This is a genomic window from Pseudomonas sp. MS19, assembly GCF_013277615.1.
Taxonomy (GTDB): Bacteria; Pseudomonadota; Gammaproteobacteria; order Pseudomonadales; family Pseudomonadaceae; genus Aquipseudomonas; species Aquipseudomonas marincola.
The window spans coordinates 57,672-115,342 of sequence record NZ_VBTO01000018.1; the positions used below are offsets into that span (position 1 = coordinate 57,672).

50 protein-coding genes (1 of these 50 only partly in view) are annotated in these 57,671 nt (G+C 57.9%); 38 read left to right on the plus strand and 12 right to left on the minus strand.

Translation table 11 applies throughout. The features are described 5' to 3' along the window. Positions 1 to 229 precede the first annotated feature (229 nt). The 4 genes from trxB (at position 230) to infA (ending at position 3,002) form a co-directional block, all read left to right on the plus strand. Complete coding sequence (gene trxB / locus FEZ62_RS18730) at positions 230 to 1,180, plus strand: thioredoxin-disulfide reductase (RefSeq protein WP_172929400.1); 951 nt, start codon at positions 230 to 232, stop codon at positions 1,178 to 1,180. 58 nt (positions 1,181 to 1,238) lie between these two features. Beyond that, positions 1,239 to 1,919 (plus strand): leucyl/phenylalanyl-tRNA--protein transferase, encoded by a 681-nt coding sequence (gene aat, locus FEZ62_RS18735; RefSeq protein WP_172929401.1) that lies wholly within the window; start codon positions 1,239 to 1,241, stop codon positions 1,917 to 1,919. Between the two features lie 56 nt (positions 1,920 to 1,975). Beyond that, positions 1,976 to 2,683, plus strand: a complete 708-nt coding sequence (locus tag FEZ62_RS18740; protein ID WP_150549255.1) for an arginyltransferase — start codon at positions 1,976 to 1,978, stop codon at positions 2,681 to 2,683. A 100-nt stretch (positions 2,684 to 2,783) separates the two neighbouring features. After that, on the plus strand, positions 2,784 to 3,002 hold the full coding sequence (gene infA, locus FEZ62_RS18745) for a translation initiation factor IF-1 (RefSeq protein ID WP_002553999.1): 219 nt from the start codon (positions 2,784 to 2,786) through the stop codon (positions 3,000 to 3,002). A gap of 683 nt (positions 3,003 to 3,685) precedes the next feature. Here infA and clpA read toward each other — a convergent pair. Continuing rightward, a complete protein-coding gene (gene clpA / locus FEZ62_RS18750) occupies positions 3,686 to 5,956 on the minus strand; it encodes an ATP-dependent Clp protease ATP-binding subunit ClpA (RefSeq protein ID WP_172929402.1) in 2,271 nt (756 codons plus the stop codon). A gap of 29 nt (positions 5,957 to 5,985) precedes the next feature. Continuing rightward, on the minus strand, positions 5,986 to 6,348 hold the full coding sequence (gene clpS / locus FEZ62_RS18755) for an ATP-dependent Clp protease adapter ClpS (RefSeq protein WP_069900273.1): 363 nt from the start codon (positions 6,346 to 6,348) through the stop codon (positions 5,986 to 5,988). Between the two features lie 229 nt (positions 6,349 to 6,577). Here clpS and cspD point away from each other — a divergent pair, with 229 nt between their 5' ends. Further along, positions 6,578 to 6,841 carry a cold shock domain-containing protein CspD gene (gene cspD / locus FEZ62_RS18760; protein WP_172929403.1) on the plus strand — a complete coding sequence of 88 codons (264 nt, stop codon included), beginning with the start codon at positions 6,578 to 6,580 and terminating at the stop codon, positions 6,839 to 6,841. A 95-nt stretch (positions 6,842 to 6,936) separates the two neighbouring features. On the opposite strand, the gene icd is transcribed toward cspD, so the two are convergent. Then, the gene (icd, locus tag FEZ62_RS18765) at positions 6,937 to 8,193 is read right to left on the minus strand and encodes an NADP-dependent isocitrate dehydrogenase (RefSeq protein WP_090512005.1); all 1,257 of its coding nucleotides are present in this window, start codon (positions 8,191 to 8,193) and stop codon (positions 6,937 to 6,939) included. Positions 8,194 to 8,652: 459 nt separating this feature from the next. On the opposite strand from icd, the gene FEZ62_RS18770 reads away from it, so the two are divergent. The 23 genes from FEZ62_RS18770 (at position 8,653) to nuoN (ending at position 35,280) form a co-directional block, all read left to right on the plus strand. Beyond that, a complete protein-coding gene (locus FEZ62_RS18770; RefSeq protein WP_172929404.1) occupies positions 8,653 to 10,881 on the plus strand; it encodes an NADP-dependent isocitrate dehydrogenase in 2,229 nt (742 codons plus the stop codon). Positions 10,882 to 10,989: 108 nt separating this feature from the next. After that, the gene (locus FEZ62_RS18775) at positions 10,990 to 11,430 is read left to right on the plus strand and encodes an NUDIX hydrolase (RefSeq protein ID WP_069900269.1); all 441 of its coding nucleotides are present in this window, start codon (positions 10,990 to 10,992) and stop codon (positions 11,428 to 11,430) included. Positions 11,431 to 11,514: 84 nt separating this feature from the next. Continuing rightward, the gene (gene mnmA, locus FEZ62_RS18780; RefSeq protein WP_172929405.1) at positions 11,515 to 12,648 is read left to right on the plus strand and encodes a tRNA 2-thiouridine(34) synthase MnmA; all 1,134 of its coding nucleotides are present in this window, start codon (positions 11,515 to 11,517) and stop codon (positions 12,646 to 12,648) included. Further along, a complete protein-coding gene (gene hflD / locus FEZ62_RS18785) occupies positions 12,645 to 13,265 on the plus strand; it encodes a high frequency lysogenization protein HflD (protein WP_069900267.1) in 621 nt (206 codons plus the stop codon). Before mnmA ends, hflD begins: the two co-directional genes overlap by 4 nt. A 250-nt stretch (positions 13,266 to 13,515) precedes the next feature. Continuing rightward, positions 13,516 to 14,886, plus strand: a complete 1,371-nt coding sequence (purB, locus tag FEZ62_RS18790) for an adenylosuccinate lyase (RefSeq protein WP_172929406.1) — start codon at positions 13,516 to 13,518, stop codon at positions 14,884 to 14,886. A 78-nt stretch (positions 14,887 to 14,964) separates the two neighbouring features. After that, entirely contained in the window at positions 14,965 to 16,131 is a 1,167-nt protein-coding gene (locus tag FEZ62_RS18795) for a cupin domain-containing protein (protein ID WP_069900265.1), read from the plus strand. Then, positions 16,124 to 16,549, plus strand: coding sequence for a GNAT family N-acetyltransferase (locus FEZ62_RS18800; RefSeq protein ID WP_069900264.1), 426 nt, complete (start codon positions 16,124 to 16,126; stop codon positions 16,547 to 16,549). Before FEZ62_RS18795 ends, FEZ62_RS18800 begins: the two co-directional genes overlap by 8 nt. 63 nt (positions 16,550 to 16,612) lie before the next feature. Then, positions 16,613 to 17,251 carry a histone acetyltransferase HPA2 gene (locus tag FEZ62_RS18805; protein WP_172929407.1) on the plus strand — a complete coding sequence of 213 codons (639 nt, stop codon included), beginning with the start codon at positions 16,613 to 16,615 and terminating at the stop codon, positions 17,249 to 17,251. 11 nt (positions 17,252 to 17,262) lie between these two features. Continuing rightward, entirely contained in the window at positions 17,263 to 18,057 is a 795-nt protein-coding gene (locus FEZ62_RS18810) for a secretin N-terminal domain-containing protein (protein WP_172929482.1), read from the plus strand. Positions 18,058 to 18,575: 518 nt separating this feature from the next. Continuing rightward, entirely contained in the window at positions 18,576 to 20,171 is a 1,596-nt protein-coding gene (locus FEZ62_RS18815) for an isocitrate lyase (RefSeq protein ID WP_172929408.1), read from the plus strand. A 291-nt stretch (positions 20,172 to 20,462) separates the two neighbouring features. Beyond that, a complete protein-coding gene (locus tag FEZ62_RS18820; protein ID WP_069900261.1) occupies positions 20,463 to 20,876 on the plus strand; it encodes an NADH-quinone oxidoreductase subunit A in 414 nt (137 codons plus the stop codon). Between the two features lie 10 nt (positions 20,877 to 20,886). Beyond that, positions 20,887 to 21,564: an NADH-quinone oxidoreductase subunit B gene (locus tag FEZ62_RS18825; protein ID WP_069900260.1), complete on the plus strand. Its 678-nt coding sequence runs from the start codon at positions 20,887 to 20,889 to the stop codon at positions 21,562 to 21,564. Positions 21,565 to 21,620: 56 nt separating this feature from the next. Continuing rightward, a complete protein-coding gene (gene nuoC, locus FEZ62_RS18830; RefSeq protein ID WP_172929409.1) occupies positions 21,621 to 23,402 on the plus strand; it encodes an NADH-quinone oxidoreductase subunit C/D in 1,782 nt (593 codons plus the stop codon). Continuing rightward, entirely contained in the window at positions 23,399 to 23,899 is a 501-nt protein-coding gene (gene nuoE / locus FEZ62_RS18835; protein WP_170827757.1) for an NADH-quinone oxidoreductase subunit NuoE, read from the plus strand. The genes nuoC and nuoE overlap by 4 nt, the downstream gene beginning before the upstream one ends. Next, a complete protein-coding gene (gene nuoF / locus FEZ62_RS18840; protein WP_172929410.1) occupies positions 23,896 to 25,248 on the plus strand; it encodes an NADH-quinone oxidoreductase subunit NuoF in 1,353 nt (450 codons plus the stop codon). The genes nuoE and nuoF overlap by 4 nt, the downstream gene beginning before the upstream one ends. Positions 25,249 to 25,338: 90 nt before the next feature. Further along, positions 25,339 to 28,047, plus strand: coding sequence for an NADH-quinone oxidoreductase subunit NuoG (nuoG, locus tag FEZ62_RS18845; protein WP_172929411.1), 2,709 nt, complete (start codon positions 25,339 to 25,341; stop codon positions 28,045 to 28,047). Beyond that, complete coding sequence (gene nuoH / locus FEZ62_RS18850) at positions 28,044 to 29,036, plus strand: NADH-quinone oxidoreductase subunit NuoH (RefSeq protein WP_090512023.1); 993 nt, start codon at positions 28,044 to 28,046, stop codon at positions 29,034 to 29,036. The genes nuoG and nuoH overlap by 4 nt, the downstream gene beginning before the upstream one ends. Before the next feature lie 10 nt (positions 29,037 to 29,046). Continuing rightward, positions 29,047 to 29,595, plus strand: coding sequence for an NADH-quinone oxidoreductase subunit NuoI (gene nuoI, locus FEZ62_RS18855; RefSeq protein ID WP_069900254.1), 549 nt, complete (start codon positions 29,047 to 29,049; stop codon positions 29,593 to 29,595). A gap of 9 nt (positions 29,596 to 29,604) precedes the next feature. Further along, positions 29,605 to 30,114 (plus strand): NADH-quinone oxidoreductase subunit J, encoded by a 510-nt coding sequence (gene nuoJ, locus FEZ62_RS18860; protein ID WP_172929412.1) that lies wholly within the window; start codon positions 29,605 to 29,607, stop codon positions 30,112 to 30,114. After that, entirely contained in the window at positions 30,111 to 30,419 is a 309-nt protein-coding gene (gene nuoK, locus FEZ62_RS18865; RefSeq protein ID WP_069900252.1) for an NADH-quinone oxidoreductase subunit NuoK, read from the plus strand. The genes nuoJ and nuoK overlap by 4 nt, the downstream gene beginning before the upstream one ends. Then, positions 30,416 to 32,263, plus strand: coding sequence for an NADH-quinone oxidoreductase subunit L (nuoL, locus tag FEZ62_RS18870; protein WP_172929413.1), 1,848 nt, complete (start codon positions 30,416 to 30,418; stop codon positions 32,261 to 32,263). Before nuoK ends, nuoL begins: the two co-directional genes overlap by 4 nt. 15 nt (positions 32,264 to 32,278) lie before the next feature. Next, positions 32,279 to 33,808: an NADH-quinone oxidoreductase subunit M gene (nuoM, locus tag FEZ62_RS18875; protein ID WP_172929414.1), complete on the plus strand. Its 1,530-nt coding sequence runs from the start codon at positions 32,279 to 32,281 to the stop codon at positions 33,806 to 33,808. Positions 33,809 to 33,816: 8 nt separating this feature from the next. Then, on the plus strand, positions 33,817 to 35,280 hold the full coding sequence (gene nuoN, locus FEZ62_RS18880) for an NADH-quinone oxidoreductase subunit NuoN (RefSeq protein ID WP_172929415.1): 1,464 nt from the start codon (positions 33,817 to 33,819) through the stop codon (positions 35,278 to 35,280). Between the two features lie 76 nt (positions 35,281 to 35,356). Here the strand turns inward: nuoN and stpA are convergent, their stop codons facing one another. Together stpA and FEZ62_RS18890 are read right to left on the minus strand one after the other, a co-directional pair. Then, positions 35,357 to 36,628, minus strand: a complete 1,272-nt coding sequence (gene stpA / locus FEZ62_RS18885) for a glucosylglycerol 3-phosphatase (protein WP_172929416.1) — start codon at positions 36,626 to 36,628, stop codon at positions 35,357 to 35,359. A gap of 171 nt (positions 36,629 to 36,799) precedes the next feature. Beyond that, a complete protein-coding gene (locus tag FEZ62_RS18890) occupies positions 36,800 to 38,119 on the minus strand; it encodes a Na+/H+ antiporter family protein (RefSeq protein ID WP_069900247.1) in 1,320 nt (439 codons plus the stop codon). Positions 38,120 to 38,303: 184 nt separating this feature from the next. Between FEZ62_RS18890 and FEZ62_RS18895 the strand changes: the two genes are divergently transcribed. Beyond that, positions 38,304 to 38,900: an NAD(P)H-dependent oxidoreductase gene (locus FEZ62_RS18895; RefSeq protein ID WP_172929417.1), complete on the plus strand. Its 597-nt coding sequence runs from the start codon at positions 38,304 to 38,306 to the stop codon at positions 38,898 to 38,900. A gap of 123 nt (positions 38,901 to 39,023) precedes the next feature. Further along, positions 39,024 to 41,168 carry a methyl-accepting chemotaxis protein gene (locus FEZ62_RS18900; RefSeq protein ID WP_172929418.1) on the plus strand — a complete coding sequence of 715 codons (2,145 nt, stop codon included), beginning with the start codon at positions 39,024 to 39,026 and terminating at the stop codon, positions 41,166 to 41,168. Positions 41,169 to 41,231: 63 nt separating this feature from the next. On the opposite strand, the gene FEZ62_RS18905 is transcribed toward FEZ62_RS18900, so the two are convergent. From FEZ62_RS18905 to FEZ62_RS18920, 4 genes are read right to left on the minus strand one after another with little or no spacing between them, the layout of a single operon-like run. Further along, the gene (locus tag FEZ62_RS18905) at positions 41,232 to 42,554 is read right to left on the minus strand and encodes an ATP-binding protein (RefSeq protein ID WP_172929419.1); all 1,323 of its coding nucleotides are present in this window, start codon (positions 42,552 to 42,554) and stop codon (positions 41,232 to 41,234) included. Beyond that, positions 42,551 to 43,219 (minus strand): response regulator transcription factor, encoded by a 669-nt coding sequence (locus FEZ62_RS18910; RefSeq protein WP_172929420.1) that lies wholly within the window; start codon positions 43,217 to 43,219, stop codon positions 42,551 to 42,553. Before FEZ62_RS18910 ends, FEZ62_RS18905 begins: the two co-directional genes overlap by 4 nt. After that, a complete protein-coding gene (locus FEZ62_RS18915; protein ID WP_172929421.1) occupies positions 43,220 to 43,525 on the minus strand; it encodes a PepSY domain-containing protein in 306 nt (101 codons plus the stop codon). It abuts the gene before it with no gap. Next, positions 43,522 to 43,833, minus strand: a complete 312-nt coding sequence (locus FEZ62_RS18920; RefSeq protein ID WP_069900389.1) for a hypothetical protein — start codon at positions 43,831 to 43,833, stop codon at positions 43,522 to 43,524. Before FEZ62_RS18920 ends, FEZ62_RS18915 begins: the two co-directional genes overlap by 4 nt. Before the next feature lie 174 nt (positions 43,834 to 44,007). Here FEZ62_RS18920 and FEZ62_RS18925 point away from each other — a divergent pair, with 174 nt between their 5' ends. The 5 genes from FEZ62_RS18925 to FEZ62_RS18945 all read left to right on the plus strand — a co-directional run bounded on the left by FEZ62_RS18925 (position 44,008) and on the right by FEZ62_RS18945 (position 48,287). Continuing rightward, positions 44,008 to 45,090, plus strand: a complete 1,083-nt coding sequence (locus FEZ62_RS18925) for a patatin-like phospholipase family protein (protein WP_172929422.1) — start codon at positions 44,008 to 44,010, stop codon at positions 45,088 to 45,090. A gap of 231 nt (positions 45,091 to 45,321) precedes the next feature. Continuing rightward, positions 45,322 to 45,591: a hypothetical protein gene (locus FEZ62_RS18930; protein WP_069900240.1), complete on the plus strand. Its 270-nt coding sequence runs from the start codon at positions 45,322 to 45,324 to the stop codon at positions 45,589 to 45,591. Positions 45,592 to 45,766: 175 nt separating this feature from the next. Next, positions 45,767 to 46,783: a helix-turn-helix domain-containing protein gene (locus FEZ62_RS18935; protein WP_172929423.1), complete on the plus strand. Its 1,017-nt coding sequence runs from the start codon at positions 45,767 to 45,769 to the stop codon at positions 46,781 to 46,783. Positions 46,784 to 46,816: 33 nt separating this feature from the next. Continuing rightward, positions 46,817 to 47,047: a DUF1272 domain-containing protein gene (locus FEZ62_RS18940; protein WP_172929424.1), complete on the plus strand. Its 231-nt coding sequence runs from the start codon at positions 46,817 to 46,819 to the stop codon at positions 47,045 to 47,047. 64 nt (positions 47,048 to 47,111) lie between these two features. Next, positions 47,112 to 48,287 carry an MFS transporter gene (locus FEZ62_RS18945; protein ID WP_242454999.1) on the plus strand — a complete coding sequence of 392 codons (1,176 nt, stop codon included), beginning with the start codon at positions 47,112 to 47,114 and terminating at the stop codon, positions 48,285 to 48,287. A 9-nt stretch (positions 48,288 to 48,296) separates the two neighbouring features. Here the strand turns inward: FEZ62_RS18945 and FEZ62_RS18950 are convergent, their stop codons facing one another. Next, entirely contained in the window at positions 48,297 to 48,758 is a 462-nt protein-coding gene (locus FEZ62_RS18950; protein WP_172929426.1) for a GNAT family N-acetyltransferase, read from the minus strand. A gap of 189 nt (positions 48,759 to 48,947) precedes the next feature. On the opposite strand from FEZ62_RS18950, the gene FEZ62_RS18955 reads away from it, so the two are divergent. Beyond that, positions 48,948 to 50,714 carry a diguanylate cyclase gene (locus FEZ62_RS18955; RefSeq protein WP_242454994.1) on the plus strand — a complete coding sequence of 589 codons (1,767 nt, stop codon included), beginning with the start codon at positions 48,948 to 48,950 and terminating at the stop codon, positions 50,712 to 50,714. A 96-nt stretch (positions 50,715 to 50,810) separates the two neighbouring features. On the opposite strand, the gene nfuA is transcribed toward FEZ62_RS18955, so the two are convergent. Further along, positions 50,811 to 51,395, minus strand: a complete 585-nt coding sequence (gene nfuA, locus FEZ62_RS18960; RefSeq protein WP_069900234.1) for a Fe-S biogenesis protein NfuA — start codon at positions 51,393 to 51,395, stop codon at positions 50,811 to 50,813. Between the two features lie 144 nt (positions 51,396 to 51,539). Between nfuA and FEZ62_RS18965 the strand changes: the two genes are divergently transcribed. Continuing rightward, on the plus strand, positions 51,540 to 52,274 hold the full coding sequence (locus FEZ62_RS18965; RefSeq protein WP_172929427.1) for a DUF1223 domain-containing protein: 735 nt from the start codon (positions 51,540 to 51,542) through the stop codon (positions 52,272 to 52,274). A gap of 198 nt (positions 52,275 to 52,472) precedes the next feature. On the opposite strand, the gene FEZ62_RS18970 is transcribed toward FEZ62_RS18965, so the two are convergent. Beyond that, positions 52,473 to 54,755 carry a fatty acid cis/trans isomerase gene (locus tag FEZ62_RS18970; protein WP_172929428.1) on the minus strand — a complete coding sequence of 761 codons (2,283 nt, stop codon included), beginning with the start codon at positions 54,753 to 54,755 and terminating at the stop codon, positions 52,473 to 52,475. A 167-nt stretch (positions 54,756 to 54,922) separates the two neighbouring features. Here FEZ62_RS18970 and metH point away from each other — a divergent pair, with 167 nt between their 5' ends. Beyond that, positions 54,923 to 57,671, plus strand: partial view of a methionine synthase gene (gene metH / locus FEZ62_RS18975; RefSeq protein WP_172929429.1) — the 5' portion only. The gene runs 950 nt beyond the window's last position; 2,749 of the gene's 3,699 nt are visible here — the first part of the coding sequence; the start codon lies at positions 54,923 to 54,925; its stop codon lies beyond the right edge, outside the window.

Genomic DNA, 57,671 nt, shown 5'->3' on the forward strand with positions numbered 1-57,671 from the left:
ACGCATTTGTTCCTGCACCAGAGGCGCCGATTGATCAATTAACGACAAATGTAATGCCGGGGACTATTGTACGGGTTTGCGAGCGTGATGCCATGAACAAAGGGTACATGGAGATTACGCGCAACGTGCCATAGCAAAGGCCTTCGGTGTAGCATAACTACCAACATCTTCTGTGCTGCTTAATTTGAGCATGCATTTTCTTTTGTGACAAAGGCTTATGAGGTCTTTTATGAGTGAAGTCAAACATTCGCGCCTGATCATCCTCGGTTCGGGCCCTGCTGGTTACAGCGCCGCTGTTTACGCTGCCCGTGCCAACCTCAAACCCACCATCATCACCGGTATTCAACCCGGCGGCCAATTGACCACCACCACCGAAGTCGACAACTGGCCAGGCGATGTTGAGGGCCTGACCGGGCCGGCTTTGATGGAGCGCATGCAAAAGCACGCCGAGCGCTTTGAAACCGAGATCATCTACGACCACATCAACACCGCAGAGTTGCAGCAGCGCCCATTCGTCCTCAAGGGCGACAGCGGCACCTACACTTGCGACGCACTGATCATCGCCACAGGCGCCAGCGCGCAGTACCTGGGCCTGCCGTCTGAAGAAGCGTTCTCGGGCAAAGGCGTCTCGGCTTGCGCAACCTGCGATGGTTTCTTCTACCGCAATCAAGTTGTAGCGGTAATCGGCGGCGGCAACACGGCCGTTGAAGAAGCGCTTTACCTGTCCAATATCGCCAAGGAAGTGCATCTCGTCCACCGCCGCGACAAACTGCGTTCCGAGAAGATCCTTCAGGACAAGCTGTTCGAAAAGGCCGCTAACGGCAACATGCGCATTCACTGGAACACCACACTTGAAGAAGTGCTGGGCGATGCCACTGGTGTAACCGGCGCACGCCTGAAGAGCACCGAAACCGGTGAAACCCAGGATCTGCCGCTGGCCGGCGTGTTCATTGCAATCGGCCACAAGCCGAACACCGACCTGTTCCAGGGCCAACTGGAAATGCGTGATGGCTACCTGCTGATCCAGGGCGGCAACGAAGGCAACGCCACCGCCACCAGCATCGAAGGCGTATTTGCCGCTGGCGACGTGGCCGACCACGTATACCGTCAGGCGATTACCTCGGCTGGCGCTGGCTGCATGGCCGCACTTGATGTCGAGAAGTTCCTCGACGACAACTGATCGAGCAACCCCGCAGGCGCACGGCAAACGTGCGCCCTGCCCTCTTCTGGAAAACTAGATGCTGACCTGGCTACAACGTGACTCATTAAGTTTTCCACCGCTTAACAAAGCCCTGCGTGAACCCGACGGCCTGCTGGCCGCCGGCGGCGACCTTAGCCCCGAACGCCTGATTGCTGCGTATCGACACGGCTGCTTTCCCTGGTATCAGGATGGCCAGCCTCTGTTGTGGTGGTCACCTGATCCGCGCATGGTACTAATCCCCGAAGAACTGCATGTTTCGCGCAGCCTGGCCAAGGTTATTCGCCAGGGCGTGTATCGCGTTACTTTTGATCAGGACTTCGCCAGCGTCATCCACGCTTGCTCGCAACCGCGCGCCTATGCCGATGGCACGTGGATCACCGACGCCATGCAACAGGCTTATATCGAACTGCATCGACGCGGCTATGCCCACAGCGTTGAGGTTTGGCGTGACGATGAACTGGTTGGCGGTTTATATGGTCTGGCAATGGGCCAGCTGTTTTTTGGCGAATCGATGTTCAGCCGCGCCGACAACGCCTCCAAAGTTGGCTTCGTGACACTGGTGCAACACCTTCAGCAATGGGGTTTCGTCATGATTGATTGCCAGATGCACACGCAGCATTTGCAGAGCCTTGGCGCCCGCCCGATCAGCCGTGAACAATTTTCGCGTACGCTGCATACTCATCTTGAGCAGGCTGCAGACGCTCACTGGTCCGCCTAGTCGACTCGTTCAGCCTGACATACACTTGTTACCAAGGCTTAACCCGAGACACTGCCATGACCGAGCTGGCCAGATTGAAGTTTTACGCCACTCAGCCTCACGCCTGCAGTTACCTGCCAGATGAGCAGGCGACCACATTGTTCCTCGACCCGAGCCAGCCAATGGACGTCGAGGTGTACGCAGAGCTTTCTGAGATGGGCTTTCGCCGCAGCGGCGATCACCTGTATCGCCCGCACTGCCAAAATTGTGTGGCGTGCGTTCCGGCGCGTATTCCTGCTGAAACCTTTACGCCCAATCGCCAGCAACGCAAGATCCTCAAGCGCAACGAAGACATCGTGGTCACACCCGCGCGGCCGGTTTTCAACGAGGAGTACTACGCGCTGTACAGCCGCTATATCGAACAGCGTCACGCCGACGGCGATATGTACCCGCCGAGTCGCGACCAATTTTCGACTTTTCTGGTGCGCTCACTTTCCTTCTCGCGCTTTTACGAATTCCGTAAAGACGGCCGTCTGGTGGCGATTGCCGTGACCGATGTACTGCCAAACGGGCTCTCTGCGGTTTACACGTTTTACGACCCAAGCGAGGAACGCCGCAGCCTTGGGCGCTTTGCGATCCTGTGGCAGATCAATCAGACTCAGCAGTTAGGGCTGCATGCGCTGTACCTGGGTTATTGGATCAAGAACTGCAAAAAAATGAATTACAAGACTCAATACCGGCCCATTGAGCTGTTTATTAATCAACGCTGGATCACTCTTAACTGAGGAGACTGGCGAATCTGCCTATTTTCGGGCACAATGCACGCCGCTTTTGCCTGGAGCCAGTCGCACCGGGCCATTCATTGGATACCGAGGGCTTTACTGCATGTCGAAAGAAGACAGCTTCGAAATGGAAGGCACTGTCGTCGACACCCTGCCCAACACCATGTTTCGTGTGGAGTTGGAAAATGGGCACGTCGTAACCGCGCACATCTCCGGAAAGATGCGCAAGAACTACATCCGCATTCTTACTGGCGATAAAGTACGCGTTGAACTAACGCCTTATGACTTGAGCAAAGGCCGCATTACATACCGCGCGCGCTAAGCCAGTCACCAGTAAAAACGCCCGGCTTGCCGGGCGTTTTTGTGTGCGTGAGGAAAATGAACGGGCCGCCAGTGGCCGCCATGACGGTTTACCCTACGGGTTAACCATCCTCCAATATTCGTATAACCGCCGATCGCACACCGATTACATGCCGATTACATTCGGAGGATGGATTGCCGAGCCTCCCTCGGCAATCCGTCATGGACGCGCCAGCGTCCGCATTTGATCCCCGACCTACGCCTCAACACAAAAATTCGATCAAAACCAGGCACCCGTCGGCCGCCATGACGGTTTACCCTTCGGGTTAACCATCCTCCGTTTTCGTATAACCGCCGCTCGCATGCCGATTACATACCGGTCGCATACGGAGGATGGATAGCCGAGCCTTCCTCGGCAATCCGTCATGGACGTGCCAGCGTCCGCATTTGATCCCCAACCCACGCCTCGACACACAATTGCGATCAAAACCGGGCAGCCGGTGGCCGCCATGACGGTTTACCCTGCGGGTTAACCATCCTCCGTTTTCGTATAACGTCCGATCGCATTGGACGCCTGCAATTCGTACTCGCGATGTTCCCGGCGCAATAAAAAACGCCCGCTGCATGCAGCGGGCGTTAGATTCAAACTAATGATGAGCCTGTAACCGGCGCCCAACATCGGGCGCCAGTTACACCACCTGATTATCAGGCCATTTCGGCTGCGGTTTCGAACTCGAAGGTCAGTTCGCCATCGACCAGGTCGACATGCACCACGCCGCCATGCTCGGACAACTCGCCAAACAGAATTTCTTCTGCCAGCGGACGCTTGATCTTGTCCTGGATCAAGCGCGTCATCGGCCGGGCACCCATCGTCACGTCATAGCCTTTCTCCGCCAGCCAGCCACGCGCCGCATCCGAAACATCGAGCTGTACGCGCTTGTCCTCAAGTTGAGCCTGCAGTTCGGTAAGGAACTTGTCGATGATGCTCTTGATGACTTCAGTGCTGAGGCGGCCAAACTGGATAATGGTATCCAGACGGTTACGGAACTCCGGCGTGAAGCTCTTCTTGATGACTTCCATGGCATCGGTCGAGTGATCCTGATGGGTAAAACCAATCGATGCCCGCGCTGCTGTTTCCGCGCCGGCATTGGTGGTCATGATCAGGATGACATTGCGGAAATCCGCCTTGCGACCGTTGTTGTCGGTGAGCGTGCCATGGTCCATCACCTGCAACAGCAGGTTGAAGACTTCCGGGTGGGCCTTTTCGATCTCATCAAGCAGCAACACGCAGTGCGGCGTCTTGGTGATGGCTTCGGTGAGCAGTCCGCCCTGATCGAAACCCACATAGCCAGGCGGCGCACCAATCAACCGTGAAACCGTATGGCGCTCCATGTATTCCGACATATCGAAGCGAATCAGCTCGACACCCAGCGACTTCGACAACTGCCGCGCCGCCTCGGTCTTGCCGACACCAGTTGGCCCGGCGAAGAGGAACGAACCCACAGGCTTGTCCGGCGCCTTGAGGCCTGCACGTGACAGTTTGATCGCGGTAGACAGCGATTCAATGGCTGCATCCTGACCAAATACGGTCAGCTTGAGGTCGCGCTCAAGGTTGCGCAGAAGCTCTTTGTCGGAGCTGCTGACATGCTTAGGCGGAATACGCGCAATTTTCGCTACGATGTCTTCAACCTGCGCCACGTCGATGCGCTTTACGCGTTTGTCGGCGGGTTGCAGACGCTGGAAGGCGCCCGCCTCGTCAATCACGTCGATGGCTTTGTCAGGCATGTGACGGTCGTTGATATAACGCGCTGCAAGATCAGCCGCTGCGCGCAACGCCTCATCGCTGTACTCGATACTGTGATGCTGCTCAAAACGCCCCTTGAGGCCTCTGAGAATGCTGATGGTGTCTTCAACCGAGGGTTCGACAACATCGACCTTCTGGAAGCGACGGGCAAGCGCCCTGTCCTTCTCGAAGATGCCACGAAACTCCTGGAAGGTGGTCGAGCCAATGCAGCGAATCTCGCCAGACGAAAGCATCGGCTTGAGCAGATTGGACGCATCCATCACCCCGCCCGACGCGGCTCCGGCACCAATGATGGTGTGGATTTCGTCGATGAACAGGATCGCATGCGGGCGCTTGCGCAGCTCGTTGAGCAAGGCCTTCAGGCGCTTCTCGAAGTCGCCACGGTATTTGGTTCCCGCCAGCAACGCGCCCAGATCCAGCGAGTAGACCACGCTGTCTGCGAGCAAGTCCGGGACCATGCCGTCGACAATACGCTTGGCCAGACCCTCGGCGATTGCGGTCTTGCCCACACCCGCCTCACCGACCAGCAGCGGATTGTTTTTACGCCGCCGCGCCAGAATCTGCGCGACACGCTCGACTTCGGACTCACGACCGACCAGCGGATCAATACGGCCCTGACGCGCCGCCTCGTTGAGGTTGCTGGCGTAGGAGTCGAGCGGATTACCCGACATAGGCGAATCGCCTGCGTCTTCGTCCTGCATCTCCTGTTCGCTTTCGCTTTGCTCGCCATGGCCCGGCACCTTGGAGATGCCGTGGGCGATGAAATTGACCACATCGATGCGGGCAACGCTCTGCTGCTTGAGCAGGAACACGGCCTGGCTCTCTTGCTCGCTGAAAATGGCGACCAACACATTGGCGCCCGTGACTTCGCGCTTGCCAGAGCTTTGTACGTGGAATACCGCGCGCTGCAAGACTCGCTGAAACCCGAGTGTAGGCTGGGTTTCGCGTTCTTCATCATGGGCCGGAATAAGCGGAGTCGTGGAGTCGATAAACTCCAGCAGATCGTGACGCAGCTTGTCCAGGCTGGCACCACAGGCGCGCAGCACGCTGGCCGCCGCCTCGTTATCTAACAGGGCTAATAATAGATGCTCAACCGTCATGAATTCATGACGCTTGTTGCGGGCCTCTTTAAAGGCCAGGTTGAGGGTTACTTCGAGCTCTCGATTTAACATAGCTGCACCTCGTGCCCAAGTGGTCGGCTTTAGCCGTCCTTCTCGATCTCACAGAGTAGTGGGTGTTGGCTTTCGCGCGCATATTGGTTGACCTGCATCGCCTTAGTTTCAGCGATGTCGCGGGTATAAACCCCGCAAACTGCTCGTCCCTCTGTATGGACGGTCAGCATTATCTTGGTCGCCACCTCCCGATTCAGATTGAAGAAAACCTCGAGTATCTCAACCACAAAGTCCATCGGTGTGTAATCGTCATTAAACAAAATCACCTTATACATTGGGGGCGCCTGCAACGCGGGCTTGGCTTCCTGCAATGCCACACCAGAGGAGTCGTCCTCATGCGTTGCGGGTCGATCCTGATTGAATGTTAGTCGAATCTGGCTACTTGCATGCATGTTGAAAATTGAACTCATGGCTATTTGTATCTGGATGCGGGTTTCATCTTGATCGAAGTCACAGCCAATAACGCTGGCGCCTTGACTATCGGCAAAACGGTGTTACAAACAATGAATACCCGGTTTGGGTAATAAGAGGTTCCGTGTTCTCGCCTTCCAGCTTGATGAATTCGCGGAGTCAAAGTGGATGATACTCCAGAGGTGGAGTCCTTTGCAGAGGGATATCAGCATGCTAAGCGGTAAGGTCAAGTGGTTCAACAACGCTAAAGGTTACGGCTTTATTGTGGCTGATGGTGGCGATGAGGACCTGTTCGCCCACTTCTCGGCGATCCAGATGGAAGGCTACAAAACCCTGAAGGCTGGTCAGCCGGTAAGCTTCGATATTATTCAAGGTCCCAAAGGCCTCCACGCCGTTAACATCAACTCAATCACGGCCAGCGTCGATACCGCCGCTGCCACTGCGCAAACCCCGAGTGTTACGGTCGAAGCCTGACTCACGCGTGAACCCATAAAAAAGCCGGTCGCGAGACCGGCTTTGTTTTGCACGGAGTTCTCGCCTATCCAGAAGACAGACGAGAAGCCCGAAAGTTACATATGCGCGATCATTTGATCGCCAAACTCAGAGCACGACATCAGTTTTGCACCGTCCATCAGGCGCTCGAAGTCGTACGTTACGGTCTTCGCATCAATAGCGCCTTCCGTGCCCTTAATCAGCAAATCCGCCGCTTCCAGCCAGCCCATGTGGCGCAGCATCATCTCAGCCGAGAGAATCAGTGAGCCTGGGTTGACCTTGTCCTGCCCCGCGTACTTCGGCGCAGTGCCGTGCGTCGCCTCGAACATGGCAATGGTGTCAGACAGGTTGGCGCCTGGCGCGATACCAATACCGCCGACTTCCGCCGCCAGTGCGTCAGACAGGTAGTCGCCATTGAGATTGAGGGTGGCAATCACGTCATATTCAGCCGGGCGCAGCAAAATCTGCTGGAGCATGGCATCAGCAATTGCATCCTTGACCACAATGTTCTTGCCGGATTTCGGGTTCTTGAACTGCATCCACGGGCCGCCATCGAGCAGCTCGGCGCCGAACTCGTCACGCGCCACCTCGTAGCCCCACTCTTTGAAGGCACCTTCAGTGAACTTCATGATGTTGCCTTTGTGCACGATAGTCACCGAGCTGCGGTCGTTGTCGACTGCGTACTGCAAGGCCTTACGTACCAGGCGTTTGGTGCCTTCCTGCGAAACCGGCTTGACGCCAATGCCGCAGTTTTCGGTGAAGCGGATCTTCTTCACGCCCATTTCTTCGGTGAGGAACTTGATGACCTTGATGGCTTCTGGCGAGCCGGCCTTCCACTCAACGCCGGCATAAATGTCTTCAGAGTTTTCGCGGAAGATCACCATGTCGACGTCACCCGGCTTCTTCACCGGGCTTGGTACACCAGTGAACCAGCGTACCGGGCGCTGGCACACATAAAGGTCCAGCTCCTGGCGCAGGGCCACGTTGAGCGAGCGGATGCCGCCGCCAACCGGCGTGGTCAGCGGACCTTTGATCGATACAACGTAGTCGCGAACAGCTTCGAGGGTTTCTTTTGGCAGCCAGGTATCCTGATCGTAGACCTGAGTGGCTTTTTCACCCGCATACACTTCCATCCAGGAAATCTTGCGCTTGCCGCCATAGGCTTTCTCTACAGCTGCATCGACAACCTTGATCATCACCGGGCTGATATCGACGCCGATACCATCCCCTTCGATGTAAGGAATAATCGGGTTATCCGGAACATTGAGCGACATGTCGGCATTCACGGTGATTTTGTCACCGGTTGCTGGCACCTGGATCTTTTGGTATCCCATGCTGAACTCCTGTTTTTGAATGAACCGTGGTGTTGCATTCAGCGTAGCGCAATCAATCGGGCAGGCACTACGCTGCAAATGATTACGAGGCCAACCATACAGGTTTTAAACCCTCGTTATGAACGGTAATACATGCAGAGCAAAATAATGGCTGGTCGCCTATCGCCCACCTTCTAGACATTGGTCTACAGCTTGAAGTTCTTAGTTTGCTATCGACAGTGTTATAATCGTGCGCCGTGACCTTGCAGTCATAGAGAGAGCCCTTGTCCGTTACAGGACGTCCGCCTCTCGGATGCGCCGGTGTTAGCACCCTAACCCGGCGAATAACACTCTACTGGTACAACCAACCTTGCGTGGTAAACGCTCGAATTCCGACTCAAGCCCAAGCATTGAGTGGACGCATCTACACGGTGCACCTCGAGACCCTGTCCGCGCCTAGAAAAGAAGAGAGTTTCCTTGATGTCTAACCGCTCGAAGATCATCTACACCTTCACTGACGAAGCGCCCGCCCTAGCGACCTACTCGCTTCTCCCCATCGTAAAAGCCTTCGCTGCATCAGCAGACATTGACGTCGAAACCCGAGACATCTCTCTTGCCGGCCGTATCCTTGCAGGCTTCGCTGACCAACTCGGCGCAGACCAGCAGATCGAAGACGACCTTGCCAAGCTCGCCGTACTGGCGACTTCCCCTGAAGCCAACATCATCAAGCTGCCGAACATCAGTGCTTCGGTTCCTCAGCTGCGTGGCGCAATCGCCGAGCTGCAGGCTCAGGGCTACAACATCCCAGATTTCCCGGAAGACCCACAGACCGAACAGGAAAAAGAAGCTCGCGCCCGTTACAACAAGGTACTGGGCAGCGCGGTAAACCCTGTTCTGCGTGAAGGTAACTCCGACCGCCGCGCCCCGGCTGCTGTTAAAGCCTACGCGCGCAAGCACCCACACTCGATGGGCAAGTGGAGCATGGCTTCGCAGTCGCACGCCGACTACATGCGCGACGGCGACTTCTTCTCCAGCGAGCAGTCCTTCACCATGGACCAGGCTGGTGACGTGCGTATCGAGTTCGTCGGCCAAGACGGCAAGGTCGTGCTGAAAAAAGTGGTTTCGCTGCAAGCAGGCGAAGTGTTCGACGGCATGCGCATGAGCTGCCAGAAACTGCGCGATTTCTTCGAGCAGACCCTGCAAGACTGTAAAGAAACCGGCGTTATGTGGTCCCTGCACGTCAAGGCGACCATGATGAAGATCTCGCACCCGATCGTTTTCGGTCACGCCGTTAGCGTGTACTACAAGAAAGCCTTCGAGAAGCACGCAAAACTGTTCGACGAGCTGGGCGTTAACCCGAACAACGGCCTGAACAGCGTTTACGAGAAGATCAAGGTTCTGCCAGCTTCGCTGCAGGAAGAAATTCTTCACGACCTGCACGAGTGCTACAGCGACCGCCCGGAAATGGCGATGGTTGACTCGGTTAAAGGCATTACCAACCTGCACATCCCGAGCGACGTTATCGTTGACGCCTCGATGCCTGCAATGATCCGCAGCTCCGGTCAGATGTGGGGCAAGGACGGCAAGCTCAAAGACACCAAAGCGGTCATGCCTGAAAGCACCTATGCGCGTATTTATCAGGAAATGATCAACTTCTGCAAAACCAACGGCGCATTCGACCCGACCACCATGGGCTCGGTACCGAACGTAGGCCTGATGGCGCAGAAAGCTGAAGAATACGGCTCGCACGACAAGACTTTCGAACTCGAAACAGACGGCACCATGCGTGTTGTTCTGGCTGATGGCACCGTCAAGATCGAGCACGCTGTTGAAGCGGGCGATATCTGGCGCGCCTGCCAGACCAAAGATGCGCCGATCCGTGACTGGGTCAAGCTGGCCGTTACCCGCGCTCGCGCATCCAACACCCCGGCGGTGTTCTGGCTCGACCCAGAGCGCGCTCACGACCGTCAGCTGATGCTGAAAGTCGAAACCTACCTGAAAGACCACGATACCGACGGCCTTGAGCTGCACATCATGGACTACAACCAGGCCATCCGTTTCAGCATGGAGCGCATGATCCGTGGTCTGGATACCATCTCGGTAACCGGTAACGTACTGCGCGACTACCTGACTGACCTGTTCCCGATCATGGAACTCGGCACGTCGGCGAAAATGCTTTCCATCGTTCCGCTGATGGCGGGCGGCGGCATGTACGAAACTGGCGCGGGCGGCTCGGCTCCGAAGCACGTACAGCAGCTGGTTGAAGAGAACCACCTGCGCTGGGATTCGCTGGGCGAGTTCCTGGCTCTGGCCGTGTCGCTGGAAGAAACCGGCATTAAAACCCAGAACGACAAAGCCAAGATCCTTGGCACCACGCTGGACATCGCCACCGGCAAACTGCTGGATAACGGCAAGTCGCCTTCGCGCCGCACTGGCGAGCTGGACAACCGTGGCAGCCACTTCTATCTGGCCATGTACTGGGCACAAGCCCTGGCAGCGCAGACTGAAAACGCTGAACTGGCCGCGCATTTCGCACCACTGGCCAAGGCCCTCACTGAGCAGGAAGCAACCATCGTTGCCGAACTCAACGAGGTTCAGGGCAAGCCGGTCGACATCGCCGGTTACTACCGCTCCAACAAGGAGCTGACCAGCCAGGTCATGCGCCCGAGCGCCACACTGAACGCGGCGATCGATCCTCTGATCGGCTAATCACCGCTGTAACGTGTACCCGCAATATCACAACCCCCGGCCCCGCGCCGGGGGTTGTGTTTCAGGGCCAGCAACCTCTTCCAATCATTCGCAATCTGGGAATTAACTATGTCCTGGCAACCTCATATCACTGTCGCCACCGTTGTCGAAAACCAAGGCCGCTTTCTGCTGGTCGAGGAACACGCCGAAGGCCGGCAGGTATTCAATCAGCCCGCCGGCCATCTTGAAGCCAATGAAACACTGGCGCAGGCGGCCTTGCGTGAAACCCTCGAAGAAACCGGCTGGGATGTCGAGCTGACTGCGGTCCTGGGCATTTACCTGTACACCGCGCCGAGCAACGGCGTGACCTATCAGCGCATCTGCTTTGCCGCCAAACCGTTGGCCCAGCGCCCGAACCATCCGCTGGATGACGGCATCATCGGCCCGCAGTGGCTGACCCGCGACGAGCTGGCCGCCCAGCCTGAGCGTTGGCGCAGCGAGTTGGTACTGCGTTGTATCGACGATTACATCAGCGGTGAACGTTTTGCCCTGAGCCTGCTGCGCGACTGATACTGCCCGTCGCCGACAACTCGTCATCCTGCTAGAATCGACTCCTTTTAGCGTCAGTGCTCCGCTCCCATGTCAGATACCTCCATGCAAACGACTCATCAGTACGACCCAGCTTCCACGCGCGTTATTGTCGGCATGTCCGGCGGCGTAGACTCGTCGGTCTCGGCCTTGCTCCTGCTCGAACAGGGCTATCAGGTCGAAGGTCTGTTCATGAAGAACTGGGACGAAGACGACGGCACCGAATACTGCACCGCCATGGATGATCTGGCAGATGCGCAGGCCGTTTGCGACAAGATTAGCATCAAGCTGCACACCGCCAACTTTGCTGCCGAGTATTGGGACAATGTGTTCGAGCACTTCCTTGCCGAGTACAAGGCTGGCCGCACGCCGAACCCCGACATCCTCTGCAACCGGGAAATCAAGTTCAAGGCGTTCCTCGATTACGCCCTGATGCTGGGCGCCGACTTGATTGCGACCGGCCATTACGTGCGCCGTCGCGACATTGATGGCCGCACCGAGCTGCTCAAGGGGCTGGACCCGAACAAGGACCAAAGCTACTTCCTGCATGCCGTTGGCGGCGAACAGATTGCCAAGACCCTGTTCCCGGTTGGCGAGCTCGAAAAGCCACAAGTGCGCGAGATCGCCGAGAAATACCAGCTGGCGACAGCCAAGAAGAAAGACTCGACCGGCATTTGCTTCATTGGCGAGCGCCGTTTCAGCGACTTCCTCAAGCAATATTTGCCAGCCCAGCCGGGTGACATTGAAACCACCGAGGGTGAGGTCATTGGCCGTCACCACGGCCTGATGTATCACACCATGGGCCAGCGCCAGGGCTTGGGCATTGGCGGCCTTAAAGACGCCAGTGATGAGCCGTGGTACGTGCTGCAGAAAGATCTCGAACGCAACGTGCTGGTTGTCGGACAGGGCAATGATCATCCATGGCTGTTCTCCAGCGCATTGCTGGCCTCGGACATCTACTGGGTTAACCCAATCGACTTGTCCTCCCCGCGTCAGCTCACCGCCAAAGTGCGTTACCGCCAGGGCGATCAGCAGTGCACGCTGGAAAAAACCGCAGACGGTTATCGGGCGTCTTTCGCCATGCCACAACGCGCGGTCACGCCGGGCCAGTCCGTGGTGTTTTACGACGGCGAAATCTGCCTGGGCGGCGGCGTAATTGAGCACGCTCAACCGTGGAGCAGCAAGGATAAGCGCCCATGAATCAGACTCAGGAGCAGCTGGTCGCACTCGGTGCGGTATTCGAGGCCACGACTCAGGTTGACCGAATTGCCCGCACTGGCCAGTCCAGCGAACCCGTACTGGAATGCCTGCTTGGCAGCCTCTTGGTGCGCGATCCGGAAAATACCCTCGCCGTTTATGGTGGCGACGATCTCAACCTGCGCGACGGCTACAAGGCCTTGATCAGCTCGCTTGAACGCGACCCGACCAGCTTGCAGCGTGAACCGCTGCGTTATGCGTTGGCCCTGCTCAACCTTGAGCGCCAATTCGCCAAGCGCGACGACCTGATGCAGATCATGGGCAGCCGGCTGGATCAGATCCAGGCTCAGGTCGAACACTTCGGACCGACTCACGAGAACGTGGTGTCCAGTTGCGGCAGCCTCTATCAAGACACCATCAGCACCTTCCGTCAGCGTATTCAGGTACAGGGCGACATGCGCCACCTGCAGCAGCCGAGCAACGCCTCGAAGATTCGCGCATTGCTGCTTACCGGCATCCGCTCGGCGCGGCTTTGGCGTCAGCTTGGCGGCCACCGCTGGCAACTGGTTATCAGCCGCAAGAAGCTCCTCAATGAGCTGTACCCCATGCTTCGTGGTTAACAACTGCGCCGCGCAGCAAACCACTCAATAGACCCAAAAAGCGCTTTTACGTCAGGTGAACTGCGCTTTTCGTGTTCATTTGCATTGTATTAGCGCAACGCGCTGCTTTTTCAAAGATACCCAAATTCGCATTCTGAAGGCCGGCCGGAGCCGTTACCGCTGAACGGCGGTGACTTAAGCAAGGCTTAGTCGCGAATTTCATGTATGATATGCGCCCTTTTCAATGCCCGACTGTCCGAGAACGCCTCCTATGCAGCTTTCTTCGCTCACCGCGGTTTCACCCGTTGATGGCCGTTACGCCGGCAAAACTAGCGCTTTGCGCCCAATTTTCAGCGAATACGGCCTCATCCGTTTTCGCGTCATGGTCGAGGTTCGCTGGCTCCAGCGCCTGGCCGCTCATGCAGGCGTGCCTGAAGTGCCGCCGTTTTCCGCTGAGGCGCAAGCCATTCTGAATGAACTGGCGGATAACTTCGATGTGGCTCATGCCGAGCGCGTCAAGGAAATCGAGCGCACCACCAATCACGACGTGAAAGCCGTCGAGTACCTGCTCAAGGAACAGGCTGCAAAGCTGCCTGAACTTGAAAAAGTGAATGAATTCATTCACTTCGCTTGTACTTCTGAAGACATTAATAACCTTTCGCATGCGCTGATGCTGCGTGAAGGTCGCGACACCGTGCTGCTGCCACTGATGCGCCAGATCGCCGGTTCTATTCGCGAACTGGCGGTGCGTTTCGCCGATGTGCCAATGCTCTCGCGAACTCACGGCCAACCTGCTTCACCGACCACGCTGGGTAAAGAACTGGCGAACGTGGTTTATCGCCTTGAACGCCAAATCACCCAGATCGCCGCCGTGCCGCTGCTGGGCAAGATCAATGGCGCCGTGGGCAACTACAACGCCCACCTGTCGGCCTATGCCGACATCGACTGGGAAGCGAACGCCCGCGAATTCATCGAAGGCGACCTCGGCCTGCAGTGGAACCCTTACACAACACAGATCGAGCCGCACGATTACATCGCAGAGCTGTTCGACGCTGTGGCCCGCTTCAACACCATCCTGATCGACTTCGATCGCGATATCTGGGGCTACATCTCGCTGGGTTACTTCAAGCAGAAGACCATTGCCGGCGAAATCGGCTCTTCGACCATGCCGCACAAGGTCAACCCGATCGACTTCGAAAACTCCGAAGGCAACCTCGGTATCGCCAACGCTTTGCTTCAGCACCTGGCCAGCAAGTTGCCAGTTTCGCGCTGGCAGCGTGACCTGACCGACTCCACCGTACTGCGTAACCTCGGTGTTGGTTTTGCTCACAGCGTTATCGCATACGAAGCAAGCCTCAAGGGAATCAGTAAGTTGGAGCTGAATGCTCAACGTATTGCTGAAGATTTGGACGCTTGCTGGGAAGTCCTCGCTGAGCCGATCCAAACCGTTATGCGCCGTTATGCCATTGAAAACCCGTACGAGAAGCTCAAGGAGCTGACGCGCGGCAAGGGCATCACCCCGCAAGCCTTGCTCGACTTTATCGACGGCCTGGACATGCCAGCCGAAGCCAAAGCCGAACTGAAACTGCTGACCCCTGCCTCGTACATCGGCAACGCGGTCGCACAGGCCAAGCGTATCTAAGCACCAACGGCCCGCCCGACGCCCGGCTGAGCCGGGCGTTTTTATTTTAGGGCGTCATTAAATTTCAAGGGCTTACAGATGAATCCTGATACTCCTCTGCAACTGCTGGGCGGTCTAACTGCGCGCGAATTCATGCGCGATTACTGGCAAAAGAAACCGCTGCTGATCCGTCAGGCGCTGCCCGGTTTTGAAACGCCAATTTCACCTGACGAGCTCGCAGGCCTGGCACTTGAGGAAGAAGTTGAATCTCGCCTGGTCATTGAACATGGCGTAACGCCATGGGAGCTGCGCCGCGGGCCATTTGAAGAAGACGCCTTCAGCACATTGCCTGAACGCGACTGGACCCTGCTGGTTCAGGCAGTCGACCAGTTCGTGCCGGAAGTCGCCGAGCTGATGGAGAACTTCAAGTTCCTGCCCAAGTGGCGCATTGACGATGTCATGGTCAGCTTTGCAACCGCTGGCGGCGGGGTTGGCCCGCACTTCGACAACTACGACGTATTTTTACTGCAGGGTTACGGCAAGCGCCGCTGGCAAGTCGGCCAGATGTGCAACTCCGAAAGCGCCCTGCTGGACCACGCGGATCTGAAGATCCTTGCTGAATTTGCACCAACTGAAGAATGGGTTCTGGAGCCAGGCGACATGCTGTACCTGCCGCCACTCCTGGCCCACTGTGGCACCGCTGAGGATGATTGTATGACGTATTCCGTAGGCTTCCGCGCGCCGAGCGCCGCCGAAGTTCTCACCCATTTCACTGACTTCCTGAGCCAGTTCCTGCCTGACGAAGAGCGCTACAGTGATGCCGGCGCTCAGCCGAGCAGCGATCCGACCCAGATCCAGCGCGACTCGCTGGACCGTCTCAAGGCGCTGCTTAACGAGCACATGAGTGATGAGCGCCTGCTGATGACCTGGTTCGGCCAGTTCATGACCGAGCCGCGCTACCCTGAGCGCATCGGCAGCCTCGAGATCAGTGAAGAAGAATTTCTCGACACTATCGAGCAAGGCGCCGTACTGGTTCGCAACCCGAGCGCCCGCATGGCGTGGTCCGAAGTAGGCGAAGACCTGGTGCTGTTTGCCAGCGGCCAGAGCCGCCTGCTGCCTGCCAATCTGCGTGAACTATTGAAGCTGGTTTGCTCGGCTGATGCGCTGCACATCGACAATCTTGGCGCCTGGCTGGCCGATGATGACGGTCGCTGCCTGGTCTTGGAATTGCTCAAACAAGGCAGCCTGGAGTTTGCAGATGAATGAGATAACCATTCGTCCTGCAGACTGGAGCAAGGACAACAGTGAAATTCGCCGCATCCGCGAAAGCGTATTCATCGCTGAGCAGTCGGTGCCGCCCGAGCTGGAATGGGACGCGGAAGATGCAGTAGCCGATCACTTTCTGGCTTATGAAGGCGACTACCCGATTGGCACCGCCCGCCTGCTGCCAGACGGCCATATTGGTCGCGTATCGGTGCTGAAGGACTGGCGCGGCCTGAAGGTCGGCGACCAGTTAATTCGCACTGTTATCGAAACAGCGGAAAAACGCGGCCTGCGTCAGCAAATGCTCAGCGCCCAGGTGCACGCGACTTCGTTCTATGAAAAGCTAGGCTTTACTGTAGTTAGCGGCGAGTTTCTCGACGCCGGCATTCCCCACGTGGACATGGTGCGCGTCAGCGAATAACACCTGTCCAGCCACTGCGCCGCCCCTTGGCAGCGACAGTGGCACAGGTTATTCGAGGCCCGCATGAACGATAAAGACGCCCCACAAGACGATACTCAGCAAGCGCCCCCGGCCCTTGCGGACATCGAGTTCGAGTCTTTGGGGCGTTTTCCTGTGCTCAACCCGCAAACTGCGGAACCCACCTTGCATCAGCCAGAGCCCGCGCCCTTCAAACTGGGTGAAGATGCTCCGCTGCAACGCTTTAGCCATCCGGACCAAGCGCGCGCCCACACCCTGGCAATGCTTCAGCAAGCCCGCCACAGCATCAACCTGTACAGCCCTGATCTTGAGCCGTGGCTTTACAACCACAACGCCGTCGAACAAGCCCTGCGGGCATTTTTGCTGGCCAGTCCACGCAACCGCCTGCGCATCCTGCTGAGGGACTCAAGCCGCGCCATCAAGGAAGGTCATCGCCTGATCTCGCTGGCCCGTCGCCTGCCGAGCAATTGCCAGATCCGCAAGCTCAATCCGCACTACCCAATCGATGACCACTGCGCATTGCTTATCGATGAATGCGGCGTGTTATTGCGCACCGGCGCCGACCCGTACAACGGCTACGCCCTGTATAACGAACCAGCCAGGCTGCGACAGCGCCTGGAGCTGTTCACTCAATCTTGGGAAAGCAGTATCAGCGATCCTGATTTACGGAGTTTTTTGCTGTGAAAGTACCTGCCATGTTGTTTGCCGCATTGCTGACTACAAGCGCTGTATGCAATGCCGATACTGAAGTACTGACACTCAACTACCGCACCGCTGACGACGTGATCCAAGTGGTGCAGTCGGTGCTTGGCAATCAGGGCAAAGTCAGCCCTTACGGCAATCAGCTGATCATCAACGCTTCGCCGGACAAGATTGATGAAGTGCGCAACATGCTCGCGCAAATCGACACCCAGCCACGGCGCCTGCTCATAAGCGTAGCCAGCAGCGATTCGCGCTATCAGAGCCAAAACGGTTATCAGGCCAATGGCACCATCAGCGGCGATGGCGTTGAGGCGCAGATCGGCCGCGGCGAGATCAATGGCCGCGATCAGGTGCGCATTATCAATCGCAGCACCCAGAGTCGCGGCGGCGGCACCCAGCAGGTTCAGGCCACCGAAGGCTACCCGGCGCTGATTCAGGTCGGCCAGAGCGTGCCGCTCACCACCTACGGACGCGACCAATACGGCAACCCCTACAACAATACCCAGTACCGTGATGTCACTCAGGGTTTCTATGTCACCGCGACGCTGGTGGGCGATCGGGTCAATCTCGCCATCAGCAGTAATCAGGACCGCGTAAACAGTAATGACCGTCGCGTTATCGACGTGCAATCCACCAGCACGCGGCTCAGTGGCCGGGTTGGCGAATGGATTCAGCTCGGCGGAACCAATCAGCAGAACATGGCCAACCAGCAGGGCTACGCCCAGCGTTACAGCACGCAAGGGCGGGATGACGCGAGCCTGCAGGTTAAAGTCGATGTACTCGATTAAGGCGTGAGCAAAGATGACTTATCAGTCGCCTAAAAAATTATGTAGTAGTTTAAAAAAAGCACTACAAAACGTTTGACGAAGCATTTTAGTAGAGGCATTATGGCCTCGCTCCCGCTAATTAGGGGCTCTGGAAAGAGCCTCCGGGTCGCTTAGCGCTTACCGCGTTAACGGCCTGTGTTGTAAAAGCCCACAAGGCAGATCAACGAGATTGCGACTGGAACGAAGTTGTCCTGAGGGACGGGGAAGCGTTTTACGCACTAACCAGCAAGCTGCACATAGAAACTGCATTGCCCAAGACATCCACGAGTCAGACGGCAACCAAAGAACAGGCTTACCGGCCAGCTCGACGCAGCGACTTGAAGTAGCAACACTGGCAGCCTCTCCCCCTCCTGCGCGCCTTCGTAGCAAGTCTCTTTCTCTTTATCTGTTGTGAGCCCCCGCAACCAACGCCTGAATTGTTTCAGCTGTTGAGTGGGAAAGCCGGTGCTCAACCAAACACATACTTTGAAGGATTGACCATGTCAGCTTATCAAAACGACATCAAAGCCGTCGCGGCACTTAAAGAAGCCGCCGGTAGCAGCTGGAGCGCAATTGACCCGGAGTCCGTGGCCCGTATGCGCGCCCAGAACCGTTTCAAGACCGGTCTGGAAATCGCTCAGTACACCGCTGACATCATGCGCAAAGACATGGCTGAGTATGATGCTGATAGCTCTGTCTACACCCAGTCGCTGGGCTGCTGGCATGGTTTCATCGGTCAGCAGAAGCTGATTTCGATCAAGAAGCACCTGAAAACCACTAACAAGCGCTACCTCTACCTGTCGGGTTGGATGGTTGCTGCTCTGCGTTCCGACTTCGGCCCACTGCCTGATCAGTCGATGCACGAGAAAACTTCGGTCTCCGGCCTGATCGAAGAGCTGTACACCTTCCTGCGCCAGGCTGATGCCCGCGAACTGGACCTGCTGTTCACCGCGCTGGACACCGCTCGCAATGCTGGTGACAAGGCCAAGGCTGCTGAAATCCAGAACCAGATCGACAACTACGAAACTCACGTAGTGCCAATCATCGCCGACATCGACGCTGGTTTCGGTAACCCGGAAGCCACTTACCTGCTGGCCAAGCGCATGATCGAAGCAGGCGCTTGCTGCATCCAGATCGAAAACCAGGTATCTGACGAGAAGCAGTGCGGTCACCAGGACGGTAAAGTAACTGTTCCACACGCCGACTTTATCGCCAAGATCAACGCTGTTCGTTACGCGTTCCTCGAGCTGGGCATCGACAACGGTGTAATCGTTGCACGTACCGACTCGCTGGGTGCTGGCCTGACCAAGCAAATCGCAGTCACCAAAGAGCCGGGCGACCTGGGCGACCAGTACAACTCGTTCCTGGATTGCGAAGAAGTTGCAGCTTCAGACCTGGGCAACGGCGACGTAGTTATCAACCGTGGCGGCAAGCTGCTGCGTCCTAAGCGTCTCGCCAGCAACCTGTTCCAGTTCCGCTCTGGCACCGGTGAAGCGCGTTGCGTACTGGACAGCATCACGTCCCTGCAGAACGGCGCTGACATGCTCTGGATCGAAACCGAGAAGCCACACGTTGGTCAGATCGCAGGCATGGTTAACGAAATCCGTAAGACCATCCCGAACGCCAAGCTGGTTTACAACAACAGCCCGTCGTTCAACTGGACCCTGAACTTCCGTCAGCAAGTGTTCGATGCATTCGCTGCTGAAGGCAAGGACGTTTCTGCCTACGACCGCACCAAGCTGATGAGCGTCGACTACGACAACACCGAGTTGGCTCAGGTTGCAGACGAGAAGATCCGTACCTTCCAGCGCGACGCTTCGGCTCAGGCTGGTATCTTCCACCACCTGATCACCCTGCCGACTTACCACACTGCTGCGCTGTCGACCGATAACCTGGCAAAAGGTTACTTCGCAGATCAAGGCATGCTGGCTTACGTCAAAGGCGTTCAGCGTGAAGAGATCCGTCAGGGCATCGCTTGTGTTAAGCACCAGAACATGTCGGGTTCCGACATCGGTGACGCACACAAAGAGTACTTCGCTGGCGAAGCAGCTCTGAAAGCAGGCGGTAAAGACAACACCATGAACCAGTTCAGCTAAGAACTGACTCTGGCCGCCCTCACCGGCGGCCAGCGTGGTGAGCACAAAGCCCGGCATCGCTGGGCTTTGTCATATTTAGAGTTTTCAATACCAAAGTCTGGCACTCATTGCCTATCACCAATGGCCAATCAAATCAGTACGTTCTACCCTATTCTGATGAACAGAATTGCGCCATTTTTGAATACAATTCTGCGATTTGCACTAACCTGCCTAGTATTGAACCGGCCGATGTGACAACATTCGCAATCAATAATTATGTAACCAAAAAAATCCAAACGAGGTTCGAGCGGCATGTCCGATCCAGTACTCAGCGTCTCCCACAACTGGGCTTTCGCAGTATTCATCCTCGGTGTTTTTGGCCTTATTGCATTTATGTTGGGCCTCTCCAGCCTGCTCGGCAGCCGAGCCTGGGGGCGCAGCAAAAACGAACCATTCGAATCCGGCATGCTCCCCACGGGCAGTGCCCGCCTGCGCCTCTCGGCGAAATTCTATCTGGTCGCGATGCTCTTCGTGATCTTCGACGTTGAAGCCCTCTTTCTCTTTGCTTGGTCAGTCTCGGTGCGCGAAAGCGGCTGGGCCGGGCTAATCGAAGCTACAGTCTTTATAGCAATTCTGTTGGCAGGTCTTGTCTACCTATGGCGTATCGGTGCGCTGGATTGGGCACCGGAAGGTCGTCGTACTCGGCAAGCGAAGCTAAAACAATGAGGCTTTGGCGATGCAATATAAACTTACGCGGATCGATCCGGATGCTCCGAATGAGCAGTACCCGATCGGTGAACGGGAGACCGTAACCGATCCACTGCTAGAAGATCAGGTCCACAAGAACGTCTACATGGGCAAGCTCGAAGACGTGCTCAGTGGCGCAGTCAACTGGGGGCGCAAGAACTCCCTCTGGCCATATAACTTTGGCCTGTCCTGCTGCTATGTAGAAATGACCACCGCATTCACCGCTCCGCACGACGTAGCCCGCTTTGGTGCGGAAGTTATTCGTGCGTCTCCTCGCCAGGCCGACTTCATGGTCGTTGCCGGCACCTGCTTTATCAAGATGGCTCCTGTCATCCAGCGTCTCTATGAGCAGATGCTCGAGCCCAAGTGGGTTATCTCCATGGGTTCATGCGCCAACTCCGGTGGCATGTACGACATTTATTCAGTGGTCCAGGGGGTCGACAAGTTCCTCCCTGTGGACGTTTACATCCCGGGTTGCCCACCTCGCCCCGAAGCATTTCTGCAAGGCTTGATGCTGTTGCAGGAATCGATCGGCAAAGAGCGCAGGCCGTTGTCTTGGGTCGTGGGCGAGCAAGGTGTTTACCGCGCAGAAATGCCGGTACAGAAGGAACAGCGTCGCGCCGAGCGCATCGCCGTTACCAACCTGCGCAGCCCAGACGAAGTGTAAGCACGGCTAGTTCCTAGCCTGCCAACTGATGCCGTACACCCATAGCGACCGAGATCATGACTGCAGACAGCATTCTGTCCATTGCGCCTTACCAGCCAGATGTACAACCGGTAATAGGCGAGCTTAACCAGCGCTTCGGCGCTGACGCATTTACCGTACAAACAACGCGTACCGGCATGCCCGTTTTGTGGGTGGCCCGCGAGCAATTGGTTAATGTTCTGACCTTCCTGCGCAATCTTCCGCGCCCTTACGTCATGCTGTATGACTTGCACGGCGTCGATGAGCGCCTGCGCACCCAGCGTCGCGGCCTGCCGGATGCTGACTTCACCGTGTTCTACCACCTGATGTCGATTGAGCGTAACAGCGACATCATGATCAAGGTGGCGCTGCGTGAAGGCGACCTTAACGTGCCGAGCATTATCAGTATCTGGCCCAACGCCAACTGGTATGAGCGCGAAGTCTGGGACCTTTACGGCATCACCTTCACCGGCCACCCGCACCTCACGCGCATCATGATGCCGCCCACGTGGGAAGGCCATCCGCTGCGCAAGGACTATCCGGCGCGCGCGACTGAGTTCGATCCGTTCAGCCTCAATCGTGCCAAGCAGGAACTCGAAGAAGAAGCCGCGCGCTTCCGTCCCGAGGACTGGGGCATGAAACGTGGCGGCGAACACGAGGACTACATGTTCCTCAACCTCGGCCCCAACCACCCGTCTGCGCACGGTGCGTTCCGCATTATCTTGCAACTCGACGGCGAAGAGATCGTCGACTGTGTACCGGATATCGGTTATCACCACCGCGGCGCCGAGAAGATGGCCGAGCGCCAGAGCTGGCACAGTTTCATTCCGTACACCGACCGTATCGACTACCTCGGCGGCGTGATGAACAACCTGCCGTACGTGCTCTCGGTCGAGAAACTGGCCGGGATCAAAGTGCCGGATCGCGTCGACTTCATTCGCGTGATGATGGCCGAGTTCTTCCGGATCAACAGCCACCTGCTGTTCCTCGGTACGTATATTCAAGACGTCGGCGCCATGACGCCGGTGTTCTTCACCTTTACCGACCGCCAGCGCGCCTACAAGGTGATTGAAGCCATCACCGGATTCCGCATGCATCCGGCGTGGTACCGCATCGGCGGCGTCGCGCACGACCTGCCGCGCGGTTGGGACAAGCTGGTGAAAGAGTTCGTCGAATGGCTGCCCAAACGCCTCGATGAATACGAGAAAGCCGCCCTGCAAAACAGCATCCTGCGCGGCCGCACCATTGGCGTCGCCCAGTACAACACCAAAGAGGCGCTGGAATGGGGCGTTACCGGTTCCGGCCTGCGCTCAACTGGTCTCGACTTCGACCTGCGCAAGGCGCGCCCTTATTCGGGCTACGAGAATTTCGAATTCGAAGTCCCGTTGGCGCATAACGGCGACGCCTATGACCGCTGCATGGTGCGTGTCGAAGAAATGCGCCAGAGCATCCGCATCATCGATCAGTGCCTGCGCAACATGCCGGAAGGCCCGTACAAAGCGGATCATCCGCTGACCACGCCGCCACCGAAAGAGCGCACTCTGCGCGACATCGAAACCCTGATCACCCACTTCCTGCAGGTTTCATGGGGCCCGGTAATGCCGGCCAATGAAGCCTTCCAGATGATCGAGGCGACCAAGGGCATCAATAGTTATTACCTGACCAGCGACGGTAGCACCATGAGCTACCGCACGCGGATTCGCACGCCGAGCTTCGCGCATCTGCAGCAAATCCCGTCGGTGATCAACGGCAGCATGGTGGCTGACCTGATCGCCTATCTGGGCAGTATTGACTTCGTTATGGCCGACGTGGACCGCTGATCATGAGTACATTAATTCAGACAGACCGTTTCACCCTGAGTGAAACCGAGCGCTCGGCCATTGAGCACGAGATGCATCACTATGAAGATCCGCGCGCCGCGTCGATCGAAGCCCTGAAGATCGTCCAGCAGCAACGTGGCTGGGTGCCGGACGGCGCCAGCGAAGCGATTGGCGAGGTGCTGGGGATTTCGGCTGCCGATGTTGAAGGCGTTGCAACCTTCTATAGTCAGATTTTCCGCCAACCCGTTGGCCGCCACATTATTCGCGTATGCGACAGCATGACCTGCTTTATCGGCGGCCATGAGAACGTGCTGGAGCGGATCAAGGATCAGCTCGGCATTGTGCCGGGGCAAACCACCGCCGATGGCCGCTTTACCCTGCTACCTGTGTGCTGCCTGGGCAATTGCGACAAGGCGCCGGCGATGATGGTTGATGATGACACCTTCGGTAATGTCGATCCCACCACTGTCGAGCAACTGTTGGAGGCCTACTCATGAGCAAATTACTCGCCTCATTCGGCCCCGCCAACAGCATCGCCCGCAGCGAAAAAACCCATCCGCTGACATGGCGCCTGCGTGACGACGGCCAACCGGTCTGGCTTGAGGAATATCAAGCCAAGAACGGGTACAGCGCTGCCCGCAAAGCACTTAACGACATGGCCCAGGCCGACATTGTCCAGACCGTCAAAAACGCCGGTCTCAAAGGCCGTGGCGGTGCGGGCTTCCCGACCGGGGTGAAGTGGGGCCTGATGCCAGCGGACGAATCGCTGAACATCCGCTACCTGCTGTGCAACGCCGACGAGATGGAGCCCAACACCTGGAAAGACCGGATGTTGATGGAGCAACTGCCGCACTTGCTGGTTGAAGGCATGCTCATCAGCGCCCGTGCGCTGAAGGCGTATCGCGGCTATATATTCCTGCGCGGCGAATACGTGGATGCAGCCATCAACTTGCGCCGCGCCATCGAAGAAGCCAAGGCAGCCGGCCTGCTCGGCAAGAATATTTTCGGCAGCGGCTTTGATTTCGAACTTATCGTGCACACCGGCGCCGGCCGTTATATCTGCGGCGAAGAAACCGCACTGATCAACTCGCTCGAAGGCCGCCGTGCCAATCCCCGTGCCAAGCCGCCCTTCCCGGCTGCAGTCGGCGTGTGGGGCAAGCCGACGTGCGTCAACAACGTCGAAACCCTGTGCAACGTGCCGTCGATCATCGGCCAAGGCGTTGACTGGTACAAATCACTGGCCCGTCCCGGCTCGGAAGACATGGGCACCAAGCTCATGGGTTTCTCGGGCAAGGTGAAAAATCCGGGGATCTGGGAGCTGCCATTCGGCGTGCCGGCGCGTGAGCTGTTTGAAGATTACGCCGGCGGCATGCGCGACGGCTTCACCCTCAAAGCCTGGCAGCCAGGCGGCGCAGGCACTGGCTTCTTGTTGCCAGAACACCTCGACGCACCGATGTTCGCCGCCGGCATTGCCAAGGTCGGTACACGCATGGGCACTGGCCTGGCGCTGGCAATTGATGAGTCGGTGAACATGGTCTCGTTGCTGCGCAACATGGAAGAGTTTTTTGCCCGCGAGTCTTGCGGCTGGTGTACGCCCTGCCGCGATGGCCTGCCCTGGAGCGTAAAAATACTTCGCGCCCTTGAGCGCGGCCAAGGCAGCGCACAAGACATCGAAACCCTGCTCGGGCTGGTCAATCATCTGGGGCCAGGCAAAACCTTCTGTGCGCACGCGCCAGGTGCGGTTGAGCCGCTGGGTAGCGCGATCAAGTATTTCCGCCCTGAATTTGAAGCCGGTGTAGACACGCGGCAGTTAGGTGCAATGACGGGGCAATTCGCTCCCGCATAAAAATTAAATCTGGCGGCCACTTATCTGGCCCCGGAAAACCGTTTTCCCATTAGCCAAACCCGCTTCGGCGGGGAAGAAGAAACCTTAACCATGGCCACTATCCACGTAGACGGCAAAGATTTCGAAGTCGATGGTGCGGACAACCTGCTACAGGCGTGTCTGTCTCTCGGGCTCGATATCCCCTACTTCTGCTGGCACCCGGCGCTCGGCAGCGTCGGCGCCTGCCGCCAATGCGCGGTCAAGCAGTACAGCGATGAAAACGACAAACGCGGCCGGCTCGTCATGTCCTGCATGACACCGGCCACCGACAACAGCTGGATCTCCATCGACGATGAAGAAGCCAAGCAGTTCCGCGCCAGTGTTGTTGAATGGCTGATGACCAACCACCCGCACGACTGCCCGGTGTGCGAGGAAGGCGGTCATTGCCACCTGCAAGACATGACCGTGATGACCGGCCACAACGAGCGGCGCTATCGCTTCACCAAGCGTACGCACCAGAATCAGGAACTCGGCCCGTTCATTGCGCATGAAATGAACCGCTGCATCGCCTGCTACCGCTGCGTGCGTTATTACAACGACTACGCGGGCGGCACCGACCTCGGCGTCTACGGCGCACACGACAACGTCTACTTCGGCCGCGTTGAAGACGGCACGCTCGAAAGCGAGTTTTCAGGCAACCTCACCGAAGTCTGCCCGACTGGCGTGTTCACCGACAAAACCCACTCCGAACGCTACAACCGCAAGTGGGACATGCAGTTTGCACCGAGCATCTGCCACGGCTGCGCAAGCGGCTGCAACATCAGCCCCGGCGAGCGCTACGGTGAACTTCGCCGCATCGAAAACCGCTTCAACGGCTCGGTAAACCAGTACTTTCTGTGCGACCGTGGTCGCTTCGGTTATGGCTACGTCAACCGTGAAGACCGCCCACGCCAGCCTCAATTCGGCAAGCAGAAACTCGGCATTGATGCGGCGCTGGATAAAGCCGCTGAGTTGTTGCGTGGCAAGAACATCATCGGCATCGGCTCGCCACGGGCCAGCCTGGAAAGCAACTTTGCCCTCAGCGAGCTGGTCGGTGAAGCGCATTTCTACAGCGGTATTGCTGCTGATGAGCTGGCCAATATTCAGCTGATTCGCGACATCCTGCATAACGGCCCGCTGCCGGTAGCGTCGATGCGTGATGTTGAAAGCCATGACGCCGTATTCGTGCTCGGTGAAGACCTGACCCAGACAGCAGCGCGTCTGGCACTGGCCCTGCGTCAAACCGTGAAGGGCAAAGCCACTGAAATTGCCGCCTCGATGAAAATCCAGGACTGGCACATGGCGGCGGTACAGAACGTCGCTCAGGACGCACGCCACCCGCTGTTTATCGCCAGCGTAACCGCTACCCGCCTGGATGACGTTGCCGAGCAATGCGTGCATGCCGCGCCCGACGATCTGGCGCGCTTAGGCTTCGCCGTCGCGCACGCCATTGATCCGAGCGCCCCCGCAGTTAATGGCCTGGAGCCTGAAGCACTGGCGCTGGTCAAGCAGATTGCCGATGCCCTGCTCGCCGCCAAACGCCCGCTGATTGTCTCCGGTGCATCGCTGGGCAACCGGGCGATTATCGAGGCCGCTGCCAACATCGCCAGCGCCCTGAAAAATCGCGAGAAGAATGGCTCGATCAATCTGGTGGTTGCCGAAGCCAACAGCATGGGCCTCGCCCTGTTTGGTGGCAAATCACTGGACGACGCCTTGCAGGCGCTGACATCCGGTGCAGCCGATGCCGTGGTGGTACTGGAAAACGATCTGTATCACCGCGCTGATGCTGCCAAGGTCGATGCTGCACTTGCAGCGGCGAAGAGCGTGATTGTTGCCGATCACCAGCGCACCGCCACCAGCGACAAGGCGCACATGCTGCTCTCGGTCGCCAGCTTCGCCGAAGCCGATGGCACACTGGTGAGCAGTGAAGGCCGCGCTCAGCGTTTCTTTCAGGTATTTGAGCCAAGCTACTACGACGACAAGATTCTGGTTCGTGAAGGCTGGCGCTGGCTGCATGCCCTGCACAGCACTTTGCTGGAAAAGCCGGTTGACTGGACTCAGCTTGATGAAGTGACGGATGCCTGCGCCGCGAAAAACCCGCAACTGGCCGCTATTCGTGAAGCAGCGCCTGCTGCCACGTTCCGCATCAAGGGCCAGAAACTGGCGCGCGAGCCGCATCGTTACAGCGGCCGCACCGCCATGCGCGCCAACATCAGCGTGCACGAACCGCGTCAGCCGCAAGACAAAGACACAGCCTTTGCCTTCTCGATGGAAGGTTACTCGGGCAGCAAGGAAGACCGTCAGCAGATTCCATTCGCCTGGTCGCCGGGCTGGAACTCGCCGCAAGCCTGGAACAAGTTCCAGGACGAGGTCGGCGGTCATCTGCGTGCCGGTGATCCGGGTGTTCGCTTGCTCGAGACTGCAGGCAACGCCATGGCATGGTTCACTGTCAACGCGCCGTTCAATCCTGCCGCGGGCACCTTGCAAGGTGTGCCGCTGTATCACCTGTTTGGCAGCGATGAAACTTCCGCGCTGGCTAAACCGATCCAGCAGCGCATTCCAGGGGCCTATATCGCCTTGGCTAAAGCCGAAGCTGATCGTCTGGGCGTCAACGATGGTGCGCTGATCAGCCTGAACATCAACGGCCAGCCGGTGCGCCTGCCTGTGCAGATCAATGATGATCTGGCCATCGGTTTGGCGGGCTTGCCGGTCGGGCTTGCCGGTATTCCGGCGTCCATCGCTGGCAGCGTGCTCACCGATCTGAAGGAGGCTGTGCAATGAGCTGGCTTACTCCCGAGGTGATCGACGTGATCATCGCCGTGGCCAAAGCGGTGGTGATTCTGCTTGCGGTGGTTATCTGCGGTGCACTGCTGAGCTTTTTCGAGCGGCGTTTGCTCGGCTGGTGGCAGGATCGTTACGGCCCGAACCGGGTTGGCCCGTTCGGCAGCCTGCAAATTGTCGCGGATATGCTGAAAATGTTCTTCAAGGAAGACTGGACTCCGCCGTTCGCCGACAAGGCGGTGTTCATCATCGCCCCGATGATTGCATTCGCCGCGATGTTGCTGGCCTTTGCGATTATTCCGGTTACACCGAACTGGGGCGTTGCCGATCTCAACATCGGCATCCTGTTCTTCTTCGCCATGGCCGGTTTGTCGGTCTACGCCGTGCTGTTCGCCGGCTGGTCAAGTAACAACAAGTTTGCCCTGCTCGGCAGCTTGCGCGCCTCGGCCCAGACCATTTCCTATGAAGTGTTCCTGGCCCTGTCGCTGATGGGCATCGTCGCGCAGGTTGGCTCGTTCAACATGCGCGACATCGTCGATTATCAGGCGCAGCACCTGTGGTTCATCATTCCGCAGTTCTTCGGTTTCTGTACCTTCTTCGTCGCAGGTGTTGCGGTAACGCACCGTCACCCATTCGACCAGCCGGAAGCCGAGCAAGAACTGGCCGATGGTTACCACATCGAATACGCCGGGATGAAATGGGGCATGTTCTTCGTCGGTGAATACATCGGCATCGTCACCATCTCGGCCTTGCTGGTGACCCTGTTCTTCGGCGGCTGGCACGGTCCTTTCGGCATTCTGCCGCAGATTCCGTTTATCTGGTTCGCGCTTAAAACCTGCTTCTTCATCATGCTGTTCATTCTGCTGCGCGCCTCTATTCCGCGCCCACGCTATGACCAGGTGATGGCATTCAGCTGGAAGTTCTGCTTGCCGCTGACCTTGATCAACCTGCTGGTGACCGGCGCACTCGTGCTGGCCGCGGCCCAGTAAGGAGCTTTATATGTTTACTTACATCAAGGATGTCGTGCACGGCACCTACACCCAGCTTCGCAGCCTGGTGATGGTGTTCAGCCACGGCTTCCGCAAACGCGACACGCTGCAATACCCTGAAGAAGCAGTTTATTTGCCGCCGCGCTACCGTGGCCGTATCGTCCTGACCCGCGATCCCGACGGTGAAGAGCGCTGCGTAGCCTGCAACCTGTGCGCTGTTGCCTGCCCGGTCGGTTGTATCTCGCTGCAAAAGGCCGAGACCGAAGACGGCCGCTGGTATCCGGATTTCTTCCGCATCAACTTCTCGCGCTGCATCTTCTGCGGCCTGTGTGAAGAAGCGTGCCCGACCACCGCGATCCAGCTGACCCCGGATTTCGAGATGGGCGAGTACAAGCGCCAGGACCTGGTGTATGAAAAGGAAGACCTGCTGATCTCGGGCCCGGGCAAATACCCGGACTACAACTTCTACCGCGTCGCCGGCATGGCCATTGCCGGCAAGCCGAAAGGCGCTGCGCAGAACGAAGCCGAGCCGATCAACGTGAAAGGCTTGCTGCCCTAAGGACGAACAATGGAATTCGCTTTCTACTTCGCCGCGGGTGTTGCCGTGGCTGCCACGTTCAGAGTTATCACCAATACCAATCCGGTGCATGCCCTGCTCTATCTGATCGTCTCGTTGCTCGCCGTGTCCATGACCTTCTTTGCCCTCGGCGCGCCGTTTGCCGGCGCGCTCGAAGTGATCGTCTACGCCGGCGCCATCATGGTGCTGTTCGTCTTCGTGGTGATGATGCTCAACCTCGGACCAGATGCGGTCGAGCAAGAGAAAAAATGGCTATCGCCCGGCATTTGGGTGGGGCCTGCAATTCTCTCAACCCTGCTGCTGGCGCAATTGCTCTACGCACTGTTCGTCGAGCCCTCCGGCACGACTATCGGCGGCTCTACCGTCAGTGCCAAAACCGTGGGTATCAGCCTGTTTGGCCCGTATTTGCTGGTGGTCGAACTGGCTTCAATGCTGTTGCTTGCCGCACTGGTCGCCGCCTACCACTTGGGCCGCCACGACGCTAAGGATCTGACGCCATGAATGGAATTCCAATGGAGCATGGCCTCGCGCTTGCGGGCTTGTTGTTCAGCCTGGGCCTGATCGGCCTGATGGTACGGCGCAACATCCTGTTCGTGCTGATGAGTCTTGAAGTCATGATGAACGCCACCGCACTGGCCTTCATTGTCGCGGGGAGCCGCTGGGCACAGCCCGACGGCCAGGTGATGTTCATTCTGGTGATCACCCTTGCAGCCGCCGAAGCCAGCATTGGCCTGGCCATTCTGCTGCAACTGTACCGCCGCTTTAATACGCTCGATATCGACGCTGCAAGCGAGATGCGCGGATGAACCTACTATTTCTGACTTTCGTATTTCCCCTGCTCGGCTGGTTGCTGCTGTCGTTCTCACGTGGGCGCATTTCGGAAAATCTGGCCGCGCTGATTGGCGTGGGCTCCGTCGGCCTTTCGGCGCTGACCGCTGCCTGGGTGATCCTGCAGTTCAACATCAACCCGCCGGCTGATGGCGTATTCACCCAGGTGCTTTGGCAATGGATGGACGTCGACGGCTTCGCCCCGAGCTTCACCCTGTATCTGGACGGTTTGTCGGTGACCATGCTCGGTGTCGTCACTGGCGTCGGTTTTCTCATTCACCTGTTCGCCAGCTGGTACATGCGCGGCGAAGAAGGCTATTCGCGCTTCTTCTCGTACACCAACCTGTTCATCGCCAGCATGCTGTTTCTGGTGCTCGGCGATAACCTGCTGTTCCTCTACTTCGGCTGGGAAGGCGTGGGGCTGTGCTCGTACCTGCTGATCGGCTTCTACTACAAGCACACCGCCAACGGCAATGCGGCGCTGAAAGCCTTTATCGTTACGCGTATTGGTGATGTGTTCATGGCCATCGGCCTGTTCATTCTGTTCCAGCATCTGGGCACCTTGAACATTCAGGAACTGATGGTGCTGGCGCCGCAGAAGTATGTTGCCGGAGACACCTGGCTCTGGCTGGCCACCCTGATGTTGCTGGGCGGTGCAGTCGGCAAATCCGCACAGCTACCGTTGCAGACCTGGCTGGCTGATGCGATGGCTGGCCCGACGCCGGTTTCGGCGCTGATTCACGCGGCCACCATGGTTACGGCAGGTGTTTACCTGATTGCCCGCACCCACGGCTTGTTCTTGCTGACACCGGATATTCTTGAGCTGGTGGGCATTGTCGGTGGCGTGACCCTGGTCATGGCTGGCTTCGCGGCATTGGTGCAAACCGACATCAAGCGCATTCTGGCCTATTCGACCATGAGCCAGATCGGCTACATGTTCCTCGCACTGGGCGTAGGCGCATGGGACGCGGCGATCTTCCACCTGATGACCCACGCCTTCTTCAAGGCCCTGCTGTTCCTGGCCTCGGGCGCGGTGATCAACGCCTGTCACCACGAACAGAACATCTTCAAGATGCGCGGTTTGTGGAAGAAGCTGCCATTGGCCTACGCCAGCTTTATCGTCGGTGGTTCGGCGCTTGCTGCCCTGCCGTTGATTACCGCCGGTTTCTATTCCAAGGATGAGATCCTCTGGGAAGCCCTCGCCAGCGGCCACAGCTATCTGCTGTATGCCGGTTTGGTGGGTGCGTTCCTGACCTCGATCTACACCTTCCGCCTGATCTTCATCGCGTTCCACGGTGAGGCCAAGACCGAAGCCCACGCTGGCCACGGCATTGCCCACTCGCTGCCGCTGATGGTGCTGATTGTGCTGTCGACCTTCATCGGCGCACTCATCACCCCACCGCTGGCGGGTGTGTTGCCTGAGAGCGTCGGGCATGCGGGTGGTGAGGCGCAACACGGCCTCGAAATAACCTCCGGGGTGATCGCCATCGGCGGCATCCTGCTCGCGGCCATGCTGTTTCTCGGCAAGCGCAAAGTCGCCAGCAGCATCGCCCACAGCCCGGTTGGTCGCTTCCTTTCGGCCTGGTGGTTTGCCGCGTGGGGCTTCGATTGGCTGTACGACAAACTCTTTGTGCGGCCGTATTTGCTGATCACTCACTTGCTCCGGCGCGATCCGTTCGATCGCATTATCGGGCTGGTACCGCGTTTTGTCCGGGTGTGCAACGTGCTGCTGGCCAGCACTGTCACTGGCAAATTGCGCTGGTACGCCATGTCTATCGCTGGGGGCGCTGTGCTGGTTCTCGCCCTGTTGTTACTGAATTAAGGAAAACCGACAGTCATGATTCTGCCCTGGCTAATCCTTATCCCCTTTATTGGCGGCCTGTTGTGCTGGCAAACCGAGCGGTTCAGCAACACGCTGCCGCGCTGGATCGCCCTCGTCACCATGCTTCTGCTGTTCGGCTTTGGTCTGTTGCTGTGGATCACCGGCGATTTCACCCAGGCCCCAGCGCCAGGCGGTGATCCTGTGTGGGCTCACGAGTTTCAGGTGCAATGGATCCCGCGCCTGGGCATCACCTTGCACTTGGCCATGGACGGTTTGTCTGTGCTCATGGTCGCCCTCACCGGCCTGCTCGGCGTGCTTTCGGTGCTGTGCTCGTGGAACGAAATTCAAAACCGCGTGGGCTTCTTCCACCTCAACCTGATGTGGATTCTCGGCGGTGTTGTCGGCGTATTCCTCGCCGTCGACCTGTTCCTGTTCTTCTTTTTCTGGGAAATGATGCTGGTGCCGATGTACTTCCTCATCGCGCTCTGGGGTCATAGCGGCAGCGAAGGAAAGACCCGTATCAACGCGGCGACAAAGTTCTTCATCTACACCCAGGCCAGCGGCCTGATCATGCTGATTGCAATTGTCAGCCTGGTATTTGTGCACTTCGACCAGACCGGCGTATTGACCTTCAACTACGCCGATCTGCTGAAAACGAAAATGTCACGTTCGACCGAATACCTGCTGATGCTTGGCTTCTTCGTCGCCTTCGCGGTGAAGTTTCCGGTGGTGCCGTTTCACTCCTGGCTGCCGGATGCGCATGCGCAGGCACCTACGGCGGGGTCGGTTGACCTGGCCGGTATTCTGCTGAAAACCGCAGCCTACGGCTTGATCCGCTTTGCCTTGCCGCTGTTCCCGCATGCCTCGGCCGAGTTCGCGCCGATTGCCATGTGGCTCGGTGCATTTGCGATCATTTACGGCGCCTTGCTGTCGTTCGCGCAAACCGACATTAAACGCCTGATCGCCTACTCCAGCGTCTCGCACATGGGTTTTGTACTCATCGCTATCTACTCCGGCAGCGAAATCGCCATGCAGGGCGCGGTTGTGCAGATGATGGCCCACGGTTTGTCAGCGGCCGCCCTGTTCATTCTCTGCGGCCAGCTCTATGAGCGCCTCGGCACGCGGGACATGCGTGAAATGGGCGGTATCTGGGGGCGCATGCCCTGGCTTCCGGCAATCAGCCTGTTCTTCGCCGCTGCCGCGCTGGGCATGCCCGGCACCGGCAACTTTGTCGGCGAGTTCCTGATCCTGATCGGCAGCTTCCCGGTTGCCCCCTGGCTCACCGCGATTGCGGCCACCGGCCTGGTATTTGGTTCGGTCTACTCGCTGATCATGATTCACCGCGCCTACTTCGGCCCGGCCAAATCCGACGCACCGCTGGCGGGCCTGAAAGCCCGTGAATTGAGCATGGTGCTGGGTCTGGCTGCGCTGCTGGTGTTGCTTGGCGTGTATCCGCAGCCGGTGCTCGACACCTCCGCAGCCAGTACGCACGGCGTACAGATGTGGATGAGCAACGCCCTTAATCAACTCGAACTGGCTCGGTAAGTAGTTTTATGGATCTCACAATTCAACACTTCCACGCGCTGCTGCCACTGCTGATTACCAGCATCACCCTGATTGCGGTGATGCTCGGTATTGCCTGGAAGCGCGACCATGCGCTGGCGTTCGGCATTTCGGTGATCGGCCTCAATCTGGCGCTGTTTTCAGTGTTCATTGCCGCCAGCGCTACCCCCATCGAAGTCACGCCGCTGCTCAAGATCGACAAGTTCGCCTGTTTCTACATGGCGCTGGTACTCGCCTCGACGCTGGCCTGCGTCACCCTGATCCACGCCTACCTTGGCAACGAGCCGGGCAAAGGGTATCCGGGCAATCGCGAAGAACTCTATCTGCTGATGCTGCTCTCGGCGGCGGGCGGTCTGGTGCTGGTCAGTGCTCAGCATCTGGCGGGGCTGTTCATTGGCTTGGAACTGCTGTCGGTGCCCAGCTACGGGATGATCGCGTACGCGTTCTTCAACAAGCGTTCGTTGGAAGCCGGTATCAAGTACATGGTGCTGTCGGCGGCGGGATCGGCCTTCTTGCTGTTCGGCATGGCGTTGCTCTATGCCGAAGCTGGCAGCCTCAGCTTCAACGGCATCGCCGCGCTGCTGACCAACAGCACCGCACCTGCGCTGATTGTTGAAGTGGGCTTCGGCATGTTGCTGGTTGGCCTCGCCTTCAAACTCTCGCTCGTACCGTTCCACCTGTGGACGCCGGATGTCTACGAAGGTGCGCCCGCCCCGGTCGCCGCCTTCCTGGCAACGGCCAGCAAAGTGGCGGTGTTTGCGGTGCTGCTGCGTCTGTATCAGATGTCGCCGGCCGCCAGCGGTGGCTGGATGAGCGACCTGCTGAGCCTGATTGCCATCGCCTCGATTCTGGTCGGTAACCTGCTCGCCTTGTTGCAGAACAACATCAAGCGCCTGCTGGGTTATTCATCCATCGCCCACTTCGGCTATTTGCTGATCGCCCTGATCGCCAGCAAGGGCTTGGCCACCGAGGCTATCTCGGTGTACCTGATGACCTACGTGCTGACCACCTTGGGCGCATTCGGCGTGATAACCCTGATGTCGACGCCCTTCACCGGCCGCGATGCCGATGCGCTGTACGAATACCGCGGGCTGTTCTGGCGCCGTCCGTACCTCACAGCAGTACTGACGGTGATGATGCTCTCGCTGGCCGGTATCCCGCTCACGGCAGGTTTTATCGGCAAGTTCTACATAATCGGAGTGGGTGTGCAATCGCAGCAGTGGTGGCTACTCGCTGCATTGGTGGTGGGCAGCGCGATTGGCGTTTTCTACTACCTGCGCGTCATGGTTACCCTGTTTCTGGTTGAACCAAACCTGCGTCGCCACGATGCGCCGTTTGACTGGGGCCAGCGCGCTGGCGGGATGATGCTGATGATTGTTGCCTTACTGGCGTTCATTCTCGGCGTTTACCCGCAACCGTTGCTGTCGCTGGTAGCCAACATGGGCCTCGGCTAAGAGGCTTGTTGCGCGGCGTGCGGCCATCCTGGCGCACGCCTCAGCCTCAAAACCGTTACATCCCCTCGCGCGCTATTCAGCGCTGCATGCGCCTCTCGGCCAACGTACAGAAGAACTCGACATACTGCTGATAACCCCCGGCGAAGATGACATCGAGGCGCAGCGGATCGTCTGCGTCGGTGATGTTGACAAGCCCGGGCCACGGTTGCAGGTCGGCCTGCTGCGCATAGCGCTGTAAATAGGCGACATCAACCCCGGGCCTCTTCACCTCACCAGCGCTGCTGTCGATATACACCACCTGATTATCACGCTCGAACGACTCGCCCAACGCCTGCACCACGCTCAGGAATCCGCGATCACTGCCGCCACGTTGCTGTTCAGCTCCATTCTCAGCGGCGCTGGAACTGAGCGTGTCGCCGACTCCGACAATGCGCGGCATCAGCGCGCGGTCGAAGTTCTCATTGGCCAGCGCCAGCAAGCCATCGAGATCACGTGGGGCCTGTCGCGCATTGAAGTCTTCACCCAGCGGGTATTCGCCGGTTTTGCTGAAGTAGTAATGGTTGAGGATCACCAGCACCCCGACTTCCTTGATCGCGCCGGTGAGCATGAATTGAAAATCAGTGGTCCCGGCATTGTCTTCACTGGCGGGTTTCAAGCGCTCAAACCCTTGGCTGTCGCAGCCTGAGTTGGGCGCATAGTGCGTGAAAAAACAGCCTTCGAGGCCCTGCTCGATCGCCTCGCGGTGCAGCGCGTCGAGGAAGCTGGCGAGGTCATTTTGCAACTGGCGGTAAAGCCCGTTTGATGCTGCAAAATGCCGGTAGAACGCATTGATGTTAACCGTGGGTGACGCCAGATTATCCAGCACGGTCGAGGCAATCAGCCGCTCGGCTGTGGCGCTGTCCAGGCAATATGGCGCACTGCTGAGTCGCGCTCGCAAGAAAGCTGCGGCCTTGTGCGGAACTTGCTGCAAAAACGCTAATTCGGCGTCCGATACGCCCGGATGCGTCACAACGCCAAAACGGTCTTGCAGTTGCACGCCGCCGGCGGCCAAACCCGGCAGATAAAGACCCTCCTGCGCCGCTAGAGACGGCGTGGCACAAGCCCTTTCAACAATCGGGTTCACGCCTCGACTGCCGATATGCTCGCCGTTTGTGAGTACATAGAATTGGCCGGCAAGGCGCGCTGCGGCAGCGATATAACGCGGCTCGATCTGGCGAGTCAGCGGATCGCCAACCAGCTGCATGCAGACGCCGTCGAGGTCTTGAATAATCAGCAGTTGATCGGTCGCCGACAGCGATTCGAGCAGTTCGGTGGAATCGAGGGAATACCCTTTTTGATAATCAGCCATGCAACCATGTTAACCGCGTGGAGCGATTGAGCCCAAGTGCTGGGCGGCAGGCTGGTCTTGGCGTGTATTGATCAGAAGGAGCTGATTGAGCGGTATAGAGGCAGGATTAGCGGGAAAAGATGTGCAGCGAAAGGCGGATGAACAGAGTGTTCATCCGCCCTGCGAAGGTGCTTACAGAACCATCGCCGCGACCCAGCCGAAGATAATCAGCGGGATGTTGTAGTGCAGGAAGGTCGGCACCACGCTGTCCCAGATATGGTTGTGCTGGCCGTCGATGTTTAGGCCCGAGGTTGGCCCCAGTGTCGAATCAGACGCGGGCGAGCCGGCATCACCCAGCGCACCAGCGGTGCCGACGATGCAGACAATGGCGATCGGACTGAAACCCAACTGCACGCCCAGCGGCACGAAAATCGCGGCAATGATTGGCACCGTCGAGAACGAAGAGCCAATGCCCATGGTCACCAGCAAACCCACCAGCAGCATAAGCAACGCGCCAATGGCTTTGTTGTTGCCGATCAGCGTGGCGGCGCTGTCTACCAGACTCTTCACATCGCCGGTGGCACGCATCACTTCGGCGAAACCTGCGGCGGCGATCATGATGAAGCCGATCATGGCCATCATCTTCATGCCTTCGGTGAACAGGTCATCGGCTTCTTTCCAGCGCACCACGCCGGAAACAGAGAAAATCACGAAACCGGCCAGCGCCCCGATAATCATCGAGTCGAGCCATAGTTGCACCACAAACGCCACGGCCACAGCAACGCCGGCAACCAGCAAGCTTTTGGGGTTGTAGCTGACGTCTGCGCGCTCGACCTGCTCGATTTTCTCAAGGTCATATACGCGCTTCTTGCGGTAGCTGAACAACACGGCCACCAGCAGGCCGCAGAGCATGCCCAGTGCAGGCAAGGCCATTGCGTGCGTCACGCTGATACCGGTGATATCGACACCGGCCTTGGCGACGTTACCGAGCAGAATCTCTTTCAGGAAGATCCCGCCAAACCCTACCGGCAAGAACATATAAGGCGTTACCAGACCAAACGTGAGCACGCAGGCGATCAGGCGACGGTCGAGCTGCATTTTGCTCATTACATACAACAGCGGCGGAACCAGCAGCGGAATGAAGGCAATGTGAATCGGCAGAATGTTCTGCGAAGAGATCGCCACGCAGAGCAGCAGCGCCAGCAAAATCCACTTCAACGGCCCGGCGCCCTGCTGTTCTTGCTTGCCGACCATGGTCAGGGCTTTATCTGCCAGCGCATGCGCCATGCCAGACTTGGCGATGGCAACTGCGAATGCACCCAGCAGCGCATAAGACAATGCAACCGTAGCACCGCCACCCAGGCCATCGTTGAAGGCCTTCAGCGACCCTTCGATACCCAGCCCGCCGATCATGCCACCGGCCAATGCGCCGACAATAAGTGCGACAACCACGTGCACCCGGCACAAGCTCAGGATCAGCATGATGCCGACCGCTGCAATTACTGCGTTCATTACTCGCTCCCAAATGGCCGCCAGCCCAGCATTCACGCGCGGGCGACGCTGAAAAAGGCGCGTACTCTGCCGCAAGCAACCGGTGCTGTCAAAACACCATCGCTAATCCCATGACCTGCAGCAAGCCATTGCCCACCCGCGCATTGCTGGTTAGCCTGCAGAATTCCCTCTCAAAGGACCTGTCATGCTCAACATCGTTCTGGTTGCCGGTTCCAGCCGTGCCAACAGCCAATCAGCAAAAGTCGCCCGCCATCTGCAACAACGACTGATCGAACTCGGCCACACAGCAGACCCCATCTGCAGCGTGCTCGACCTTGGAGAAGCGCCTCTGCCGCTCTGGCCAAGTGAAAATCCGGGACCGTGGCAGCAATACAGCCAACGCCTGCAAGCCTGTGATGCGCTGGTGGTGGTTGCGCCGGAGTGGAACGGCATGGCCTGCCCGGCAATCAAGAACTTCTTCATCTTTGCCAGCAAAACCGAATTGGCGCATAAGCCGGGCCTGCTGGTCGGCGTTTCGTCCGGCATCGGCGGCGCCTATCCCATTGCTGAGCTGCGCGCCTCAAGCTACAAGAACTGCCGGTTGTGCTACCTGCCCGAACACTTGATCGTGCGTAACGTCGAGGCGCTGATGAATGAGGGCCACACGGCCAGCGACGCGGACGAACGCATCCGCCAACGCGCCGACTATGCACTGGATATTCTGTGCAAATACGCCGAAGCACTTAAGCCTGTGCGCGAGAGCATCAGCTTTGCCAACCCGGCGTTCACCAACGGCATGTGAACGGGCAATCGGTTTAACCACGGAAAAGTGAGGTAAATCGCTGTAGCGCTTCACTTTTCTGTAAAGAATAGACATACCTAGCCGATAGATGGGGTAACCAGAGATAAACCCAAAGGTGCCTCCATGCTGTTCCGTCGGCTCTCCATCCAATTGAAAATCTCCTTGCTGGCAGGTCTTTGCCTGTTTGCCGTGGTGGTCCTGCTGGTCAGCGCGTCCATGCTGCAAAGCAATCGCACTGCCGAATTTGTCCGCACCTCAAGCAGCGAAATGCTCAGGGAAAGCGCCGAGAAGCGTCTGGAATCCCGTGCCGAACTGCAGGCAATCCGCATTCAGCGTTACTTCATGGATGCCTATCAGTACGGCCACGGTTTTTCCCGCCAGGTGTTGTTTCTGCGTGATCAAGCCAACAAGCGCTTTCTCGACGCCTTTGACCTGCGCGAAGACATGACGCGCCAAGTGCGCAACAGCCTTGAAGCCAACCCATCGATTCTCGGTTTGTATCTTGTGTTCGAGCCGAATGCATTGGATGGCAAGGATGAGCTGTTTGCCGAGCAGCCTGAGCTTGGCAGCAACGACAAGGGCCGCTTCTCGCTTTACTGGTCGCAACCAACGCCTGGCGAGCTTGAGTCCAGCACAATGACTGAAACCGAGCTCAACAACACCGAAATCGGGGCCAGTGGCGCACCGTACAACACCTGGTACACCTGCCCGCGCGACACCGCCAAGGCCTGTGTACTTGAGCCCTACTTTGATGATGTGGCGGGCAAACAGGTGCTGATGACCAGCATCGCTTTCCCACTGTTTCTCGACGGCAAGGTCATTGGTGTGATGGGCCTGGACATCAGCCTAGACAGCCTGCAAAAACTCAGCACCGATGCCAGCTCAAGCCTGTATGACGGCACCGCCAATATCAGCATTTTCAGCCCGTCGGCATTCCTCGCCGGGCACAGTAAAGATGCCGGCATGCTCAGCAAGAAAGTCGCCGAGGCTTATCCGCAGCAAGCCGCCGAGCTGCTGCCGCTGATCAATAACGGCCAGGCCGCCACGCTCAACCACGGAGATTCCTTGCGCGTGGTTGCGCCGTTTAAACCCATCCCGGAGGCCGGCAACTGGAGCGTGCTGATTGAAGTGCCGCAAAAGGTGCTGCAAGCACCAGCACTCGAACTGGAACAACAACTCGACTCGCGCAGCACCACAGACAGCAGCGTTTCGCTGTTAATTGGCCTGGTCGCGATACTGGTTGGTCTGGGGCTGGTCTGGCTGACCGCGCTGGGCGTGACCAAACCGATCCGTGGCGTTTCCAACATGCTCAAGGATATTGCCTCGGGCGAAGGCGATCTGACGCGCCGCCTGACCTACAACAAAGCCGATGAGCTGGGTGAATTGGCGGGTTGGTTCAACCGTTTCCTCGACAAGCTGCAGCCGATCATTGCCGAGGTGAAACACAGCGTGGTGGATGCGCGCGGCACGGCCGACCAGTCTGCGGCGATTGCCAGCCAGACCAGTGCGGGCATGCAGCAACAGTTCCGTGAAGTCGATCAGGTGGCCACAGCCTTTCAGGAAATGAGCGCAACTGCGCATGACGTCGCGCAAAGCGCAGCACAGGCAGCCGATGCGGCCCGTAGCGCTGATCAGGCGACACACGAAGGTCTGGGCGTTATCAACCAGACCACCTCCTCGATCGAGTTGCTGGCCAATGAGATGAGCGTGGCCATGGAAGAAGTCGAGGGGCTGGCCACCAGCAGCGAACAAATCGGTTCGGTGCTGGAAGTGATCCGCTCGATTGCCGAGCAAACCAACCTGCTCGCGCTCAACGCAGCTATCGAGGCGGCGCGCGCCGGTGAAGCCGGTCGTGGTTTTGCGGTCGTGGCCGATGAGGTGCGCAATCTGGCGCGCCGCACACAGGATTCAGTCGAAGAAATTCGTCAGGTAATCGAGAACCTGCAAGGCGGCACCCGTGAAGTGGTCAACACCATGCAGAGCAGCCATCGCCAGGCTCAGGGCAGCGTGCTGCAGGTCGAGCAAGCGGTAGCCGCGCTGCAACGCATCAGTCAGGCGGTGAGTGTGATTACCGACATGAACATGCAAATCGCCAGCGCCGCCGAAGAGCAAAGCTCGGTGGCCGAAGAGATCAACCGCAACGTGGCCTCGATTCGCGATGTCACCGAGTCGATCACCCTGCAAGCGGACGAAAGTGCGCAGGTCAGCCAGAACCTCAACCGGCTGGCCAATCAACAACAGGGCCTGATGGATCAGTTCCGCGTCTGAACCTGATCTGCCACAAACAACAACGCCCGGTGGAGTGCATCGGGCGTTGTTGTTTGGGCGTAATTAAATATGCGGACGCATCGGCAGCGTGATCTGTACGCGCAAACCGCCGAGATCACTTTGCTCAAGCTCAATGCTCCCGCCCCAGGCCTCGACAATATCGCGCACAATGCCCAGCCCAAGGCCGTGGCCGCTGACTTGTTCATCCAGCCGAATGCCGCGGCTGAGCACCTCACTGCGTTTCTCTTCGGCAATTCCGGGGCCGTCATCATCGACCCGGATGCAATAGCCCTGCGCCGTAGTCTCGATGTGCAGTTCAACCTGACTGTTTGCCCACTTGCAGGCGTTGTCGAGCAAGTTGCCCAGCAGCTCCAGCACGTCTTCGCGATCACGCGCCAGTCGCAGACCCGGTTTGGCGTGCCACTGCAGATTGATATCGCGCCGGTGAATCATCGCCAGTGTCGAAACCAGGCTTGGCAATTCGCGATCGCAGTCGAAATAGGCACCCGGCAATACATCACCGGCTAACCGCGCACGACCCAACTCCCGGCCCATGCGCTGCTCTATCTGCTCGAGCTGATCTTCTAGGTTCTTGCGAATCTCGGGTAACTGCACCAGCTCCTCACGCGAAGCCAGACTGAACAGCACCGCCAGCGGGGTTTTCATGGCGTGGCCGAGATTGCCCAGCGCATTGCGCGAACGTTTGAGGGTTTCTTCGGTATGGGCCAACAGATGGTTGATCTGACCTACCAGCGGCATCAGTTCTTCCGGCACCTCGTTATCCAGCTCGGCGCGTTGCCCTTGCTGCAATTGGGCGATCTGTTTGCGGGTCTGCTCAAGTGGACGCAACGCGCGGTGCACCAGCCAGCGTTGCAGCAACAACAGCACGAACAGCGCGGCAATGCCCATCGCCAAACCGATCTGCTGAACACGCCTGACGCTTTTGAGAACCGGCGTGTAGTCCTCGGCCACGTAAATCGAAAGCGGCTTGCCGAAGCGCTGATAATCGCCGCGATAGGTCAACAGTTTTTGTGCTTGCGGGCCGTCGCCCAAGGCCTGCTGTAAACCGGGGGTACTGGAGGGCTTCAGTTCGCTGTCCCACAGTGAACGAGAACGCCAGGTTTGCCCTGGCGCATCAATGCGAAAGTAATGGCCAGAGTATGGCCGCTGGTAGGAAGCGCTGAGTCGGGTTGAGTCGAGCAGTATTCCTTCCGGGCCGCGCACCAGCGCCAGCAAGAGGGTTTGCGCCTCATCTTCGAGGCCGGATTGCAGGTAGCTGCGCAGGCTTTTATCAAACAGCCACACGCTGGTCTGGGCCAGCAGCAGGCCGACGACCAGCAACATGGCGATCAGGCCGATACTTAACTGGCGCTGGATCGACTTCAAGCCATATCACCTGTGAACCGATAGCCCTGGCCACGTCGCGTCTCGATGGCATCGCGGCCCAACTTACGGCGCAGATGATTGACGTGAACCTCAATCACGTTGGAGTCGCGTTCACTCTCGCCGTCGTAGAGATGATCGGCAAGGTGGCTCTTCGACAGAATTCGCCCCGGATGCAGCATGAAATAGCGCAGCAAGCGGAACTCGGCAGCGGTCAGATCGACTTCCTCGTCGCCCCGGTGCACGCATTGGCGGCTCTCATCAAGGCGTAGGCCGGCGGCTTCGATGTGCGATTGATTGGCCAACCCATGTGCACGGCGCAGCAATGACTGAATTCGTAATTGCAGCTCTTCCGGGTGGAAGGGTTTACTCATGTAGTCGTCGGCACCAGCCTTGAGGCCTTCAATGCGCTCAGACCATGAGCCGCGCGCAGTCAGCACCAACACCGGCATGCTCAAGCCTGTTGCACGCCACTCCTGCAATACCTCAAGCCCCGGTTTGCCGGGCAGACCGAGGTCAAGAATGACCAGATCATAGGGTTCAACCGCGCCCTGGCTCGCGGCATCACGGCCATCCGCCAGCCAATCAACTGCATAGCCCTGGCGGCTCAGGCTGGCGACCAACTCGTCGGCCAACGGCACATGATCTTCAACCAATAGCAAACGCATTCAGTCGTCTTCCTCATCCTTCAGGATTTGCCCGTTATGGGCATCCAGATCCAGTTCGCGCACCACACCTTCCTGCGTCAACAACTCGACTTCGTAGACCAGCACGCCATGCTCATCCTCAAGCTCTGCACCCAATAGCGTCGCCATCGGATAACGCTGCAAGGCGGGTTGCATCAACTGTTCCAGCGGCATTATGACACCTTCACGGCGCAGCCTGAGGGCTTCGTCCTGATCCAGGTCTTTGGCGTGTGCGCTCAAGGCCAACGTCATCACGACTAATGCACTGCACAAGACAACGGATTTCATGAGGCGTCCGGCACTTGGTCAATCAACTGCGCATCCGTGGCGTCCAGCGTCAGAGCCCAGCCAACACCCTTTTCATCCTTAACTTCAACCTTATAGCGATATTTGCCATAGGCTTCCTCGACACTGCCCCGGCCAATTCGCGCACCCGGCAACTGGTCTTGCACCGCCTGATGCAATTGCTCAAGCGGGCGAATAGTGCCGGTCTCGAGCAAATGCTGGGTCTCACCGGCACTCAGTACGCGTGCCTGAGCCATGCCGGCGACGGCCAGAACCAGCGCGACCACCATGACTGCAATAAGACTTTTCATATTGATACCCATATATTCGTTTAGCTTCGAAACAACACTATGGGCATTGACTTAATTGAAGCTGAAAATAGCCGGATCATCAGCAAGCTGGCTTGTAAGCGGCCATTCACCGGCTGAAGTCACTTGGCCTGCTCGCTCTGCGCTCTATAATCGCCCATCGGCTGGAGGACACGCATGAGCGCCATTCATATCAAATCCCGGGCATTGACCCTTAAGGCAGGTCATCGCGCCTTGCACAAAATTCGCCAGCAAGGGCTGCAACCTGCCGATGTCGGCATAATTCCGGGTGCGGCGGGCGGACCCAAGGCGCTGGGCATCCAAGGGCTGGATCTGGCCCTGTTCGGCGACTGGCTGCAACGTGTGCCCCGGCAACGCTCGCTGATCGGTGCCTCGATCGGTTCCTGGCGATTTGCCAGCGCCTGCTTGCCGGATTCCGCACAAGGCATTCGCAGGCTTGGCGAGTTATACACCTCGCAACGATTCGCCAAAGGCGTGACCATGGCGCAGGTGTCCGCCAGTTGCCGGCAAATGCTCGATGAATTGTTCGACGGCCAGGACCAAGCGGTACTCGACAACCCGAATTACCGACTGAATATCCTCGTGGTCAAAAGCCATGGCCTGCTCGCGCTGGATCAGCCGCGCTCACTCGGGTTGGGGCTGGGCGCGGTGATTGGCAACAACATGCTCGGCCGTGCACGGCTGTCGCGCCATTTCGAGCGGCTGATCATGCACGACGCACGCTTGCCGCCGCCGCTACAGCCACTGACCGATTTCCCTTCACGCTACCTGCCACTGGATATCGGCAATCTGCGCCATGCCTTGCTGGCCTCCGGCTCGATTCCTCTGGTGATGGAAGGCGTGCGTGACATTCCGGGCGCTGGCGCCGGGACCTATCGTGATGGCGGCTTGCTCGACTATCACCTTGACCTGCCTTTTCAGGGCGAAGACATCGTGTTGTATCCGCACTTCACCGACCGGGTGATTCCCGGCTGGTTCGACAAGACCATGCCCTGGCGGCGTGCCGATGCGTCGCGCATGCAGGATGTATTGCTCCTTGCGCCGTCGCAGGCGTATCTGGCCAGCCTGCCGTTTGCCAAGTTGCCTGATCGTAAAGACTTCAAACGGTTCTTGGGCGACGATCTGGGACGTGAACGTTACTGGCGCAAAGCCATGAGCGAGAGCCAGCGGCTGGGCGATGAGTTCCTCGAATTGGTGGAAACAGGCAAGCTCGCAGAGCAGATAACACCCCTGATTTGAACGGTCCGGCCAGTGAAACCCATGGTGTGATTAGCTAGAAACTCCCTTAAAACACCTGTTTTATTGCGCTGGATCAATTCATTTCACTTTTTTATTGAATTCTCAGGATTTTTCCGAACCCGCATGTGACTTCTTGGTCAACTCAAGTCATCAACACCTATAACTGGTCAATGTGCCGCGCTGCACCGCCTGGCCGTTAGGAATACTGGGATTTACTCGGAGAACCGACCCATGAATGCTCCACTGCGTTTCAACGAAGCTCTGCTGATTGCCGACCGCGCTTTTCAACCTTTTCAATGCGTGGCCTGGTCACCACAAAATGGCACTGACGCGATTTCGCTCACTGTTATCGACCGCACCAGCACCCGTGCACTCAACCGCACCCAGCTGTCGAGCCTGACTTACAGTGACCCGGCCCAACTGGCTCAGGCGTTGATCGCCTCACGCGAAGAACTCAGCCGTCAGGGTTATACGCTAGCCCCGTGGAGCATGCCGGAGTAATTCCGCGCTGCAAGTGGCTTTACAGCCAACAAGGGCGCGTGCCTGAACGCACACGCGCCCTGCTCCACCTCCCCTCGTTCATTCGCCGTACTTGGCAATATCTGTGGGTTTATTGACCTTGTTGCCAGCCTCTCTCTGAGCGCAAACTGTTGCCAACACTCATTCGGGGTTGCCAATGGACTCGCTCAAAACAATCGCCTGCCTGATCTATCCGGACGTCATGAGCCTCGACGTCACCGGGCCGCTGCAAGTCTTTGCCTCCGCCAACGTAGAGCGCCAGCGTCAGGGTTTGCCGGCGTATTACCGCATCACCGTATTGGCGCAAACCCCTGGCCCGGTAGCCACCTCGGCCGGTTTTGCTATCGTCGCCGATCAAGCGCTGGCAGACACAGCGCCAAACTCACTGGACACCCTGCTGATACCGGGTGGAATTGGCGAGACAGCGCAATGTGCCAACCTGCAGTTGCTCAATTGGCTTGCACTCGGCGAGCCGCACATCCGCAGACTTGGTTCTGTCTGCTCGGGCGCATTGATCCTGGCCGCAGCCGGATTACTGGATGGCTGCAAGGCAACCACGCATTGGGCCGATATCGACACCTTGCGCAGCCGCTATCCGCAAGTCGAAGTTAGCGCGGACCAACTGCATACCTACGACCCGCAAGACCTCAACGGCTCGGCGCACCTGTTTACATCGGCGGGCGTTACCGCCGGGATTGATCTTGCGCTGGCTTTGATCGAAGCCGATCTGGGCCGGCCAATGGCATTGGCTGTGGCCCGGCGGTTGGTGATGTTCTTGCGCAGGCCCGGCGGCCAGAGCCAGTTCAGCGCCCTGTTAACGCCCGAGCCCAGTCGGGTGCCCCGCCTTGCTGCCTTGCTTGAATGGATACCGCACAACCTTAACGCCGACCTTTCACTCGAGACACTTGCCGAGCAGGCGCACATGAGCCCGCGCACGCTGTCGCGCCTGTTTGTCCAGGAGTTGGGCGTCGGCCCTGGCCGTTATGTCGAGCAAGTGCGGGTCGAATCTGCGCGCAATCTGCTTGGCGCCGGCCATGTATCAATCAGCACCGTCGCGCGGCTTGCAGGATTCGGCCACCCGGAAAACCTGCGCCGCAGTTTTCACAAGCATCTGGCAGTGAGCCCGCAAGAGTACGCCGAGCGCTTTGGAGCGCGTCAACTGGCCAGCCATTAATCAGCAACTTAACCGACCGTACACGGAGCCAACATGCTCGAACTACGCCCTAACTGTGAATGCTGCGATTGCGACCTGCCATTCGATGCCGACAACGCGCTGATTTGCTCGTTTGAGTGCACGTTCTGCGCGCATTGTGCGCAGACCACGCTCAAAGGCAAATGCCCAAACTGCGCCGGTGAACTGGTGCGTCGCCCTCGCCGCCCAAGCGAGAAAATCCAGCGCTTTCCGGCCTCGACCACACGCGTCCACGCTACCAAATGACGTGCCGATTACCGGTGCAGAACAGCCCGCATCAATACGATTGAATCTAAGGTTGAGACCCATGCTGCTCCTTGAAAACCGCACTGTGCTGCGCCTGTTTATTTGCCAGGCCCTGTATTGGAGTTGCGCAATGGTCGGGATTACCCTGACTGCGCTAATCGGCCTGCAGCTTGCACCGCTGAATATCCTCGCGACCCTGCCGCTGGCGTTATTGGTGCTCGGAAACTTAATGGCTGTACAGCCGTTATCGGTGTTCATGCAACGCAGGGGCCGGCGCGCTGGCTTCATGCTGGGCGCCGCCTGCGGCGTAGTTGGCGGCTTGATCAGCGCACTGGGTGTATGGCTGGGGGATTTCACCTTGCTGTGCTTAGGCGCATTGCCGATTGGTGCGTATCAGGCGTCTTCTATGTTCTATCGGTTTGCCGCGCTGGAAGCTGTGAGTGAGTCAGAAAAAGGCCGTGCCACAGCCTATGTCATTGCCGGTGGCGTGGTCGCCGCCCTGATTGCACCGAGCCTGATGCAGTTGTCTAAAACTCTCATCAGCGCACCCTTTGTCGGCGCCTACCTGCTGGTTGCTGTGCTGGCGGCCGGCGCAGGGCTGATTCTCTCGCAGCTGGCGGGCGGCAGCCTCATTGCCCCCGCGCCCGGCGGCTTTGGCGCCATGCGCGAGCTGCTCACGCGGCCCATAGTTCGGGCGGCGATAACCACGACCGCAGTCGCCCACGGCTTAATGATTTTGGTCATGAACGCAACGCCGCTGGCCATGCAGATGTGTGGATTTGCAATCGAGCAAAGCACACAGGTAATTCAGTGGCATTTGCTTGGCATGTTTCTGCCCGCTTTTTTTGCTGGCCCTTTGGTCGATAAACTTGGCAGCCTGACGGTGGCGGTGCTCGGCGCGCTGATTCTGTTAGCCAGTGCCGGCATCGGTTTCAGCGGGATTGGCCAGGCGTACTTTATGATCAGCTCAGTACTGCTGGGCGTCGGCTGGAACCTGATGCTCGTCGCGGGCACCACATTGCTTGCACAAGGCTATGCAGCCCATGAACGTGGCCACGCACAAGGCTTGATGGAGCTGAGCAATGGCAGTGTCGCCGCCCTCTCCTCATTTGCCTCGGGCGCACTGATAAACAGCCTTGGCTGGGGGGCGGTGAATATCGGGATGCTGCCGCTGATTATTCTTGCACTGATGATGCTCTGGCCGGTACGCGGCGGCAAAGCGCAGCTGTCGGGCTCATAAACCCAACCATCACCGGAGGTCACGGGCCATCAAGCAATGGCTCGAACCCCAGGCCTGAAAGCTTTCAAGCGCCGTCCATCCGCGCGCAGCGTAGTAGTCTTGGCGGTCGTGGGTGTGCAGATACAAGCGCTCGACGCCTTGCGCTTGCGCTGTTGCACAAATCCTTGCCACCAGTTCTTCCGCCAGGCCATGCCCGCGCGCATGGGGCGCCACATACACACACGCCAACCATGGGCCGAGATCTGCCCGCTGCTGCAAATCATTCGTCGCCAATGCAGCGCTGCCCAGCAACTGCCCGTGCTCATGGGCAATCAGGGTCAGCCAGTCGCCATTGATCTGGCCATCGGCAAACTCGGCCTGCCACTCGTCCAGGCTCTGCCCGGCATATTCATAGCTGAATTGCTCATACAACCACTGCGCCAGTCGATCGCTGTGCTGCATATGACTGACAAGCCAGTCCATCTCAATCATCGGTACGCCTTACACATGTCGGTTCCTGCTTTAAAAAGCCCTGCCTGTGTGATCGTTGTATTGGCCGTGCAGGAACTTGATATTATTGATTGCGGGCTATGACAGCACAGGGCCACTATAGTTAGACTATAGGCTCACCACCCCGCGTAAAGTCCGCCGGCTAATTCTGTTCGGTGAAGTAGAGTGTAAATGCAGTCACTGAGTGATTTTGCGGTGCTCGATAGCGCCAACGATGACCCGCTAAGCAGTATGGTCCGTCTTCTTCGCCAACAGCTCGGGCTTAAGTCCGCACTGATATCGGTCGGCAAAGGCGCCCATCTGATATCCCGCGCGCTCGACGGAGCCCCTGTAAGCACTGCTTTGCTGCTCAATAGCCTAACCTCCTCCCTGAACACCACCGACAGCATTTTAACCGTTACAGATGCTCAGTCTGATGCCCGGATAAACCGTGCAGCGCTCGCCGAGTCACCTTCGTTGAGATTCATTGCGGCCTGCCCGCTGCGCGCGGTTGAAGGTGAGTTGCTCGGGGTTCTGTGTTTGCTGCACGACGAGCCTTATGTTCTGGATGCGGCGCAACATGCCAGCCTGCTGGTCGTCGCCCGCTTTGCAGCGCAGTTTCTTGAGCAAGAAGCGCAAATCGCCCGCCAAGCGCAGGAACTTGAGGCGCTGCGCGACAGTGAGCGGCGCATGGCGCTGGCCATTTCCGGCAGCGGAACCGGTGTTTGGGACCGCAATGTGCTCAGCGGCGAGATTTACTATTCGAGCGGCTGGAAAGCATTGCTCGGCTATGCCGACCATGAAATTGGTAACCGCATCGAAGAAAGTTATACCCGCGTGCACCCGGATGACCTGGCCTATGTTAAAGCGACCATAGCCGATCACCTGCAACATCGCACCGGTGAGTACGAAGTTGAACACCGGATACGCTGCAAAGATGGCAGCTACAAGTGGGTATGCAGCCGTGGCAAGGTGGTCGAACGTAATGCGGCAGGTGAATCACTGCGCATGGTCGGCACAACGACCGACATCACCTCCAAACATGAGCTGAGTGAGCAGTCGCGCAAAACCGCCACTCTGCTCACTGATCTCACCGATGAAATTCCGGGAATGGCTTTCCAGTTTCAACGCAGCGCCGACGGCGACCTGCGGTTTACCTACGTCAGCGCGGGCAGCTACGAGCTGTTCGGTATAACCCCTGAACAACTGCTGAGCGATCCGCACGCCTTGCGCAGCACGATTCACCCACAGGATCTGGCGGGATACCTGCACTCCTTCGACAGCACCACGCGAGATCTCACGCCTTGGCACTATGAATACCGAGTGCTGATTCCCGGCCGTGGAGTGGGCTGGCGCCAAGGCGATGCGCGGCCCAAACAAATGCCGGACGGCAGCGTGCTGTGGCACGGGTTCATTGCCGATATCAGCCCCCATAAGAGCATCGAGGCTGAACTGCAGGTCTTTGCCACAACCGACTCACTCACCCAGCTTTCAAACCGGCGCTGGTTTCTGGTGCAGCTCGAGGCCGAGCTGAACAGCGTGCAACGCAAAGCTGAGCACGGCGCCGCCCTGCTGATGCTGGACTTGGATCACTTCAAAAAGATCAACGATCAGTGGGGCCATACCGTGGGTGATCAGGTGTTGCGCCATTTCGCCAAACTGCTGCGCGCCCAACTGCGTATCTCAGACACAGCTGGCAGGCTTGGCGGTGAAGAGTTTGCCGTGGTACTCAGCAATGCCGATACCCCAAAAGCTGCCAAATTCGCCGAGCGCCTGCAAGAGGAGCTGAAAAGCGCCCCTCTGATCCACGACGGGCAGGCGATTCACATGACCGTAAGTGTCGGTATCGCAGCGATCAGTCCATCAGACGATAAAGTCGAAGTTTCGCTGTCACGCAGTGATATCGCGTTGTATCGCGCCAAACGCAATGGCCGTGACCGTATTGAGTGCTACGACTAACCCATAGCTGTTTGCGCAGCAGACCGCAGCTGCCCGCGTCAACAAAAAAGGCGCCTCAAGGGGCGCCTTTTGCACATCAACGAGGCCTGCTTACTGTTAGTAGTAAGCATTTTCCTTGTTGCTGTGGTCAGTCACGTCACGCACACCTTTAAGCTCGGGGATACGCTCCAGCAGCGTTTTCTCGATGCCTTCCTTGAGCGTCAGGTCAGCTTGACCACAGCCCTGGCAGCCGCCACCGAACTGCAGAACCGCGATGCCTTCATCAACGACGTCAATCAGGCTGACCTGACCGCCGTGGCTGGCAAGCCCCGGGTTGATCTCGGTCTGAAGGTAATAGTTGATACGCTCGTTGAGCGGGCTGTCTTCGTTAACCATTGGCACCTTGGCATTTGGCGCCTTGATGGTTAGCTGGCCGCCCATACGATCCGTGGCGTAATCAACCACGGCATCTTCCAGAAATGGCTCGCTGACAGCGTCGATCCATGCGGTGAACGAAGCCAGGCCAATTGCGGTGTCTTCAGGCTTTTGCTCGCCCGGCTTGCAATAGGCAATGCAGGTTTCGGCGTATTGCGTACCCGGTTGGGTAATAAACACCCGAATACCTATGCCGTCAGTGCTCTGCTTGCTCAGCAGGTCAGCCAGATAATCGTGTGCCGCATCAGTAATAGTAATAGTGCTCATGGCAACTCCTCACAAACATGCATCCAGTGTACGCCAACCTGCCTTGCGGGATAAAGCCCGAGTAAAAAAGTCAGGTTAATTTCAGTGTAACAATCGCGCGAGCACGCTCTCTATCAAACGGATATCCAATTCGAGAAAACCTGTATGAAAACGGCCCTTTCGTCGCTGCTTGCAGTGCTGGCCTTGGGTTCAGCCGCCTATTCTGCTGCCGCGGTGCATTACAGCAGCGGCGAAACCAGCACTGCGCTGCTTGAAGTCTACACCTCTGAAGGCTGTAGCTCATGCCCGCCAGCAGAGGCGTGGCTGAGTCAGCTGGTTGATGAGCCAGGACTGTGGCGCGATTTTATACCGCTGGCGTTCCATGTCGATTACTGGGATCAGCTCGGCTGGGCTGACCGCTTCGCCAATCCAGCGTACAGCGCGCGCCAGCGTGGTTATGCGCAAATCGGCAGTGCCCGTGCGGTTTACACGCCAGGCTTCATGCTCGCCGGACAGGAGTGGCGTGGCTGGTTCGAGAACAAGACCCTGCCTGTGACAAAGGGGCAAACGGTTGGGGTGCTGGATCTGAAGCTGGACAAAGATAACGTCGAGTTATCGTTCAAGCCGCAAACCACCGCGCCAACCGACATGATCGCGTATGTCGCGCGTTTGGGTTTTGATCTGGACAGCAAAGTGGTTCGCGGCGAGAACGCCGGCAAACTACTGCACCATGATTTTGTTGTGTTGTCGCTGCAGCAGGTGGCGGCCAAGCAGCCGCTGAACTGGTCGACACGCTTGTACCCCAACGAGCAAGGTAAGCGTCAGGCGATTGTTGCGTGGATCAATCAGCCAGGGCAGCTGCAGCCTTATCAGGCAGTGGCCGGCTGGATTAAAAGGTAAATATGCCTGTTTGTCTTCGAGCCGGAGGATGGAATCCGCATCGCGGCTTCCGTCATAGCGCCCCAAGGACTGCACGCGATCTGCTCTTGATTGATCTGACGCTCAATTAAGCGCCCTTCACCATCACGCCATTGCCAATGAATCGTACAGAGCTAGCTGAATTCTCCTACAGAACTCAACCAGCCCTGCGCCCTGCTTCTACAAGTTCTTGTACCTGTTCATATCAAGCACCCCGGCCTCTTTCGGCTGGGTCTCTCTGATGTAGGCAGTCAGGTCGTGGAAGTAATCCCAGAAGTGCGGATTGGTGCGGCGTATTCCCCACTGTTTAACCACGTTTTTCTCGAACTCTTGCTGGGTCTTCACATGTTCCAGAGCGCTGACAAACACCGGTACATCGCTCGCCTTAACGTTGAAAATGAAGTTCGGATAACTGCTCAACACACCCGGATAAACGGTCAGCGTGTCCAAGCCTTTCTGATAGCGCAGCTCTTCGCCCAGCATGAAGGCGACGTTGCTGTGCCTACGGTTGCGCAGCAGGCTGTAAATCACCCGCTGGCCGTCGGCCTGTTCGACACGAATCATGCTCGCCTCGGGCAATTGATCAATTACCTTCAGCGCTGCTGCAGGCTTGTTGGTCAGACGCGACAAGGCTTGTTCTGCCCGCTGCATTTCAGCTGAAGCATCCGGCCGCGAGCAGTGTGCACCGTCGCACCGGTTGATCGGGTCAGGGCTGGCGTTGAGGCTGTCATAACGCGTCAGCAATTGGCTCACAAAGTCGGCCTTAGGCTTGCCAGGATCCAGATTTAGCGCGGTCGGGGTATCGGTATCGATGCCTTCATAGTCGAGCCACAACTTGATCTTGCCACTGTTCTGATACCAATCGTGAAGGATCGCTTCACGACTGTCTGCCGGCATCAAACGCAGGAAGTTCTGTTCGGAACCATTGCGGATCAGGTCGAAATACAGGCGGGTTTGCGCTTGATGGGAAACGTTGCCAGACACGTCGAAATTGACCACCAATTGGTAATAGGTCCGCTCAAACAACGGATAATCCATCCACCACAGCGTTTGCGGTACCTCACCAATCAAGCCTTTGCGCACCGATGCGCTGTTGTGCTGGCGGAATATACTCAGCAGGGCATTATCGTTGCCTGCCCAGATGTGCGACCAACTCGGAGAGGGTGCATCGGCATAGTTGTCCAGTCGCAATTCTTCATATTCATTGCGCTTGGCCAGGTAAGTGCGCCACAGGCCCGCCAAGTCGCCAATATTATCGAACTGCCCCGGCAATGCCAGCAATGGCGACGCCTGTTCGCGGTATTCAGGATCGGTGATGTACAGGTCATGTTTTGGGTCCTGAAAGACGACCCAGAAGTTATCGCGAATCACATCAGTTGCAATCTGCCCGCGACAAACTGGGCCACGGATGAATGTACGCACGAAATACTCAGCGTTATCGAGCATGAACTGGTAACGCGCCTCGGCCGGAAGATCAGCAAAGGTGTCGAATGGGTTGGAGCGGTGCAGTCCACCATATCCAGGCATGTTAGTGACTTTCCAGTCACCGCCGAGAAACTGCTCTTTAACCTGCGCCATCTTCTGCGGATTCAGGCTCAGGGTTATGTGCGTCTTGTGCACGATAACGTCCTGCACCATTGCAAAGCGGTAATACACCTTGGTGCCAGGGTCGTCATTGGGCCGACGGGTCGCGATGATGTCGATCGGCTGACCGCTCGGTGTGCGTGAACGCACCAACTGGAAGAAATGACCGCCCTCGGCACCGTTGAAATACACATGCGCCAGATAGATGTGCTCATACAGCCAGCGCGATACAAGCTGCTCGCGGTCGCCCTCGGCATTCAAGAACGCTTCCCACTGCTCGACCTGCTGCTGCTCGGCTGCGCTGGCCTTTAGAGGTTGTTGATCCACCGGCGCCCCTGCCTCCAACCACGCCTGCAGGGTTTTGTAGTCGGCATCGCTCAAGCCGGTAACGGCGAACGGCATGCCAACGCCGGGAAACTTGGTGGCAAAATCAGCAAACTCGCCCGGAGCCGGGCACTGATTATTACGTTCGATACTGATATCGAGGTTGTCCGGCAGCTTGCTGTTGGCTTGCAGAGGCTTGGTATGCCCGAGTTCGAGCATGCGCGACATGAGCGCGGCTTGACTGCCGTTCTTGTCCAGCACTGAAAAAAAATCGCGCTCACGCCACTCGGCAACGCTGTGAGCGTCATAAAACAGACGACTGGTCGGCTCGGCTTTCTTACGCCCGCCATCATAAACCGGCACCTTGTTGGCCCCGCGTTCGGCCCCTTCGCCGCTGCCCAAATTGAGCTGGCAGGGTGAGTCGTAGCAGGCGTGGCAGGCCACACAGCTGTGGGTGAAAATCGGTTGGATGTCTTCAGAGTAGGAGATCGTCTGCGCCGCCAATAGCGGGCTGATGAACGATAAACAAGCACTAAGCAGTGTGCGAGCCTGCATATTTCTTTTCCTTGAATAGCGGACGCAGCGATTCTAGCGCCTTATAAGGCGCGAGGGCCAATTTGCCAACATGAGCAGAATTCATGCAAAAGTCATTGCGCTGTAAATCGGCGCAACTTTGCTATCATGGCGCCTCTTTTGTTTTGGCTTTTCTCAGGTAGCTCTCGATGTCCTTGTCTGATTCCAACGCCCGCATTAACGCTCTTAAGCTTGCGCTGCAAGAACGCATTCTGGTTCTTGATGGTGGCATGGGCACCATGATCCAGAGCTACAAGCTCGAGGAAGAGGATTATCGCGGTGAGCGTTTTGCCGATTGGGGCCAGGACGTCAAGGGTAACAATGACCTGTTGATCCTCAGCCGCCCGGATGTGATCGGTGCTATCGAGAAAGCGTATCTGGATGCCGGCGCCGACATTCTGGAAACCAACACCTTCAACGCCACCCGCGTATCTCAGGCCGATTACGGCATGGAAGAGCTGGTGTATGAGTTGAACTTCGAAGGGGCGCGTCTGGCCAGGCAGGTAGCCGATGCCAAGACCCTGGAAACGCCGGATCGCCTGCGTTTCGTTGCCGGCGTACTCGGCCCAACCAGTCGCACCTGCTCGATTTCACCGGACGTAAACAATCCCGGCTACCGTAACGTCACCTTCGACGAGTTGGTCGAAAACTACGTGGAAGCCACCCGCGCGCTGATTGAAGGCGGCGCGGACATGATCCTGATCGAAACCATCTTCGACACACTCAACGCCAAGGCGGCTATTTTCGCCGTGCAGGAAGTGTTCGAGCAGATGAGCATTGAGCTGCCGATCATGATCTCCGGCACCATCACCGACGCCTCTGGCCGCACACTTTCGGGCCAGACCACGGAAGCGTTCTGGAACTCGGTGCGCCACGCCAAGCCCATTTCTGTCGGCCTGAACTGCGCACTCGGTGCAAAAGACCTGCGTCCGTACCTCGAGGAGCTTTCCAATAAGGCTGAAACCCACGTTTCGGCGCACCCCAACGCGGGCCTGCCGAACGCTTTCGGTGAATACGATGAAACCCCGGCCGAAATGGCGGCAGTGGTTGAAGAATTCGCTGCGGCGGGTTTCCTGAATATTGTCGGCGGCTGCTGCGGCACCACGCCAGGCCACATTCAGGCAATTGCTGAGGCGGTGAGCAAGTACCCACCGCGTCCGCTGCCGGATATTCCCAAGGCGTGTCGCCTGTCGGGCCTTGAGCCGTTCACCATCGACCGTAACTCGCTGTTTGTTAACGTCGGTGAGCGCACCAACATCACCGGCTCGGCCAAGTTTGCCCGCCTGATCCGTGAAGACAACTACACCGAAGCCCTCGAAGTTGCCCTGCAACAGGTTGAAGCCGGGGCTCAGGTGATTGATATCAACATGGACGAAGGCATGCTCGATTCGAAGAAGGCGATGGTCACCTTCCTCAATCTGATTGCCGGCGAGCCGGATATCTCGCGCGTGCCGATCATGATCGACTCGTCGAAATGGGAAGTTATCGAAGCCGGCCTCAAGTGCATTCAGGGCAAGGGCATCGTTAACTCGATCTCGATGAAAGAAGGCGTTGAGCAGTTCAAGCAGCACGCCAAACTGTGCAAACGCTATGGCGCCGCAGTTGTGGTAATGGCCTTCGACGAAGACGGCCAGGCTGACACGCAGGCGCGCAAGGAAGAAATCTGTAAACGCTCCTACGATATTCTGGTCGATGAAGTCGGCTTCCCGCCGGAAGACATCATCTTCGACCCGAACATCTTCGCCATTGCCACCGGCATCGAAGAGCACAACAACTACGCGGTCGACTTCATCAACGCCTGCGCCTATATCCGCGACAACCTGCCCTACGCACTTACGTCGGGCGGCGTGTCCAACGTGTCGTTCTCCTTCCGTGGCAACAACCCGGTGCGTGAAGCCATTCACTCGGTGTTCCTGTTCTACGCGATCCAGAATGGCCTGACCATGGGTATCGTCAACGCTGGCCAGTTGGAGATTTACGATCAGATCCCAAAAGAGCTGCGCGACGCTGTTGAAGACGTTGTGCTCAACCGCACAGCCAACGGCACCGACGCTCTGCTGGCGCTGGCCGACCAATACAAAGGCGACGGCAGCGTAAAAGAGGCCGAAACCGAAGAGTGGCGAAGCTTTGCTGTGCAACAGCGCCTTGAGCACGCCCTGGTCAAAGGCATTACCGCGTTTATCGTCGAAGACACCGAAGAATTCCGCCAGCAGTGTGCGCGCCCGATCGAAGTGATCGAAGGCCCGCTGATGAGCGGCATGAACATCGTCGGTGATCTGTTCGGTTCCGGCAAAATGTTCCTGCCACAGGTGGTTAAGTCGGCCCGCGTAATGAAGCAGGCCGTTGCGCACCTGATTCCGTTCATCGAAGCGGAAAAAGGCGACAAGCCAGAAGCCAAGGGCAAGATTCTGATGGCCACGGTTAAAGGCGACGTGCACGACATCGGCAAGAACATTGTCGGCGTGGTCCTCGGCTGTAACGGCTACGATATTGTCGATCTGGGCGTGATGGTGCCGGCCGAGAAAATTCTGCAAACCGCGATTGCCGAGAAGTGCGACATTATCGGTTTGTCCGGCCTGATCACGCCGTCGCTCGACGAAATGGTCCACGTTGCCCGTGAAATGCAGCGCCAGGGCTTTACCCTGCCGTTGATGATCGGTGGCGCAACCACCTCCAAAGCGCACACCGCGGTGAAGATCGAGCCAAAGTATCAGAACGACGCCGTGGTTTACGTCACCGACGCCTCGCGCGCCGTGGGTGTGGCCACTCAGCTGTTGTCCAAGGAGCTGAAAGCCGCGTTTGTCCAGAACACCCGCGACGACTACGCCATTGTGCGTGAGCGCACGGCCAACCGCAGCGCGCGCACCGAGCGTTTGAGCTACAGCGAGGCCGTGGCCA

Bases quoted from the DNA above. Each gene is read 5' to 3' on its own strand.
- trxB (WP_172929400.1), top strand. From the start codon at position 230: ATGAGTGAAGTCAAACATTCGCGCCTGATCATCCTCGGTTCGGGCCCT.
- aat (WP_172929401.1), top strand. From the start codon at position 1,239: ATGCTGACCTGGCTACAACGTGACTCATTAAGTTTTCCACCGCTTAAC.
- FEZ62_RS18740 (WP_150549255.1), top strand. From the start codon at position 1,976: ATGACCGAGCTGGCCAGATTGAAGTTTTACGCCACTCAGCCTCACGCC.
- infA (WP_002553999.1), top strand. From the start codon at position 2,784: ATGTCGAAAGAAGACAGCTTCGAAATGGAAGGCACTGTCGTCGACACC.
- clpA (WP_172929402.1), bottom strand. From the start codon at position 5,956: ATGTTAAATCGAGAGCTCGAAGTAACCCTCAACCTGGCCTTTAAAGAG.
- clpS (WP_069900273.1), bottom strand. From the start codon at position 6,348: ATGCATGCAAGTAGCCAGATTCGACTAACATTCAATCAGGATCGACCC.
- cspD (WP_172929403.1), top strand. From the start codon at position 6,578: ATGCTAAGCGGTAAGGTCAAGTGGTTCAACAACGCTAAAGGTTACGGC.
- icd (WP_090512005.1), bottom strand. From the start codon at position 8,193: ATGGGATACCAAAAGATCCAGGTGCCAGCAACCGGTGACAAAATCACC.
- FEZ62_RS18770 (WP_172929404.1), top strand. From the start codon at position 8,653: ATGTCTAACCGCTCGAAGATCATCTACACCTTCACTGACGAAGCGCCC.
- FEZ62_RS18775 (WP_069900269.1), top strand. From the start codon at position 10,990: ATGTCCTGGCAACCTCATATCACTGTCGCCACCGTTGTCGAAAACCAA.
- mnmA (WP_172929405.1), top strand. From the start codon at position 11,515: ATGCAAACGACTCATCAGTACGACCCAGCTTCCACGCGCGTTATTGTC.
- hflD (WP_069900267.1), top strand. From the start codon at position 12,645: ATGAATCAGACTCAGGAGCAGCTGGTCGCACTCGGTGCGGTATTCGAG.
- purB (WP_172929406.1), top strand. From the start codon at position 13,516: ATGCAGCTTTCTTCGCTCACCGCGGTTTCACCCGTTGATGGCCGTTAC.
- FEZ62_RS18795 (WP_069900265.1), top strand. From the start codon at position 14,965: ATGAATCCTGATACTCCTCTGCAACTGCTGGGCGGTCTAACTGCGCGC.
- FEZ62_RS18800 (WP_069900264.1), top strand. From the start codon at position 16,124: ATGAATGAGATAACCATTCGTCCTGCAGACTGGAGCAAGGACAACAGT.
- FEZ62_RS18805 (WP_172929407.1), top strand. From the start codon at position 16,613: ATGAACGATAAAGACGCCCCACAAGACGATACTCAGCAAGCGCCCCCG.
- FEZ62_RS18810 (WP_172929482.1), top strand. From the start codon at position 17,263: ATGTTGTTTGCCGCATTGCTGACTACAAGCGCTGTATGCAATGCCGAT.
- FEZ62_RS18815 (WP_172929408.1), top strand. From the start codon at position 18,576: ATGTCAGCTTATCAAAACGACATCAAAGCCGTCGCGGCACTTAAAGAA.
- FEZ62_RS18820 (WP_069900261.1), top strand. From the start codon at position 20,463: ATGTCCGATCCAGTACTCAGCGTCTCCCACAACTGGGCTTTCGCAGTA.
- FEZ62_RS18825 (WP_069900260.1), top strand. From the start codon at position 20,887: ATGCAATATAAACTTACGCGGATCGATCCGGATGCTCCGAATGAGCAG.
- nuoC (WP_172929409.1), top strand. From the start codon at position 21,621: ATGACTGCAGACAGCATTCTGTCCATTGCGCCTTACCAGCCAGATGTA.
- nuoF (WP_172929410.1), top strand. From the start codon at position 23,896: ATGAGCAAATTACTCGCCTCATTCGGCCCCGCCAACAGCATCGCCCGC.
- nuoG (WP_172929411.1), top strand. From the start codon at position 25,339: ATGGCCACTATCCACGTAGACGGCAAAGATTTCGAAGTCGATGGTGCG.
- nuoH (WP_090512023.1), top strand. From the start codon at position 28,044: ATGAGCTGGCTTACTCCCGAGGTGATCGACGTGATCATCGCCGTGGCC.
- nuoI (WP_069900254.1), top strand. From the start codon at position 29,047: ATGTTTACTTACATCAAGGATGTCGTGCACGGCACCTACACCCAGCTT.
- nuoJ (WP_172929412.1), top strand. From the start codon at position 29,605: ATGGAATTCGCTTTCTACTTCGCCGCGGGTGTTGCCGTGGCTGCCACG.
- nuoK (WP_069900252.1), top strand. From the start codon at position 30,111: ATGAATGGAATTCCAATGGAGCATGGCCTCGCGCTTGCGGGCTTGTTG.
- nuoL (WP_172929413.1), top strand. From the start codon at position 30,416: ATGAACCTACTATTTCTGACTTTCGTATTTCCCCTGCTCGGCTGGTTG.
- nuoM (WP_172929414.1), top strand. From the start codon at position 32,279: ATGATTCTGCCCTGGCTAATCCTTATCCCCTTTATTGGCGGCCTGTTG.
- nuoN (WP_172929415.1), top strand. From the start codon at position 33,817: ATGGATCTCACAATTCAACACTTCCACGCGCTGCTGCCACTGCTGATT.
- stpA (WP_172929416.1), bottom strand. From the start codon at position 36,628: ATGGCTGATTATCAAAAAGGGTATTCCCTCGATTCCACCGAACTGCTC.
- FEZ62_RS18890 (WP_069900247.1), bottom strand. From the start codon at position 38,119: ATGAACGCAGTAATTGCAGCGGTCGGCATCATGCTGATCCTGAGCTTG.
- FEZ62_RS18895 (WP_172929417.1), top strand. From the start codon at position 38,304: ATGCTCAACATCGTTCTGGTTGCCGGTTCCAGCCGTGCCAACAGCCAA.
- FEZ62_RS18900 (WP_172929418.1), top strand. From the start codon at position 39,024: ATGCTGTTCCGTCGGCTCTCCATCCAATTGAAAATCTCCTTGCTGGCA.
- FEZ62_RS18910 (WP_172929420.1), bottom strand. From the start codon at position 43,219: ATGCGTTTGCTATTGGTTGAAGATCATGTGCCGTTGGCCGACGAGTTG.
- FEZ62_RS18915 (WP_172929421.1), bottom strand. From the start codon at position 43,525: ATGAAATCCGTTGTCTTGTGCAGTGCATTAGTCGTGATGACGTTGGCC.
- FEZ62_RS18920 (WP_069900389.1), bottom strand. From the start codon at position 43,833: ATGAAAAGTCTTATTGCAGTCATGGTGGTCGCGCTGGTTCTGGCCGTC.
- FEZ62_RS18925 (WP_172929422.1), top strand. From the start codon at position 44,008: ATGAGCGCCATTCATATCAAATCCCGGGCATTGACCCTTAAGGCAGGT.
- FEZ62_RS18930 (WP_069900240.1), top strand. From the start codon at position 45,322: ATGAATGCTCCACTGCGTTTCAACGAAGCTCTGCTGATTGCCGACCGC.
- FEZ62_RS18935 (WP_172929423.1), top strand. From the start codon at position 45,767: ATGGACTCGCTCAAAACAATCGCCTGCCTGATCTATCCGGACGTCATG.
- FEZ62_RS18940 (WP_172929424.1), top strand. From the start codon at position 46,817: ATGCTCGAACTACGCCCTAACTGTGAATGCTGCGATTGCGACCTGCCA.
- FEZ62_RS18950 (WP_172929426.1), bottom strand. From the start codon at position 48,758: ATGATTGAGATGGACTGGCTTGTCAGTCATATGCAGCACAGCGATCGA.
- FEZ62_RS18955 (WP_242454994.1), top strand. From the start codon at position 48,948: ATGCAGTCACTGAGTGATTTTGCGGTGCTCGATAGCGCCAACGATGAC.
- nfuA (WP_069900234.1), bottom strand. From the start codon at position 51,395: ATGAGCACTATTACTATTACTGATGCGGCACACGATTATCTGGCTGAC.
- FEZ62_RS18965 (WP_172929427.1), top strand. From the start codon at position 51,540: ATGAAAACGGCCCTTTCGTCGCTGCTTGCAGTGCTGGCCTTGGGTTCA.
- FEZ62_RS18970 (WP_172929428.1), bottom strand. From the start codon at position 54,755: ATGCAGGCTCGCACACTGCTTAGTGCTTGTTTATCGTTCATCAGCCCG.